We start from the raw sequence: 57,671 nt of genomic DNA, 5'->3' as shown, positions 1-57,671 counted from the left end.
GCCATTTTTTATTACTTGAGAATAGGCAACTTCTTCCACAAGAACAATATTCTTATCTCCCCATATATCAATATTATTGGTTACCATGCTTGATATTTGATTCATAGCATTGGCTTGACTTCTATAAATTGACTGTTTAATAATACCTCCAAAAATCCCTGCAATAATCATCATAGGTAAAATCCCAATCAATAAATAGGATGAAATAAAAATTACCTTTAAGCTTTTCTTATCTCTATTACGCATTACTAACTCCTTTATAAATTTGTTTCTTCATCTAAATATCGACCTTTTCCTTTCAACATTTAACATTTTTTTCCATTTTATGAATGTGTAATATATCCCTTTAATCGTTATGTATTTCCCCTACTTCCCCTTTACAAAATCAAATTTTGACTTTATAATGTTACTATTAATTTATTTATAAACTCTAAACACTATGAAGAGGACAAGTACTACATTTGATGCGTCTCAGCGAGTGAGGTTGGTGGAAGCTCACACGATAGAATTTAGGAAAAATCGCCTTGGAGTGGCAGACCGAACATAAGCCTTAGGTTTATGAGTAGACTCTGACGGTTTCCTACCGTTACCGTAAGGAAAGGTATAACGAGCGGTCTTCTTTATAGAAGGCAAATCAGGTGGTACCGCGGAAGATGACGTATATAGTGCTCTTTCGTCCTGTTAATGGATGAAGGAGCTTTTTTGTTGCGTTTTTTACCTACATTTAGAATCCTGAATCCAGTACCCTTCATATGTTAAAGACTAATATTTAAGAAATTTGGTTATAACTAAGAAGTAGAGCCTAGGCTTAAAATAACTTGTCTTTATACATATGTGATTTTATATATTTATATAAAACCTTTATGGAAAATTACACTTTTAAATTTCTACAATTAATATTAGGAGGAATAGTATGTACAAGAAGGTAGATACCAATCTGAACTTCGTTGATAGAGAACTCGAAGTTTTAGATTTTTGGAAGAAAAACAATGTATTTGAAGAATCAATCAAATCAAGAGAAGGTGGCCCAGTTTTCACATTTTATGATGGCCCTCCTACAGCAAATGGTAAACCACATATTGGTCATATCTTAACACGTACAATGAAAGATATCATGCCACGTTACAAAACTATGAAAGGTTATAAAGTACTTCGTAAAGCTGGTTGGGACACACACGGTCTTCCAGTAGAACTTGAAGTTGAAAAACTTCTTGGTATCAGTGGTAAACCACAAATCGAAGAATACGGTATCGAACCATTCATTGAAAAATGTAAAGAAAGTGTTTGGAAATACCAAAGCGAATGGGAAAAAATGTCTGACCGCGTTGGTTACTGGGTGGACATGGAACATCCATATGTAACTTATGACAACAACTATATCGAATCAGTATGGTGGTCACTTCGTCAAATTTGGGATAAAGACCTTATCTACAAAGGACATAAAATCGTACCTTACTGCCCACGTTGTGGAACATCACTTTCTTCACACGAAGTAGCTCAAGGTTACAAAGATATCAAAGACCAAACAGCTACATGTAAATTCAAAGTAGTAGGCGAAGAAAACACATACCTTCTTGCTTGGACAACAACACCATGGACTCTTCCATCAAACGTTGCACTCTGCGTAAATCCAGAGCACACATATGTAAGAGCTACTTTAGATGGTACAACTTACATTTTAGCTGAAGCTTTAGTAGAAGCTAACCTTGGCACAGAAGGTGTAGAAATCGTAGCTAAATTCCCAGGTAAAGACCTTTGTGGTATGGAATACGCACCACTCTTCGATTTTGTAAAAACAGATAAAAAAGCTTACTTCGTAGTAGCTGATAACTATGTAACACTTACAGATGGTACAGGTATCGTTCATATCGCTCCTGCATTTGGTGAAGATGATGCAAGAGTTGGCCGCGAAAACAACCTTCCATTCGTACAGCTTGTTAACGAACAAGGTTACTTCACAGAAGAATTCACAGCAGTATTCCCACATCTTAAAGATGTATTTGTTAAAGATGCTGACCCAGAAATTCTTAAATTCTTAGCATCTAAAGAAACATTATTCAAAGCTATTCCTCATACACATAGCTATCCACACTGCTGGAGATGTGATACACCACTTCTTTACTATGCACGTGACACATGGTTCATCGAAATGACTAAAGTACGTGATAGATTAGTTAAAAACAATAACACAGTTAACTGGATACCTCCATCAATCGGTGAAGGTCGTTTCGGAAACTTCCTTGAAGGCGTTATTGACTGGGGTCTTTCACGTTCAAGATACTGGGGTACACCACTTCCTATCTGGGAATGTAAATGTGGACATAAACACCTTATCGGCAGCATCGAAGAACTTAAATCAATGAGTTCTGACTGTCCAGAAAACATCGAGCTTCATAAACCATACATTGATAATGTTCACCTTAACTGTCCTGAATGTGGTGGCACAATGACAAGAGTTTCAGACGTTATTGACTGTTGGTATGATAGTGGTTCAATGCCTTTCGCACAATGGCACTACCCATTTGAAAACAAAGAAATCTTCGAAGAAAATTACCCAGCAGACTTCATCTCAGAAGCTGTTGACCAAACTCGTGGATGGTTCTATACGCTAATGGCAATCTCAACTCTTATCTTTGATAAAGCACCATACAAAAACGTTATCGTTCTTGGACACGTTGGCGACAAAGATGGTATCAAAATGAGTAAACATAAAGGTAACGTAGTAGATCCTTGGACAGTACTTGATGCACAAGGCGCTGACGCTGTTCGTTGGTACTTCTACTCAGCTTCTGCACCATGGCTTCCAAGCCGTTTCGCAGCTGAAAACGTTAGCGAATCACAACGTAAATTCATGGGTACATTCTGGAACACATATGCATTCTATGTACTTTACGCAAACATCGACAACTTCGACCCAACTAAATATGAACTAGATTATGCATCACTTAACATGATGGATAAATGGGTACTTTCAAAACTTCATACACTCGTTAAAACAGTAGATGAAAATCTTGAAAACTACCGCATCTTCGAAGCTGCTCGTGATATGCAAGACTTCATCGACGAAGTATCTAACTGGTATGTTCGTCGTAGTCGTGAAAGATTCTGGCAAAGTGATATGCCACAAGACAAAATCAATGCTTACAAAACACTTCATACAGTACTTGTAACACTTGCAAAACTTGCGGCACCATTCACACCATTTATGGCAGAACAAATCTATCAAAACCTTGTTAAATCCGTTGATGAAACTGCACCTGCAAGTGTTCACTTATGTGACTTCCCTGTATGTGATGAATCAATGGTAGACAAAGAACTTGAAAAACACATGGATGAAGTACTTGATATCGTAGTACTTGGACGTAGCTGCCGTAACGAAAGCGGTATCAAAAACCGTCAGCCAATCGGTACTCTTTATGTAGGTGCTACAGAAGTTTTACCAGGGGAATTCATTGATATCGTAGCAGAAGAATTAAACGTTAAACACGTAGAATTCACAACAGAAGCTGCTGACTTCATTTCATACAGCTTCAAACCACAAATGCGTACATTAGGACCAAAATATGGTAAAATGCTTAACGCTATCCGCAGCACCCTTACAGAACTTGACGGAACAGCTGCTATGGCCGAGCTTAATGAAACAGGCGTATTAAAATTAACAATCGAAGGGCAAGAAATTGAACTTACTAAAGATGACCTCTTAATTAGTACAGCTCAAAAAGAAGGTTATGTAGCTGCTGCTGATAAAGGTTACACAGTAGTAATCGATACAGCTCTTACAGAAGAACTTCTCGAAGAAGGTTTCGTACGTGAAATCATCTCTAAAATCCAAACAATGAGAAAAGAAGCTGACTTCGAAGTTCAAGATCACATTGAAGTAGCTTATACAGGTAACGAAAAAGTAGGCGCTATCATGGCTAAAAATGCTGATTACATCGCATCAGAAGTATTAGCTAATAGCGTTATCGAAGGAACTGTTGATGGCTATACAAAAGACTGGAAACTTAACGGTGAAGCTGTTACATTCTCAGTAAAGAAAGCCTAATCCAAAGTCCGCAGCAATAAAGTGCTGCGGACTTTTTTTGATACTAAGATTGTGGATACGTGCCCCTCTAATTTTCCTTAAATCTGGCGCCACTCAAAGCTTAGATAAAATTAAGTTAATTAGCTACATTGAAGTATTGGTAACTTATTTTCTCTAACGAGTTAGGTATATAAAAGGAGCTCCTGCGAAACTATTTGACTAGCTTCGCAGGAGCTCCTTTGTATTTTCAAAGTCACTTATTAACTTTTATTCTACATCTTGAAGGGCACTATAGCCTTCCTGGCCTGTTCTTACCTTAATGACGTTTTCTACGTCATAGATAAAGATTTTGCCATCGCCGATATGGCCTGTGTAGAGGACACGTTTGGCTGTTTCAACGACTGTTTCTACTGGTACTTTGCAAACTACAATATCTACTTGAATCTTAGGAAGTAAATTGATTTCCAAAGGTGTACCACGATAGAGTTCTGTAGCACCTTTTTGCATGCCACAACCTAAGACATGATTGACTGTCATACCTGTAATGCCAATACGATTCATGGCTATCTTTAATGTTTCGAACTGGCTTTCCTTTGTGATAATCCTAATTTGCGTCATCTTTACATCAGAACCTACTGATGGTGTTTTAGCTACTTTTTCTACTGGGATAGCAACTTCTGGAGTTACTTTACCTGTATCTATTGTTGTAGCAATTTCACTTGTTGACATACCACCCATTGTATAAAAATCTGCATAAGCACTTACTAATCCATGCTCTGGTAAATCCAAACCACTAATTTCCTCTTGTGCTGTAACTCTTAAACCTATAGTATGTTTTAAAACTTGGAATACAATTGTCATCATAATTGCAACCCAAGCAATAACAGCAATAACACCTAATATCTGAACGCCTAGGAATCTAGCACCATGACCATAGAATAGACCTTCTGAAGTTGAAAATAAACCTGTTAAAATTGTACCTGTTGCACCACACATACCATGAACACCTACTGCACCAACAGGATCATCAACTTTTACTACTTTATCAATAAACTCAATCCCAAATACTACTACGAAGCCAGCAATAAGACCAATAAAGAATGCGCCAACAGGATCTACTACATCGCAACCTGCTGTGATGGCTACGAGCCCTGCAAGTGAGCCATTAAGTGTCATAGAAACATCTGGTTTTTTATAACGTACCCATGTAATAATCATGGTTGTTACTGTTGCAACCGCTGCTGCTAAGTTAGTTGTTGTAAAGATAGAACCCATTGCGATAAGTGCATCGTCACCTTCTGCACATACTGTAGAGCCACCATTAAATCCAAACCAACAGAACCATAAAATAAATACACCTAAAGCACCAAGTGTTAAACTATGACCTGGAATAGCTTTTGGTTTACCATCTTTTGAGTACTTACCAATTCTAGGTCCTAATATAGCAGCACCTACAAAGGCTGCTACACCACCTACCATATGAACTGCTGTTGAACCTGCAAAATCATGAAATCCTAATTGTGCAAGCCAGCCACCACCCCAAATCCAATGTCCTGATATAGGGTAGATTATTGCACTGATAATTGCACTATATATACAATATGAAATAAACTTCGTTCTTTCAGCCATGGCACCGGAAACAATTGTGGCTGCTGTAGCACAGAATACTGTTTGGAAAATAAAGAAGGCATATTTAGGAACACCTGATGGCAATACATCTGCATATCCTCCCATACTAAATAAATCAATTCCGCCTATTAGAGCACTGCTACCACCAAACATTAATCCAAAACCAAACAACCAGTAAATTGGTGTACCAATTGAAAAGTCCATTAAATTTTTCATAATAATATTTCCTGCATTTTTAGCCCTTGTAAATCCTGTCTCAACCATAGCGAAGCCAGCTTGCATAAAAAATACCAATGCTGCGGCTACTAATACCCAAATTGTACTTGATGATGAATACATACTCATTCCCCCTAATCTACTTTGTTTTCTCACATAAATCTCCCTTTTATCGTTATTCTAATGTCCCTTAACTGTTTCTTTATCAACTAACTAAAGTAGTACCTTCACATGTTAACCTTCTAGCAAATAGCAAAAAGGCGCTATAGATTTATAATCTATAGCGCCTTTGCTATCACGTATTTTTTATTCCTCTGTATTCTATCACATTATATGCAATAATTATATAGTTTTTTCACATTTTTTTGATTTTTTTGTTTAAACATATTTAACTTAATTAGGAAGAGCACCACTTATAAGTTCTCCATCATAGAATACTGCAATCTTTGTAGCATCTTCATATGAGAAGTCATTGCTTTGATCAAATGCTGACCAGTTATTATTTGCAACACGTGTATCTATTTGTAATGTGCATGTATTATTCAGTATGCCTGCATCCGCAAATGTCAGTTCTACATACTGATTAGCTGTATCAGTTGCTTGCTCCATATTCTTTACTATACCTGTTACTTTATCTGTCAAACTTACATACCAAGGCGCACCCGTGTATTGAGCTGCTGCTGTATCAATCCAACATGTTGCACCTACTTCTGGACTCTCATTTGTAAAGTAGTAGCGAATTGATAGTTTTGATATATCAAACTCACTATCATCTTCTACTTTTAATTTAAATGTATGAGCAAGTGCATTTGTGTTGATGCCATTTTTGTTAACAACTTCTACTGCAATAGCACCTTCTGCAACTTCTGTTTTTGTAGTATCAACAACCACTACTTTAACAACTTGTTTTTCACCTGCACTAAATTCAAAGGTAAAATCATATGTGCCTTTAGCCAAAGTTTGAAGGTAACTTGCTGGGAATGTAATTGTACCCTCTTCACCGACAATGTACTCTATACCTGATACAAGTACATTATCACCAAGTTTGATGGCTTCTAATGTATTACCATTTAGTTCTACATTTACAGCTACATCCGCTTGCATTTCCATATTTTTATCAAATGTAGCCTCATCTGGTGTTACAACAGAATCTTTCTCTGCAGTATTCACTACGTTAATTACAAAACCTGCATTATTTCCCTTACTGAATTCAAATACAAATTCATGCGCACCTTTACTAAGTGTTGCAAGATAATCTGCTGCAAATATAACCTTATCCCCTACTACTGTGTATTCTTTGCCTGCTGTAAGTGCTACATTATCTTTCTTAACTGCTATTAATGTATTGCCGTTAAGTATCATCCCTACTTCTACGTCACTAGCACTTGCTTGATCGAATGATGCCGTTGAGGTTTCAAGCGTTGCATTATTAATTGTTTCTTTAATATTGATTGTAAGGATAGGGTCTTTTCCATTATCAAAGTCAAAAGTTATTTTTACTAAGCCATTCTCTTGTTTTGCTAAGAATGCCTTAAGAATTGTTACTTCATCTCCATCAACTATGTAATCTTCACCCTCCACTAATACCTCATCGTTGGCCTTAAGTGATTTAAGTGTATGACCATTTGCATTCACTGTAACTGTTACATCTTTTTGTAATTCTTCTTTTTTATCGAATATAGCTGTTATTTCCGAAATTGATGCATTTGGTACTGCAACAGTCCCGCTACCTGTATCAGCATAAACAACTCCGCGGCCATTTGTTCCAATATAAACTCTTCCATATGTATCAAAATCTCCTGTTATATCACATCCAGGGTCCACTAATCCATATTGATGTTCATCATCATTAATTCGTGTCCATGTCTCACCCATGTCATCAGATCTAAAGAATCCATTCTTTCCTTCTACTATACCTGCCATATAAATTGCTGGATAGCCACCTTCTTCTTTTGCCTTACCAAAGCCAAATGAAAGAGCTCCTTCTACTGTATCTAACTTTGTATAAGTCTTACCACCATCTGTAGAATGCCATAATCCATTTGTACCCTTATCACCTTTATTGGTTCCTACCCAAACATGCCCTTCAAAACCTTTTACAGCCTTAATATTTAAATCTTGGGCACTACCTACAGCTGGTAATCCTTCAATCTGACCTTCTTCAAAAGTTTTTCCTAAGTCTGTACTATAATAAACTTTGCCATCTTTACTGCATCCATAAAACATATTTGCATTTGCACGATCGGAAGCAATCATTGCATTCGTTGGGATACCTTCGCATGCTTTCCAATTGTAGCCACCTTTTGACCAAGATACAGGTTCATCCGGCGTAGCCCAAAGTACAACACTACCATCTGCTGAAACTGCTACTTCTCCGCCGCCTTCACTATTTCCTATACGATCATGAATTAATGAAAATGTTTTGCCACCATCTTTTGATATCGTCATACCATTTGCATAACTACCATAACTATCTATAGCCCTTCTCTCTCCTACACGGAATACAATTTTAGGGTTAAGTTCTGCATAATCTGCATCCACAGAACTTTCTAGTGATTCATATTTATCTCCATTCATATTCGCCATAATTGTAGGTACCTTGGTTATATCTTCATGATAAAATCCATTAATATCGAATAAACTTGTGATAAGTCCATCATCTTCTGTGTCTGGTATAACAAGAAGCGCATTACTTACAGTTTCTTCAATCCCCTTTGCTCTTACCTTAATATCAAATTTCTCCCCTTTATCCCAGTTGGTTAAATTATCTGTTCCATAAAGTGTTGCACCTGTACCATACATCATCCTATCCGAATTAAATGGGTCAATAGCAATTGCGCCGCAGTTCCATCCAATTTTAGGAGAAGCTACTGAATTATAATCTGGTGTATGTGTGCTGCCCCAATCAAGCCAAGGTGCTTCTGAAATATCAATATTACATTTAATATCCCTATCTGGATAACTGGTAAATTCCCAAACATTTGTCCATGTTTCTCCACCATCTGTACTTCTATACATCATCATATCTGGCCACCATGATTGTCCTGTTACAACAAGTGTATTTTCATCTTGTGGATCTACTGCTAGACCTTGATATCCATACCATGGGTCATCTGGTGCCTTTATACTAGATTTCGGACTTATAAGTTTCCATTCTTCTGTATTCGTATTATACTTCCACACATCACCATATCCTGATGCATATGGACCAGCTTCTGTGGCATATGTCACATACATAATACCCTCTTTAGTTAAATAAACTTGTTGTGGTAAATATGTATCACCATCTACCATATTCCATTCACCTGTTGCTTCATTCGTAACCTTACCACGTGGCTCTCCTACTACTGGTGCCCATGTTTCTCCACCATCCGTTGTTTTATAAATAGAATGTTCACTATTTCCAATTCCTACATATATCGTTTGAGACCCTTTACCTTCCAAGTTAGATCTTGGGTCACATAATACAAAAGTAATTCCTAAATGGCCACCATAAGCTTCTCCTTTATCATAGAAGAAATCACCTTCTATATCGAAATTAGACATCTTATTCCATGTTAAACCATAGTCTTCACTTTTCCATAAGCCATCATTTCTAGAACCAAGATATAAAACTGCTGAATTATTAGGGTCAACTGTTAATCTTCCATTCATTAGTCTCCCTTGCATATTTGAACCGCAGAAAAATGGAAGTTCAGATACTGTCCATGTATCTCCTTTATCATTAGAACAAAATACAGCCCCTGGTACATCTGTCCAGCCATTATCATACTCTCCCATAAGCATATAAACGCGATTAGCATCACTTGGATCTACTGCAATACCATCACAGCCTAAATTGCTCCACATATCTGCGCCAACCCAGTCAGTAAGTGGTTTCCAGCTTTCTGTCTCTGGAATCCAGCGATATACGCCTCCCATATCAGTTCTCGAATAGATTAAGTCTTTCTCTGCCGGGCTGAAAACAACCCCTGTCATCATTCCGCCCCCATAAATTTGTACATTTTTCCACTCATTCGCTTCCGTATCAAATGCATATACACAGTTAGGTGCTATTACCATCATTGCCAGTCCCATGGGTAATACTACTTTTCTTGCATAACGTTTAATTGTTTGTGTCAAATCCCTCAATATTCTTTTACTCATATTTTCCTCCCCTATTCTTAAAGAAAAAGGTGTTGCGAAACTATTGACAATCTCGTAACACCACTTTCAGCCTTAGATTCCTATTGTGGCATACTGCCGCTTATAAGCTCTCCATCATAGAATACTGCAACTTTTGTAGCATCTTCATATGAGAAATCATTGCTTTGATTAAATGCTGACCAGTTATTATTTGCAATACGTGTATCTACTTGTAATGTACATGTATTATTAAGTACACCATCATCGGTAAATGTAATCTCAGCATATTGATTTGCTGTATCTGTTACTTGTTCCATATCTTTTACTACACCGCTTACTTTATCTGTTAAACTTACATACCAAGGTGCGCATGTATATTGCGCTGCTGCTGTATCAATCCAGCAATTTGTACCTACTCCTAACTCTTCATTTGTAAAGTAATAACGAATTGAAAGCTTTGATATATCAAATTCACTATCATCTTTTACTTTTAATTTAAATGTATGAGCAAGTGCATTTGTGCTGATGCCATTTTTATTAACAACTTCTACTACAATAGCACCTTCTGCAACTTCTGTTTTTGTAGTATCAACAACCACTACTTTAACAACTTGTTTTTCACCTGCACTAAATTCAAAGGTAAAATCATATGTGCCTTTAGCCAAAGTTTGAAGGTAACTTGCTGGGAATGTAATTGTACCCTCTTCACCGACAATGTACTCTATACCTGATACAAGTACATTATCACCAAGTTTGATGGCTTCTAATGTATTACCATTTAGTTCTACATTTACAACCACATCCGCTTGCATTTCCACATTTTTATCAAATGTAGCCTCATCTGGTGTTACAACAGAATCTTTTTCTGCAGTATTCACTACATTGATTACAAAGCTTGCACTGTTTCCTTCACTAAATTCAAATACAAATTCATGTGCACCTTTACTAAGTGTTGCAAGATAATCTGCTGCAAATATAACTTTATCCTCTACTACTGTGTATTCTTTACCTACTGTAAGTGCTGCATTATCTTTCTTAACTGCTACTAATGTATTGCCGTTAAGTATCATCCCCACTTCCACATCACTTACACTTGCCTGGTCAAATGATTCTGTTGTTGTTTCAAGTGTTGCACTTACAACTGTCTTTGTCACATCAATTGTAAGTACTGGGTCTTCACCTTTATTAAAGTCAAAGACTAAAGCTACTTTACCTTCTTCTAACTGAGTCAGATAATCTTTAAGAATAGTTACTTTATTATCTTCTACTACATAATCTGTCCCTTCAACTAATACAACATCACCATTTTTAATAGCTTCTAATGCGTTGCCATTTGCCTCAAATGTTACAACAACATCTTCTTGTAATTCTGTTTTCTTATCAAAACTAGCTTCTGTTTTACTTAAACTAGCACTAACAACTGTTTCTTTAACAGTGATTGTAAGTACTGGGTCATTTCCTTCATTAAAGTCAAAGGTTACTTTGAGCTTACCATCTTCCTGTGTAGCTAAAAATTCTTTGAGAATAGTCACTTTATCCCCAGCAACTGTATAATCTTCACCTTCTACTAACACCTTATCCCCAATTTTAACAGCTTCTAGTGTATTACCATTTGCATTAACCGTTACTGTTACGTCTTTTTGTAAATCTGTTTTTTTATCAAAGACAGCTGTTGTAGCTGAAATTGTTGCACTTGGTGTTGTTATTGTGCCACTACCTGTGTCTGAATAAACGATTCCCCGACCATTTGTTCCAATATAAACTCTACCATATACATCATAGTCACCTGTTACATCGCAGCATGGATCTACTAAACCATATTGGTGATTATCATCATTAATACGTGTCCATGTTGCACCTTGATCATCAGATCTGAAGAAACCATCTTTACCTTCTACTTGACCTACAATATAAATTGCTGGATAGCCACCTTCTTCTTTTGCTTTACCAAAACCAAATGCTGTTACAGCATCTACTGTTGTAAGTTTTGTATAAGTTTGACCAAAGTCTTCTGAGAACCAGAATCCATTAGCATTCTTATCGTCTGCTTTAGCTGTTCCCATCCATACGTGACCTTCGTAACCTCTTACGCCTTTAATATTCATAGTATTTGATGTCACACTTGGCAATCCTTCTACACTTACTTCTGTAAAACTCTTAGCGGCATCTGTACTAACATAAGCCTTGCCGCCACTATAACCATAGAATACATTTGGATTTACTCTATCTGAACAAATATTTGCAGCTACTGGAATTCCTGTACTAGCTGTCCAGTTATAACCACCTTTTGACCAACTTACTGCTTCATCTTCTGTTGCCCATAAGAAGATGCTACCATCAGCAGAAACAGCTACTTCACCTCTACCATTACTATTACCAATTCGGTCATGGATTGGTGAGAATGTCTTACCGCCATCTTTAGAAGTCATCATACCATTTAAGTAGTTGCCATAGCCGTCTACAGCTGTTCTTTCTCCTACACGTACAACAATACTTGGATTAAGTTCTGCGTAATCTACGTCTACAGAACTATTTAATGTAGAATATTTATTGCCTGCACTTACATTCGCTAAAATTTCAGGTACTTTCGTAATATCTTCATGATAGAAACCATTAATATCCCATAAGCTACTTACAAGCCCATCATCTTCTGTATCTGGAATTGTAATAAGTGCATTAGATACTGTTTCTTCAATACCTTTAGCTTTTACTTCTATATTAAATTTTTCCCCTTTATCCCAGTTTGTTAAATTATCTGTACCATAAAGTGTAGCACCTGTACCATACATCATTCTATCTGAGTTAAATGGGTCAATAGCAATAGCCCCTACGTTCCAACCAATTTTTGGCGATGCTTCTGCATTATTATCTGGTCCATGTGTACTACCCCAGTCAAGCCATGGCGCTACTGAAATATCTATATCACATTTGATATTACGTTCTGGATAGCTAGTCCATTCCCAAACATTTTCCCAAGTTTCCCCACCATCTGTGCTTCTATACATCAGCATATCTGGCCACCAAGATTGGCATGTTACAACGATATTATTTTCATTTTGTGGATCTACTGCAAGACCTTGATAACCATACCAAGGATCATTTGGTGCATTCTTACTAGAAACTGGACTTACAAGTTTCCATTCCTCCGTATTTGTATTATACTTCCATACATCCCCATAACCTGACGCATATGGTCCTGCTTCTGTAGCATAGGTCACATAGAGCATACCATCTTTCGTTAAATATGCTTGTTGTGGTAAATATGTATCGCCATCTTGAATTTCCCAAGACTGAGTTGCTTCATCTACAATCTTGCCACGTGGCTCATCTGCAAGTGGCGCCCATGTATTACCGCCATCTGTTGTTTTATAAATAGAATGTTCTTTATTACCTATACCTACATAAATAGTTTGAGAACCTTTTCCTGAGACATTTGAATTTTTATCACATAATACAAAAGTAATGCCTAAATGCCCTTCATAAACAGTTCCCTTGTCATATAAAAAATCTCCTTCTATGTCAAAACTTGTAACTTGATTCCATGTTTGACCATAATCTTCACTCTTCCATAATCCATCATTTCTTGAACCTAAGTATAAGATAGCTGAATTATTAGGGTCTACTGTAAGTCTTGCATCCATTAAACGTCCTTGTTGATTACTCGCACAGAAGAAAGGTAATTCTGAAACAGTCCATGTTTCTCCTTTATCATCAGAACAGAATACAGCGCCTTTTACATCTGTCCAACCATTATCATATTCACCCATTAAGGCATAAACTCTATTGGGATCTGATGGGTCTGTTGCAATGCCATCACATCCTAAGTTACTCCAGATTTCTGGGCCTACCCAGTCAGTAAGTGGTTTCCATGTTTCTGAATCTGGTTGCCAACGGTAAATCCCCCCCATATCTGTTCTTGCATAAATTAAATCTTCTTCTGCTTCACTAAATACAACACCAGTAATCATACCGCCACCAACGATTTGTACATTTTTCCATTCGTTAACTTCCGTATCATACGCATAAACACAGTTTGGTGCAATACATAGCATTGCTAGACTGGCTGGTAATACTACTTTCCTTGCATAGTGCCTAATCGTCTTACCTAATTCCTTCAATATTCTCTTGCTCATATTTCCCCTCCACACTTTATGACTTTTCCAAACTTTAATTAAATTATATATTTTCACCAATACTCTTTAAATATCTTAAGTGCAATATGTTATTTTTAGCTTATTATGATGTTTTTCTGTATCTGTATCAATTTTTTTACCGTATAAATTTCACATAAAATACATTAAAAATTATTCATCAATTGACCTATTATGTTCTTGTCTCATGCTCTATCGTTTCCCTAAAACACTTTTACTGTAATAAATAGATGCATCTATTTTTATATAACGTATCCGCCTAAATTTAATTATTTGCACATTCTATCCCCCCTTTAAAAAGCTTTATGTTAGGCAATACATACAAAATTTTTTCAAAAATTTTTTAAAAATTTATTGAATTATAAATTTTTCATGCTAAAATAAAAGCAAATTACTAAATCGATTCCGGAAACGTTTTAGAAATTATATCAGTCTTAAAAGTATAAGGAGGATGCTATGAAAAAGAATTTATTGGCTACTTTAGTTAGCATGACTTTCATCTGTGAGAACTTATTTTCTACCAACTTAATGGCCACCCCAATGTCTACTGTTTTAAATACAACAACTACCTCTACTACTAATGTAAACTTGCTAAGTAATACTGAAAATGACGTTTTTTCTTGGGATAATGCAACTGTTTACTTCGTCATTACTGACCGTTTTGTAAACGGCAATACCTCAAACGACAATAGCTATGGACGTGTAAAAACAGATAGCTGGGGCAAAAATATCGGAACCTTCCATGGTGGTGATATTGCTGGACTTACTCAAAAATTAAATGATGGTTATTTTGAAAATTTAGGTGTTAATACCATTTGGCTTACAGCTCCTTATGAACAAGCTCATGGTTTTGTAGGTGGCGGAGATAGTGGCGATTTCGCGCATTATGCTTATCATGGGTACTATCCTCTTGACTATACTATGATGGATAAAAACATGGGTACTATTGAAGAAATGAGAAAGTTCGTTGATACAGCTCATGAAAAAGGCATTCGTGTTGTACTTGATGTTGTTATGAATCATGTCGGTTACCTCACCTTACAAGATATGTCTGATTATAATATCAATCCTACTACACTTTCTGCTTCACAACTTGCCAACTGGAGACCTAATCAAAATAATGGTGAAACATGGCATAGTTATCATAATCTTATTGATTACAATGGGCATATGAGCGAATGGGCTAAATGGTGGAGTCCTGGATGGATTCGTGCTGGAGTATCAGGTTATACAGCTGGTAGTGGTTCAGACCTTACATTAAACTTATCTGGTCTCCCTGATGTAAAAACTGAAGTAACAAGTAATCAAGGATTAGCTCCTATCCTCAAAACTAAATGGGCAAAAGAAACTTCAGGTTATGATGCTTGGATTTTACCATCTGCTAAAAATTTAAGACAAGATTTAGGTATCTCGCCTTCTGACTATCAAGTAAAATGGTTAGCTGCATGGGTTAAAGAATTTGGTATCGATGGTTTCCGTGTAGATACGGCAAAACATGTAGATATGTTTAGATGGGCGCAACTTAAAGATGCTTGTAGTGATGCGCTAAAAGAATGGCGTCAAAATAATCCTGATAAACCAGGTGCTGATTGGGATGAAGATTTCTGGACAACTGCTGAGGTATTTGGTCATGGTGCTAATCAATCTAACTATCACACAGATGGTAAATTTGATTCTGTCATCAACTTCAATTTCCCTAAGGATGGTAATATTGCTTCTATTGATAGTACATATCAAAGTTATGCCAATAGCATCAATAGCTCTGATTCTTGGAATGTCCTTAGTTACATTTCTTCTCATGATACAGACCTTGCTAGAACAAATATGATTAACTTAGGCTCTACCTTACTTCTTTCTCCTGGTGCTGTTCAAATCTTCTACGGTGATGAAACAAATAGATCACGCGGTGAAAGTGGTTCTGATAAGGATCAAGGTACACGTTCTGATATGAACTGGAGCAATATGGATACAGCTTCTCTTGCACACTGGCAAAAAGTAGGTCAATTTAGAAATGACCATATTGCAATCGGTGCTGGTACACATACCAAACTTAATAGTTCACCTTACACTTTCCAAAGAAGCTATCATAAAAATGGCATAGATGATGATGTTATCGTTGTCCTTGGTGCTTCTGGTACACAAACTATCAACGTTTCTTCTGTATTTAATGATGGTTCTATCGTTCGTGATGCCTATACAGGTGCTGAAGCTACTGTTCAAAATGGTACCGTTACCATCACTCCAGATAGCAATGGCGTTATTTTACTTGAACTTAAAGTTGCTTCTCAGCTTCCTAGTATTTCTGTTAATCCTGGTGCATCTAATAAAGTTACCAAATACTATACGGATGCTCTAGATGTTAATGTATCTCTTAAAAATACATCAAACGGTGCTTACAAAGTAAATGATGGGGATTGGGTAACATTCCAAAATACAGCTACTATTAACTTAGATGCTGACCTTCCACTTGAAACACTTACAACTATCACTATTAAAACTTCTAATGACTATGGCTCTGTAGAGCAAACTTATTCATACTTAAAAACAGTCATCACACCTGCTACTGTTCACTTTTATAAACCTGCTGACTGGTCAGAACCTTATGTTTATTACTATACAGATGATGAAACAGTTACTACACCTAGCTGGCCTGGTGTAAAAATGACAGATGAAGGCAATAATTGGTATACCTTCACAGCTCCTGATTTAGAAGAAGCTTACTTTATCTTCAATGATAAAACTAACCAAGACCCTGGCACTGGCGAAGATGGCTTTAAAATCTCTGACGAGCAATGGTATAAGGATGGTGTATGGACACTTACGCCACCACCAGTTAAAACTGCTCCAACTGTCAAAGAAGATGAACTTAAACTCTTTATGTATAAACCATCAAACTGGGGCACAAATCTTAATGCCTATGTTTATGATGAAAGTAGTTCTACTACCAATATTCTTTCAGCTTGGCCTGGCACTGCTATGACAGATGAAGGCAATGGACTTTATAGCATTGAACTTGATAAGAGCTGGTTAAATAGCAAAGTCATCTTTAATGATGGCACGAATCAATATCCTGCAAAAACTGGTTTAACAGTAGATGCCTCTAGATGCTATATAGATGGTTCATGGGAACTTTGTCCTATAGCACAAGATGATACTTTATCAATCAGTATTTCTCCTGAAGGCACAAGCTTTACAGATACACTTACACTCACATTAGGTGCTAAGAATGCTACTTCTGCTACTTATTCTATTAATGGTGGTGAAGAGATTTTATATACTGATGGTACACAAATTGAAATCGGTGAAAATATGACACCAGGTGAAATCACTGTTACGCTAACAGCTTCAAACGAAGATGATAGTATTAGTGAAGTTTACACTTATATCAAGGAAGATGTTACTACATTAAAAGCTTACTTCGATAATTCAAGTTACAACTGGTCTAACTTACATGCTTATATTTATAATGAAGATGCTTCTGGCGTGGAAATGATTAGTGCATGGCCAGGTGTCGAAATGACAAATGAAGGTAATAATATCTATAGCTATGAATTACCTCGTTCTTGGCAAAATGCGCGTGTTATCTTTAATAATGGTGGCAGTAGCCAATATCCAGGTTCTGGTGAACCAGGACTAGAGCTTAATACAGAAAATCCAAGCATGATTTATACAAATAATACTTGGATAACATATACTGGTAGCATCGACCCTATTACAGAAAAGACGATTTACTTTGATAACAGTGCTTACAACTGGTCTAATGTAAACGCTTATATCTATGATGAAAGTACAGGTTCTGTTTTACAAATCGCTTCTTGGCCTGGTGTAGCTATGACAAACGAAGGTAACAATATCTATAGTTATACCTTTACAGAAAATTGGAACGACCCTAAAGTAATATTCACCAACGGTTCAGCACAAGTTCCTGGCTCAGGTGAAACAGGTTTTGACCTAGAAAACAATATGATTTTAAATAACGGTGTTTGGACAACACTTCAATAATTAATCTTATTTTTTCATTTTAAATTCTCCTCTGATTAAATATATATTCAAATGTCAAAAATTTGTTCGGATAATAAGAAAGGAGCTGCTGTAACCCCTTATACAGCAACTCCTTTTTTAATTCTCTATTTTTCACTCTTTCCTTTTCACTTTTCCTTTTCACTTTTAGAAAAGTTTCTTCTTCATCATAATTACAGCAATAATTCCTGTGACTACAATAGACCATATAATAATTATGCTAAAGGCATGTGGCTGTCCTTCAAGTGGTACTGGTACATTCATCCCCCAGAAACTACCTATAATTGTTGGTACAGCCATGATAATTGTAATAGAAGTAAGTGTTTTCATTGCAATATTTAAGTTGTTAGAAATAATAGATGAAAAGGCATCCATTGTCCCACCTAAAATATTGCTATATATATTTGCCATCTCAATGGCCTGTTTATTTTCAATAATTACGTCTTCAAGTAAATCTTCATCTTCTGGATAACGCTTGATATTTTCCATACGCATCATCTTTTCAAGAACAATTTCATTTGCTCTTAAGGATGTTGTAAAATATACCAAACTCTTCTCTAAATCAAATAATTGCAGAAGTTCTTTATTTCTCATAGATTTATGAAGTTCTACTTCCATTTGATGGCTCAAACGGTCAATATGTCTTAGATACTGTAAGAAGTAAGATGCATTTTTATATAGTAATTGGAGAATAAATCTCGTCTTTTTAAAAGTAAAGAATCCTTTAATTTTACCTGATTTAAAATCTTCTAGTAACTGTAACTGCTGAAGACATGTGGTAATAATATATTTATCTCCAATGATAATCGTTAATGGAATAGTTGCATAACCATTATGGTCATCATTTTCTTTAATAGGAACGTCAACGATAATAACGGTACAGTTATCATCTACCTCTATACGTGCGCGTTCCTCTTCATCCAAAGCTGATAAAATGTGATTTGTTTCTATGCTAAATTCTGTTGCTACCTCATTGATTTCCTGAGGTGTTGGGTTACATAAATTAATCCATGCCCCATCTTCAAATGCATCTAGCTGTACTAATCCCGTATCAAATGTTTTATAGATTTCTTTCATGCTATTACACCCTCATTCTTCACCTTAGCCCACTTTAAAGTAACTTCTTTAAGCAGGCATAAGTAAATTTGCAAATGGCATAAATAGTTATGCAAAGCATGATATGTAAACATCTCATGTCGGCCTAAAAAGTTATTTTAAACATAAAATAAGGTGAGTATTTTTATTTAATTTTGTCAGCTTACACCTACAACTCGGTTCCGCATCCATTTATACTCACACTCCTAAATAGTATTTTTATTTTTCTGCTTTTTAATACCAAAGCATCCTTATTAATAGTATTTTATTCTTTATTAACTGTCAAGTAAATTGACTTGCTATAAGAAGAAATTATAAAGAAATAATTTACCAATTGTACTTTAAATATAATTTAAATATAAAAAGAAGCCTTTCCTTGTATTTTATACTTTAGGAAAAGCTTCTTTCAGTTTATTCTTAGATATTAATCTAATAAATCTTACCTGCTTTTTTGTTCCCACATTTGGCCTTGCCTTGAATTTCGCTTACCTCTTTTTGTGGGTCTTTTGAATAATGTGTTTTGTGATTGCTTTCAGTGCCATGAGGTTCATTTACATCAGGACGTCTCATACCAGCTTTAGCCATATCTTTCACCACCTTTACTAATATTAAAGTTATATACTTTTAAGTTAGTATGTAGTGATGAAATCAGTTTTATTCATAGAGTTTAGCAAAGCTTAGATTTGTGCTAATGCTTGCTCTAAATCTGCAATTAAATCCTCCGCATCTTCAATACCAACTGATACACGGATTAAATCTTGCCCTACCCCAGCTGCTTTTAACTGTTCATCATTAAGTTGTGCATGTGTTGTACTTGCTGGGTGAATGATAAGTGATTTAGCATCTGCTACATTAGCAAGTAATGAGAAAATCTTAAGCTTTTCAATGAAACTAATACAAGCTTCTTTACCGCCTTTAAGACCAAATGAGAAGATTGCACCAGATCCTTTAGGGCAATACTTTTGTGCAAGTTCATAATATTTGTTGCTTGGAAGAGATGCATAGTTTACCCAAGCTACTTTAGGATGATTTTCAAGGTACGCTGTGATTTTCTTTGCATTTTCCACGTGTCTTTGTACGCGAAGTGAAAGTGTCTCTAGTCCTTGTAATAATAAGAATGAATTAAATGGACTAATACATGCACCTGTATCTCTTAGAAGTTGTAATCTAACTTTTGTTACAAATCCTACATTATTCTCCAGGTCACCATAAACTACACCATTATATCCAGGGTCTGGCGTTGTAAATCCTGGGAATTTCCCATTTTTCCAGTTAAAGTTACCACCATCTACTATCACACCGCCGATACTTGTTCCGTGTCCACCAATATATTTAGTAGCTGAATGTACTACGATATCTGCACCAAATTCAATAGGTCTTACTAAATATGGTGTTCCAAATGTATTATCTACAATAAGTGGTATGTCATGTTTATGTGCAATCTCTGCTACTTTTTCTAAATCGATAACATTAATACTTGGATTGCCTAATGTTTCAACATAAATAGCTTTTGTTCTCTCATCAATAGCCTCTTCATATGCTGCAAAATCATCTGGGTCTACAAACTTAGTTGTAATGCCATATTTAGGTAATGTATCTACAAATAAGTGATATGTACCACCATATAATGTACTTGCTGAAACAATATTATCTCCACTTTCTGCAATATTCATTACTGAGTAAGCAATGGCTGCTGAACCTGATGCAACTGCAAGTGCAGCTTTACCGCCTTCAAGTAATGCCACTCTTTTTTCAAAAACATCTGAAGTTGGATTCATTAAACGTGTATAGATGTTTCCCCCTTCTTTTAATCCAAACAAGTTTGCCCCATGCTCGCAGTTATCAAACACATAAGATGTAGTTTGGTAAATAGGCACTGCTCTTGATTTAGTTACTGGATCTACTTCTTGCCCCCCGTGAACTTGTAATGTATCAAACTTCCAATCTGCCATATATCCATCCTCCTTATTAATTTAAATCACTTCATTTTACACTTTTACTTGAGCTTTAATGTATTTTGAAATGTTTATTTTTTTTAGATTTTATTGTATTTTATTACTCCATTCCCTAAATGTCAATATGTATACTATGTTTTAAATATTTACCGTCATTTTTCATGAGGCCAGGCGCACATTTTCTCCCTTTTCATATAATAGTTACTAGACACCGCTTTTTCCCTTAAGGAGGAAGAGTATGAAAAAAACCTATATCCATTGCATCATTTCTCTTATAATCCTTATCATCGGCTTCCTATGTATACTTTGCAATCTACTTGCCCCTACACTCTCTCCTAGTACGGAAAACTTGCTTGCATTATGTGCCATTTGTTTTATTTTTATCGGCTTATCGGCATTTGCCGTTCATCATAGAAAATACACTGTTATGAAGGCATTAGAAGATAATGATATTCCTACTATAACAAGGTTTACCTTCATGCCTCACACTTCTTCCCTTATCATTAAGACAATTAAAGAACATCGACATAATGCACTCTGCACATTATTTCTCACCTTTATCCTTGTTCTTATCTTTAGCTGTACTTTCATCTCTACCTACTTTCCAGCAGTCTCTTATCTCGGTCCCTTGGTAAGCTTTCTTTTCCTACTCATTGGCTTTCTTATTACTAACGCTTACTTTAATACGCTTTCTAATTCTCCTGTTGATATCATCTTTGGTGATGACACAATTTACTTCTTAGATGATATTTATACACTGCAAAAATCCATTTACTTTTTAGATAATGTGCTTATTGCAACGGAAGGTGAACCTACACTTCAATTTATCTATGGACAAATTGAATATGATGATTCACCTTACTTTATCTTAGAAATCCCTATCCCTGATAGCCAACTTACCATGGCACAAGTCCTTCGTAAACACTACCTAGAAGAAATTAAAAACTTAAACTACTAAACCTTTCTAATCTAAAATAGGTGAGATGGCACTTCTAAGAAGTGCTGTCTCACCTATTTTAACGTTATACTTTATCCACATTATCGGTAATTATCTTATACGTTTTCCCCAATCTTTTCACTATTATTTCATCACCTTAAACATATGTCTAAAATCTTTACCTAAAATTCTAATAGAATTCATTACTGCAATAAGCGATACACCTACATCAGCAAAGATTGCTAGCCACATATTTGCAATACCTAAGATACCTAAGATTAAAACTATAACCTTTACACCTAAAGCAAAGACAATGTTTTGAGTTACAATTGTTCTTGTTCTTTTTGCTACTTTTAGTACATCACTAATAGATGTAAGTCTATCTGTCATAAGTACTACGTCAGATGCTTCAATGGCTGCATCTGAACCTACGCCGCCCATAGCAATACCAATATCTGCTCTTGCTAAAACAGGTGCATCATTGATTCCATCTCCAACAAAAGCAACACGATGTGTTCCTAATAAAGCTTCTACTTTTTCTACTTTATCACTTGGTAACAGTTCACTGCAAACTTCATCTACACCTACTTTAGCCCCAATGCTTTCAGCAATTTCTTTTTTATCACCTGTAAGCATAACTACTTTTTTAATACCTTGTGCTTTAAGCTTTCTAATAGCCTCTGCACTATCTTCTTTAATTTCATCAGCTACAACAATGCAGCCTAAGTATACATCATCTTGAGCTACATAAATATGTGAGCCAATTTCTGCAGTAGGGACATAGTTAATATTAAATTGTTTCATTAATTTATCATTACCTGCAAGAAGTGTTTTCCCGTCCACTTTTGCTAAAAGTCCAGCACCACTAATCTCTTTGAACTCTTCAAAATTAACTTTAGGAAGTTCCCCTGAATAAGCATTTACAACTGATTTTGCAATTGGATGATTTGAACCGCTTTCAATAATTGCTGCAACCTCAAGTAATGCTTCCTTGCTTACCCCATTTGTAATGATTTGGGTTACACCGAATTGACCTTTTGTAATTGTTCCTGTTTTATCAAGAACAATTGTATCAATATGATTAAGCTCTTCTAAATAGTTACTTCCTTTTACAAGGATTTGTGCCTTGGAAGCTGCTCCAATTCCTGCAAAGAAACCAAGTGGTACAGAAACTACAAGGGCACAAGGACAAGAAATAACTAAGAATACGATACTGTTATAAATCCAAGTTCTATAATCTCCTGTTACAATAGAAGGCACAATTGCTGTAAAGATTGCGAGTCCTACTACAATTGGTGTATACCATCTTGCAAATTTAGTAATGAAGTTTTCTGATTTAGATTTCTTGCTACTTGCATTTTGAATAAGATCTAAGATTTTAGAAACTGTACTATCTTTAAATCCTGTAGTTACTTTAATCTTGATAATACCATCTTTATTAATGCTACCGCTTAATACCTTATCTCCAGCACTTACATAGCTTGGGAGTGATTCACCTGTAAGCATTGATATATCAAGTGTTCCTTTACCTTCTATAATTTCACCATCTAAAGGTACCTTTTCTCCTGGTCTAACTTCTATAATTTCACCAATGCGCACTTCTTTAGGTGAAACGATCTTTTCGCCTCCTCTTATAACTCTGGCAAACTCTGGGCGAATATCCATCGCTTTTTCAATTTCACGTGTAGAATAGTCTACCGCGCGGCCTTGCATATATTCACCAATTTTATAGAAGAGCATAACTGCTACTGCTTCTGGATATTGCCCAATGGCAAATGCTGCAATAGTTGCTATTGTCATAAGGAAGTTTTCATCTAACATTCTTCCTTTAATTAAATTGCGACCAGCCTGAAGAATTACATCATAACCTACTAAAATATAGGCAACAATAAATAATGGATTAAAATCTGTAAGAGCGCCTCCTATTAATAACGCAATACTAATTCCCATAAGGATTGCTTCTTTATTACGGCCTTTTCCTGTCTTAGTACTTTGCTCTACTTCTGCTTCTTCTTCACCCTCAGGGATAAATTTTATCCCTTTTTCAATTTCATCACCAATTATACGAATGTATTCTCCTACTTCTTTAGCATTCATCTGAGTATCCATTTGGAAACTCAACTTTTTACGCATGAAGTTAAGTTCTAGGTTTTTAATGTTTGTTTCTTGTTTAAGTCTTGCTTCAATTTTACTTGCACAATGACCACAGTCTAAGTTCTCAATTCTAAATTCAAATGATTTATGTGTCTCTCCATTTGACTTAAAGTTAACCCCTTTTTCAATGCCATCTGCAATACGGCTCATATGTTCTATAACTTCAGCTTCGCTCATTTGAGTATCCATATTAAACTTTAACTTCTTTAACATAAAGTTAAGCTCTAAATCGCTTACATTAGGTTCTTTTTTTAATCTTTCTTCAATCTTGCCTGCACAGTGTGCGCAATTAAGATTTTCAATTTCTAAACAAAATGCTTCTTTCATAGCCCCACCTCTTCCTTTATTTATTTTTATATATGAATGATTGCTCATATGTTTATCTATAATTATAATATGCAAATACTTCATTTTTGTCAACGAATATTTATAGTTATGAGTATATTTTTTTATTTTACTATTTTAGTTCATCCCTTTTAAATAAGGTTTTCTCTACTTGTAAATAATATTTATATCATCCAACATGTCATCCTCATCTTTTAATGCTATAATAAGGAAAATAATTCATTCAACTTAGGAGGTTTTTATGACAGCTCAGCTTACAAAACAACTTATGGACTTCATTGATGCAAGTCCAACAATGTTCCACACAATCTCAGCTTGTAAAGAGATTTTAGAAGCACATGGCTTTACTTATTTAGACCAAAGAGCACCTTGGACTTTACAGCAAGGTGGTAAATATTATACAACGACTAATGATTCTGCCCTTGCAGCTTTTTGCATCAACTCCTTAGATATAGAAAAAGAAGGATTCAAAATTGTAGGAGCTCATGGTGATGTACCTGGATTTAGAATCAAACCAAATCCACAAATGCAAAGCGATAACTATATTAAATTAAATACAGAAGGCTATGGTGGACCAATTCTTAGCACCTGGTTTGACCGCCCGCTTTCTGTAGCAGGACGCGTTGCTGTTAAAAGTGATAACGTTTTATTCCCAGAAATGCGTCTTATTGATATCAATAAACCTATTCTTATTATTCCAAACTTAGCAATTCATATGAATCGCGAAGTAAATAGCGGCGTAAGTATCAATAAGCAAAAAGATACACTTCCAATTCTTACTTACCTTAACGAGCCAGCTGATGAAAACTTTATGCTGACACTTATGGCAGAAACTTTAGATGTAGCAAAAGAAGATATCTTAGATGCAGACCTGTACCTCTATCCATTTGAAAAAAGCATGCTTGTTGGTTTAAATGAAGAGTTTATCTCTGCACCACGTCTTGATGACTTATCTATGACTTATAGTGGTCTTTATGGCATTTTAAATAACACAAGTACAAAAGGGGTTTCTATGTTTGTTTGCTTCGATAATGAAGAAATCGGTAGCCATACAAAACAAGGTGCTGATTCTCCAATGCTTGGCAATATTTTAGAAAGAATCTTACTTGCACTTGGTAAAACAAGAGAAGATCTCTTCACTGCTTACGCAAATTCTTTCATTATTTCTGCCGACGTTGCTCATCTTTCACATCCAAACTACATGGAAAAGAGCGACCCAACTAATAAAGTTCTTCCAGGTAATGGACCAGCTATCAAAGTTAATGCAAACTTCAGCTATACAACTGATAGTGACTCTTATGGGGTATTTGCAGCACTTTGCAAAGCTAATGATATTCCATTCCAAGTCTTTGTAAATCGCTCTGATGAAAGAGGCGGTTCAACTATTGGGCCACTTGCAACTTCACACCTTGGTATCCGTTCAGTAGATATTGGAACACCAATGCTTGCAATGCATTCAGCGCGTGAACTTATGGCCGCAGCTGACTTCATTCATACTGCTGAGGCACTTAAAGCATTCTTTAGCTTATAATCAATAAATTAAATAAACAGCTCATAAGTTATCCTTAAGAGCTAGAAAAGAGATGTCTTAAAACTATTTATAGTTCTGAGACATCTCTTCTTTATTTATACCTATACAATAATATTTTTATAGCCTTAACTCATCTATCTTACTTATGATGCTTCATTTTGCAAATTCCTTGCGTCATTGTCCCCATTGGGCAATATACACACCATGAACGAGGTTTATAAAGTGCCATTGTAAACATGCCTAAAACGGTAGAAGTCAGCATCATACTATAAAAGCCAAAAGCAAACTGCGCCACCCATGGTGAAACTGTATTACCTGTATAAGCCCAATGCCAAGGTAATTTAATCGACCACAATAATGTAACGATTGCCTTTAATCCTCTTGTTCCTTCTAATACTAAGTATGTTGAAAACACCATATTCATAAACATTGCAAGGAAAAATACTAAAAATCCATATCGAAACCATTTGGTTCTAAGAAAACCCGGTATATCTTTTTTCCTTGATAAATTTAATTGATTGCCTAGTAATTCAAATAATTGCCCACGACCACAATATTTATTGCAATAGGCTTTATTCCCTTTTGTGGCAGCTATGACGAGTGGTACTATAAAACATATTATTCCTAGCCATGCAAATAAAATATTTACGAAGCCTAAAACTAAATAAAGGGCTGATGTAATCCACAAATAATCATACCAATTCTTCTTTTTCTTCATCTTATTAACTCCTCTTATTAACTCCTCTCAGCTTCTCTTTCAAGTATTTCAATCACAGAAGCTGGGCATACCTTTTTACAAAGCCCACAGCCGATGCACAATGCCTCATCTACCTGAGCCGTAATCCCTCTTGGCACTGTTATCGCCTCCTTGGGACACACTAAAGTACAAGTACCACATGCAACACATTCTTTCTCTCTCACACTGGCATATTTCTTTTTTCTAACAGGCATAATATCCTCCTAAACTTTAACTTTACCTTAGTTTACCAATATCATAGATATTTTTCTGTAACTAGGTTACAGTATAAAGGTGACTAACTCACAGAAAAAATCTCAGAAAAATGATATCATCATAAAAATATATAATGAGGAGGTTCCTATGTCTGATGAGGATTTATTACTTTTAAAAAAGACTTTAACTTTTTGGGATAAACTCACTTTAGATGAACAGGAGGAGCTCAAACGCCATGTGCATACTGCCTCCTATCAACCAGGTGAAACCATCCACGGTGGCGATAACAATTGTCTAGGCGTACTTATTGTAAAACAGGGCTGCATCCGTTCATATATGCTTTCTAATAAAGGTAAAGACATTACACTGTATAGGCTTTATCCTGGTGAGATCTGCATGCTCTCTGCTTCTTGTGTCTTATCAAATGTAACTTTTGATATTCATGTGGATTCAGAATCAAAAACGGAAGTTCTGGTCATTAGCAGCCACATTTTTTCTAGGTTAATGGCAGAAAATATTTATGTAGAAAACTTCTCTTACAAGGCAACAGCTGATAAGTTTTCAGATGTGATGTGGGCTATGGAACAAATTCTTTTTATGAATTTCGATCAAAGGCTAGCCATCTTCTTATTAGACGAGGCCAATAAAAATAACACTTACACCATTCATCTAACGCATGAACAAATTGCCAAGTATATGGGAAGTGCTAGAGAGGTAGTCTCTCGTATGATAAAATACTTTGTTTCCGAAGGGCTTATCACCTCTCACCGGGGTGAAATTAAACTTATTGACCTTGCTAAGTTAAAGAAACTTGCACTACAGTCGAGCTAATTTGACTAGAAAATTTTAAAACCATATCCTATAAAAATAGAGTCATTACAAAACTTATTCTGTAATGACTCTATTTTTATGACTCTATTTTTATGACTCTATTTTTATGATACTTCCTTTACTCTTTTAACAACTTTATAGGTAGCACGGTCCCTACTATCATGAAGAGAATTCCTACTATAAGGAGCCCTACATAGCCCATTCCAAATACTGATTGAAACTGGTCTGAAATATTAAACCATGTAAGCTTTCCTAAATTCATGGTATCAAATAGGCCCATTTGATTAAAGTAGCCATATGTCTCAGAGAAAGCAAATGCACCAAATAAACCGCCGATTACGGCTGAGATTGCTTTACCTTTTCCGCCGCTAGATGTAGCTGCCACACATGTTCCAGGGCAAGTTCCTAAAGAACCAAATCCTACTCCAAAAATAAGTCCGCCTATAATAACGCCTAAATGAGTTGTTTTGATGCTAAGATGTGAAATATCAAATATGCCTACTAAGGCAGCAATTGAAAGTAATGTACTTCCCAAGCCAATGGCAAAGAAAATAATTTTCATAAGACTTAAATCTTGAAGTCTTAACATACTTAATAACTTTTTAGGGTTGGAGGCTCCTACATAATATAGCGCCCCGCCAAATAATGCTCCTAATATGAGTCCTTCTACAATTTTCATTTGTCTGCCGCCTTTCTTTTAGCATTCTTACCGATAACAATGGCTGTAGGAATGGCTACTATAAATACGGCACCCGCAAAGATATAACCACTTACAGCACCTTGCATCATCCCGCTCATCATATGTCCACTTGTACAGCCATCTGCCATTCGTGCACCGAATAAAATTAGGAAACCGCCTACAAAACTTGGTCCATCTCGCCTTATGAAGCTTTGTTTTGCTTCACATGCACCTGACACCTCGCCTACATCAGACATACGAGAAGGTTGTTTTTTGCGATTTAAGCGGTACATGATATATGCCCCTATAGGCATACCCAGTACGAAGACGAAATCATAATTAAGTGGCTCTTTGATACTTTTTGCCAACTTTCCTTCATGTCGATCATAATAAGCATTTGTGCTCCTATAACCAGATTCCCTTGTAGGGTCCTTCGTAATCACATCCTGATTTATCGTACTATGCACTATGCCACTAAGCACACTAAACTGAGTAGATACTCCTACCGGTTTTACAAACCAAATAGCGATGAAAAATACTATTCCTAGAACAAGTGCATTTTTTAGCCAATCCGATTTTTTCATTTTGTTACTCCCTTGATTTGTTAATTAAAATTGTAATTTGTTAAAATGCTTTCCCTATCCTCTGTCTTATCCTTAAAATATTCATAGAAACTAAGACCTAAGAAACCACCTGTAATATTAATGACTTGATCATATCCTAAGTTTTGAAGAGCTAAAACGGCATTATAACTTCTTTGTCCTGTACGACAGTGAATATAAACAGGTTGGTCCTTTGGAATCTCAGATAGACTTTCTCTTAACTTGCTGAGTGGTACTAAGTGAGCTCCTTTAATATGACCTCTCTCATATTCCCCTTCTTCTCTTACATCTACGATATAAGCACCTTGTGCAACTAAATCCCTTACCTTATCTACTGTAATTTGTTTAAAACGGCCTTCTAATACATTACATGCAATAAAGCCCGCATAATTTACGATGTCCTTAGCCGTACCAAAAGGTGGCGCATAACAAAGTTCTAATTCTCTAAGGTCATAAACTGTTGCATTAAACTTCATAGCTGTAGCAATCACATCTATTCGTTTGTCTACACTGCCTTTACCAATTGCTTGTGCACCTAAAACTCTGCCTGATGGCACTTCATAAATCAGTTTAAAATGCATTGGACTGCTATCAGGCATAAGGCCTACCTTATCTCCTAACATAAAGTGAACTTTATCATACTTGATACTAAGATTCTTCATCTTGATTTGTGCCTCTGTAAGTCCTGTAGATGCGCCATTGTAATCAAAAACCTTAATCGCACTGCTTCCTATATAAGCTTGCTTTTTCACTTCTTCTCCATTAATATGACCAGCTACTGCTCTAGCTGCCTTTTGAGCTGGGCCTGCTAAAGTAAGTCGCATTTTCTCATCTGTTAAAAGTGAATTTACTTCTATAGCATCACCAATCGCATAAATATCTGGGTCATTTGTCCTAAAGCTGTTATCTACTGCAATGCTTCCCATTTGCGTAACTTCTAAACCTGCCATTTTAGCTAATTCATTTTCTGCATGTACACCTATTGCCATAATTACCATTTGTGCTGGAACTTTTGTATCATCTGATAAAATCACATAATCCTTTTCTAACGCCTTAATCTGATGATTTAATAAAAGTTTCACGCCGTGATCATCTAATACCTTATGAAATACTTGCACCATTTCTTCATCAAAAGTACGAAGAATTTGTGGGGCACCTTCAATCAAACTTACCTCATAGCCAGCTTCTCGGATGTTTTCCGCTACTTCAATACCAATATAGCCACCACCTACAATGGCTATTTGTGTTAACTTATTTTCTACCATATATGATTTAATTTTAGCGATATCTTCTACATTACGTACTGTAAATATAGGCATATTTTCGCTGCCCTGAATCTCTGGTTTGTTAGGTTTGGCGCCTGGAGATAAAATAAGTTTGTCATAGCTTTCTTCGTATACCTCACCGGTTAAAACCTTTTTGATTTTAATAATTTTACGTGCTCTATCAATAGCCACAACTTCTTCATTTACTCTTGCTTCAATATTGTACTGTTTCTTAAATTTCTCTGGATTCATCAGTACAAGCCTGCTTGCAGGTTCAATCATGCCACTTAAATGATAAGGTAATGCACAATTTGAAAAAGAAACATGAGGTCCTCTTTCAAACATAATAATTTCATCCTCTTCACTAAAACGTCTAAGTTTAGCTGCTGCAGAAGCCCCTCCTGCTACACCACCTACGATTAATATTTTCATCTTGTTAACCTCCTTATTTATATTCTATTGCTTCCTCTATAGTTTCCCATACCACCCTGCACATTAATCACATCATATCCAGCCTTTTGCAGTGTGCTAACGGTTCTACTGCTTCGCATACCTGATTGACACATAATGTAGTACTTACTTTCCTTCTTCAAATAACGTTCTGGTGTTTCTAATAAATCTCCCATAGGAATATTCTTAGCAGTTTTTATACTCCCTCCTTGGAATTCATAACTTTCTCTTATATCTATTAAATTAATCTTACCGACTAAAGCATCTAAGTCCTTTATATTTATGCTGTCACTTGTATCTTTTCTAAAAAACGAAAACATCTTACTTACCCCTTTCTTATAGATTTCACATTTATAAAATTTAGTTATTCATAGCTTTTAGTTATGTGAAATCATTGAGAGAAACTTATTTGCCTACATGTATATTTCAAGGTTTTAGTTGGTTTCTCTATATAAACTCTTAAATTCATTATAAATTAATTTATTTTTGTAATCTGTGACTTAGTCACATACTCTTTATTGTCTTCTTTTTTATTTTTTTCTACATAAGCATGTGTCTATTAATAGCATACTGCCATTTTCCTTCCATTTATTCATAAAAAATCTCAAAATTTTACTTAACCACTGTCCATTTTTATTGTATAATTATATTGACTGTTTAGATAATTTAAAATTGACAATAATTTATATAGATAACATGGAAACATAAGTTGTTCTTATGATATTTTGATTAGTCTCTTAATAAACTAATAGTATGCATCGCTGAGAAGGATGTGCTACTTAATGCACTATAAGTTATCTATATCTACTTGCTTATAATAAATTCGTAATTACTATTTATTGTATTGGAGGTAAGCCTATGTCTGTTAAATTTAATAAAGAAAAATTTAAGAAAGAAATTTTAGACCATGTAAGAAATTTCTCTAGGAAAACATTAAGTGACGCTTCTCCTCAAGAACTTTATCAAGCCGTTGCTTTTGCTACACGTGACATTCTTACAGATGATTGGATTGAAACACAAAGAGTTTATAATACAGAAGCCCCTAAAACACTTTATTACTTATCTATGGAATTTTTAGTTGGGCGTGCACTTGGCAATAACTTAGTCAACTTAGGTATTATGGATAAGGTCAAAGAAGCACTCAATGAGCTAAAAATTGATATTGACCTTTCTATCATCGAAGATCAAGAACCCGATGCTGGACTTGGCAATGGTGGTTTAGGCCGATTAGCTGCATGTTTCTTAGACTCACTTTCTACCCTTTCTTATCCTGCTTATGGCTGTGGCATCCGTTATAACTATGGTATCTTTAAACAAGAAATTAAAGATGGTTATCAAGTTGAACATCCTGATGATTGGCTTGCTAACGGTAATCCTTGGGAAGTTAAACGTAATGACAATGCCCAGGAAGTTAAATTCGGTGGTAGTGTTTTCAGTTACTGTGATGAAAATGGAAATGTGCATTATGAACAAAAAGACTTTGAATCCGTTTTAGCCATACCTTATGATATGCCAATCCTTGGCTATAAAAATGGCTTTGTAAATGGCCTTAGACTCTGGGATGCTGAAGCACCTGAAAAATTTGTTCTTCGTTTCTTTGATCAAGGTGCCTATGAAAAAGCCGTACAACAACAAACTTTAGCCAAAACCTTAGTAGAAGTTCTCTACCCTAATGATAATCATTACCAAGGTAAAGCACTACGCCTTAAACAACAATACTTCTTCGTTTCTGCAACTGTTCAATCTGCTATTGCAAAATTCAAAAAATCTAACTCTAATATCTACGACCTTCCTCAAAAAGTTGTCTTCCAAATGAACGATACACACCCTGCCATTGCTGTGGCTGAGCTCATGCGTATTTTAATTGATGAAGAAAACCTCGGCTGGGATGATGCTTTCTATATCACGACACATACATGTGCTTACACAAATCATACGATTATGATTGAAGCCTTAGAAAGATGGCCAATTGAACTCTTTAAGACACTTCTTCCTCGTGTTTATCAAATCGTTGAAGAAATTAACCGCCGCTTCTGTATTGAACTACGCGAAGTACATCACTTACCAGAACACATTATTCACGATATGGCTATTATCTGTGACGGCCAAATCAAAATGGCTTATCTCGCTATCGTGGGTAGTTTCTCTGTAAACGGTGTAGCTGCTATTCATACTGAAATCTTAAAAAATGACTTACTTAAGAACTTCTATCAAATCTACCCTGATAAATTCAACAATAAAACGAATGGTATTACCCAGCGCCGTTGGCTTGGTCATTCTAATCCAGAGCTAGCAAATCTCATCACAGAAACAATCGGCGGTGAATGGTATACTGATTTGACCTCACTCAAAAAACTTCTTCCTTATTCTCAAGATGCTTCTTTCATTGATGCCTACAGCCAAGTTAAATATAATAATAAACTTCGCCTTGCACAGTATATTAAAGACCATAACAATATCATTGTTAATCCAGACTCCATCTTTGATGTACAGGTAAAACGCCTTCACGAATATAAGAGACAACTTATGAATGTCCTTAATATTCTTATGCTTTACAATGAAATCAAAGCCAATCCAAACGGTGACTATGTGCCACGTACCTTTATCTTCGGTGCTAAGGCTGCTCCAGGCTACAGACGTGCCAAACTCATTATCAAACTCATCAATGCTGTAGCTGATATGGTTAACAATGACTCTGATGTAAATAAATATCTCACTGTTGTGTTTATTGAAAATTACTGCGTTTCTAATGCAGAAATCATTATCCCTGCTGCCAATGTCAGTGAGCAGATTTCTACAGCTAGTAAAGAAGCATCCGGTACCAGTAACATGAAATTCATGCTTAACGGTGCTCTTACTATCGGTACATTGGATGGTGCCAATATTGAAATTTATGAAGAAGTCGGCGACGAAAATATGTTCATCTTCGGCCTAACCTGTGAAGAAGTTCTTTCACTTTATAAATCAGGCACCTATAACCCTTGGGATATTTATAATCACGATGAAGCTATTAATACAGCCCTTAAACAACTCATTAATGGTACCATTATTCACTCTGCTCCAGATTTATTCATCGAACTTTATGAATCCCTACTCAATCGTGCAGGTGATAACTTAGCTGACCCATACTTCATTCTTAAAGATCTCCGTCCATATCATGAAGCACAAGAAAAGGTAGCTAAAGCTTATCTTGACCAAAAGAATTGGAACAAAATGGCCATCATTAATACTGCTTGCTCCGGTAAATTCAGTTCTGACCGTACAATCACGCAATACGCCGAAGAAATTTGGCATATAAAACCTCTAAATCTAACAAAGAAATAAGCACCTTTTTTCATCTCCTTAATATAATATAAGTAGATGAGATGAAACATCTAAAGTTACTTATACACATGGACTTATCTTTATGATTCAACGTATCTAAAAAAGAACTTATCTTATAAGCTCTAAGTAACTTATATATGAACCTAAAAAAAATTTAATTATAGATTGATTACTCCCCCTTCACAAATTAAGTTTCATCAAAAATTATGCAAATACCTCTCTCATTTTTTCTCAAGCAATTAAGCATTTTAACTAAAAGTTCCCATTTAAACGGCGTTAAATGGGAACTTTTTCATAATATATTCACACTAATTGTGCCTCTTTATGCTATAATAAAGATAAGTAAATCCAATACGAGTTTGCTAAATTAAGGAGTGAATGCCATGAATAATAAAGTGCTTGTTTGTATTACTATACAAGAGAATAGTCGTCGTTTAATCTCTGAAGGATTCCATCTTGCACAATCTTTAAATGCCCCTCTTCACATTCTACATATTAGAAAAGGAGAGACAGTATTTGATAATGCTGATAGCAGTAGACTACTCGAGGACCTCTTTGCATACGGCAGTGAACTTGGCGGCGAAGTACATTTCTTATGTAGCGAGAATATTCCACAGACAATATCACACTTCATCATAGACCAAAAAATCACAGAGGTTGTAATCGGTGAGTCTCCAGACGGCACACCAACTCATGAACAACAAAGCATTTATGCCGACCTCATCAAAAAACTTGGCAACATTAATCTCAATGTTGTCCCAAGAGAAGAAAATCAAAAACTAGAGGCATAGCAAAAGAACGCTAAGTTATTGTAAAAACAATATCTAGCGTTCTTTTTTATATTTCTAAATAGGTGTAGCAGGAAGATAGCGATGTTTAGTGGGTGGGTTAATCTGCCCCCGCAATCAAGCTCGTTCGCCGCCTCTTTTCCCCCTGAACTAAATTTGCAAAATAAATAAGCCATAAGAAAGCTGTGGTGTAGGGTGTGGGCTAGTCTGCCTGTGGAGTAACTTGACGATAGTCTTAGTGAAAATTTTAAAGGGGTTTTAGTGCTGCTGTTTAAGCGGCAGCGAGTTCAGTACGTTCCTTTAAAATTGGAACTTAGAGTATCACAAATTACGGAAAGTACAGCTAGCCCGCACCCTACACCACAGCGCACCTCTTATGCCTTTCCCTTATTTTGCAAATTTTAGTCTTTTGCTTATCTTTCCTGTCATTTTGTGTTATACTATAAGGTAGAAATTTAATTACCTATCATACATTAATAGGAGTTTTTATTATGAAAACTATCATCATTAAAGATCTAGATCAATTTAATGAAGCTACCCGTATCATTCAAGAGGGAGGCCTTGTGGCTGCCCCTACTGAGACCGTTTATGGGCTTTGTGCAAATGCTTTAAATGAAGTTGCTGTTGGCAATATCTTTAAAGCAAAAGGACGTCCTAATGATAATCCTCTCATTGTACATATAGCTGACTTAGATATGCTCTATGAACTTGTAACTGAGGTTTCGCCTATTGCTAAAAAGTTAATCGATAACTTTTGGCCAGGACCTCTTACACTTATTTTTAAAGCTAAATCTATTGTGCCACAAGCCGTAACGGCAGGACTTGATACAGTCGCAATTAGATTTCCTTCACATCCTTTAATGCAGAAACTCATTAAGGATTCAGGACTTCCTATTGCAGCACCTAGTGCAAATACTTCGGGTAAACCTAGCCCAACGAATGCACAGCGTGTTATTGAAGATATGGACGGAAAAATCGACTGCATTATTGATGGTGCATCTTCTGAATATGGCGTTGAGTCAACTATTGTAGATACAACTGGTGAAATTGCTACAGTACTTCGCCCAGGTGGGATTACTTATGAAATGCTTCAATCAGTTTTAGGCGAAATTGCTATTGACCCTGCAATTACACATAAACTTAAAGAAGGCGAGCATCCTAAAGCACCTGGTATGAAATATACTCACTATTCACCTAATGCGGATGTCTTCATTATTAGAAACTCATCAGCATATTTAGGAGACCATGGGCATAATATGTTTGGAGATTTAGACAATCTAAGAGAACATCTTACTTCTTTAGTACATTCTGCTCATGAGGCTGGTAAAAAAGTAGGTATTCTTGCAACAGATGAAACTAAACATTTATTCGAAGCAGACCTAGTGCTTAGCGTAGGAACTGAAAATGATTTACTTACTGTTTCATCGCATCTTTTTGAGATGCTTAGAAGCTTTGATGATGAAGGCATTGACATTGTTTATTCACTTGCCTTTCCTAAAGAAGGACTTGGGGCTGCCATTATGAATAGACTTGAGAAATCTGCCGGATATCACTTCATCAATATTTAGCCAAGCTACTTTAATATAGATTTCACATGACTAAAATTTAGTTATTCATGACTTTTAGCAATGTGAAACCATTAATATTAAATTCGTTAATGTCTTTACAAATTTCGAAAATATATTATAGTAGTAATGATGTCTAAATAAGTTAGTTACATTGGAAGTAAAATTAATACTAAAAAATCGGAGGAACTATTATGATAGCAATTGCATGTGACCACGGTGGTTTTGCACTTAAACAAGAAATTATTGCACATTTCAAAGCTAATGGTACACCATTTAAAGATTATGGTTGTATGACAGAAGAAGCTGTTGACTACCCAGATTACGCTAAACTTGTAGCTCACGCTGTATTAAGTGGTGAAGCTGAAAAAGGTGTTTTAATCTGCGGAACAGGTATTGGTATTTCTATTGCAGCGAATAAAATTCCTGGAATTAGATGTGCACTTTGCCATGACGTATTTTCTGCTGAAGCAACTCGCCTTCACAATGATACTAATATTGTCGCTTTAGGTGGCCGTGTTATAGGTCCTTCTCATGCTATTAAGGTAGTTGACACATTCTTATCAACACCTTTCTCTAATGAAGAACGTCATATAAAACGTATCGCTAAAATAGAAGAATTATAAGAATAACCGAATTTACTTACAAAACAACACTAGGAGGAATAATAATATGGGAAAATTATTTATCATGGATCATCCACTTATTCAACATAAGGTAAGTCGTTTAAGAGACAAAAATACAGGTTCTAAAGAATTCCGTGAACTCGTTCGCGAAATCTCTGGACTTATGTGCTATGAAGCAACTCGTAATCTTAAACTTGAAGACTTCGAAGTTGAAACACCTATTACAACAACAACTGGTAAACGTATTGCTGGTAAAAATTTAAGTATTGTACCTATCTTACGTGCTGGTCTTGGTATGGTTGATGGTATGTTAGACCTTCTTCCAACAGCTAAAGTTGGTCACATTGGGCTTTACAGAGACCCTGAAACATTACAACCAGTAGAATACTACTGCAAATTACCTAAAGATGTTGCTGAAAGAGACTTCTTCGTACTTGATCCAATGCTTGCAACTGGTGGTTCAGCTATTGCTGCTATTCAGTTCATTAAAGATCGTGGTGCAACAAGCATCAATTTCTTATGCTTACTTGCAGCTCCAGAAGGTCTTAAAGCGCTTCAAGATGCACATCCAGATGTAAATATCTACTGTGCTGCTTTAGATGAAAAATTAAACGACCACGCATATATTATTCCAGGTCTTGGTGATGCTGGTGACAGATTATTTGGCACTAAATAATAGCTTATAAATCTTGGCTCATATCTTCCTTATATTCACAATTTTAGGAAGATGTGAGCTAGATTTATCATTAAGAAAGTGGCTCATGCCACATTCATAGCTCAAATTTTGAGTTTTGGAATGTGTTTTATGTAAATATTTAACACCTCCTAAAATTTGAATAGAATAGTGCTATTAGGTTAAGGCTATTAGTACTAAATTTTTTTACATACTTAAGGAGATGGACTTTATGGGCAATATAGGCTACATCACATTATCTTTGATAGCTTTTATATTGGCATTTCTAATTTCATTTTTCATGACTCCTTTAGCAAAAAAAATCGCCTTCAAAGTAGGTGCAATTGCTAAACCAAGGAAGCGTGATATGCATAGTAAACCTATTCCTCGAATGGGTGGTATCGCCATTTTTACTGGCTTTATGATATCATTTTTACTTGTTATCTGGAAAATGCCTCTCACAAATATAAAACAGATTATAGGTATCGTTATTGGTTGCGGTATAATCTTTACTTTAGGCTTCTTCGATGATATTTATGCATTAAATGCAAAGATTAAATTTATTATTCAGATTGTGGCAGCTACTGTAGTAGCTTTATGCGATATTCGAATAGATTTCTTTTCTATTCCTTTCATTGGTGATAATCCGGTTTATACAAACCTTTTATCAATTCCAGCTACAATCATTTGGCTTGTAGCCATTACAAATGCAGTTAACCTTATTGATGGTTTAGATGGCCTTGCAGCAGGCGTTTCTTCTATTGCTTCACTTTGCCTCATGGTACTTTCTATTAAAGCCGGTTATCCACCAGCTACACTTTTAACTGCTACACTCGCTGGTTCTTGTATGGGATTCTTACCTTACAATTTCAATCCAGCCTCAATTTTTATGGGTGATACGGGTTCTACCTTCCTTGGCTTTACCCTTGGAATCACCTCTGTACTTGGACTTTTAAAAGGTTATACAGTGGCTACTATTTTCATTGCAGTACTTGTACTTGGGCTTCCAATCTTTGATACAGCTTTTGCGATTATTAGAAGATTTTTAGCTGGTAAACCAATTATGTCTGCAGACCGCGGTCACTTACATCACCGCCTTGTAGATAATGGGTATACACATAAACAAGCTGTTGTAACACTTTATGGTGTAAGCAGTGTACTAGGCCTTACTGCAATTGCTTTCTTTAGTCACGATGTTAAATTTGCAGTTTTAGTCTTTATTGCTATGGCGATTTTGCTATATTTCACAATTCGCAAAATGACCTCATTCAACAAAGATAAAGAGGATTAATACTAGCCAAAAACTCCTGTTCATGGGAGTTTTTTTTTATTAATTTCTCACCCTATCGTATAAAAAAATTAAATGCTATACTTATTATATTGAAGTAGAAAAAGGAGTTTTTTAAATGCCAGATATCATCACTCATTACATTTTTGGACTAGATACTGCACATAATATCAAACAATCTCCCTTATACAAAATCATCAAGGAGAATAGAGACATATTTTTAATTGGTCTTCAAGGACCAGACCCAATTTACTATCATCGTTTAGGCTTAAAAGACAATAAAGCTGCTATTGCAGCACGCATGCACAGTGAAAAGACGGGTGACTTTTTAGTATCTGCCATTTGTCATGCAAAGAAATATGATATTGCTTCCCGCGAGTTTCAAGAGTGTCTCAGCTATTTAAGCGGCTTCTTATGCCACTATATTCTAGATGGTATGGCTCACCCATATATCTTTTATTTAGGTGGTCGCTATATAGAGGGTCAGCCAGAAACTTCTAAGTACAAAGGTCTTCACAAAAGGATAGAAGTTGCTATTGATAGCCTTCTCTGCGAAGAAAAGTTCGGCATAAAAGCTTCTCATTTTAAAATTCATAAACAAATTTTAAAAAACATTCCTATACCAAATAGTATAGTTAACTTATATGATGAAACGCTCTTTTTACTTTATGGTATAAATGGTGGTGGTAAACTTTTCAAAGATGCTTATGCAGATACACGTACCTATTATAAGCTTACCTTCGATAATATAGGTACTAAAAAAGCTTTTGCAGGCCTCGCTACACCACTTCTACCAAAGCAAATTAGCTCTTACGCTACAACCTTCTCATATTTTCACTGTGTAAAACCTGATGTAGACTATTTGAATAAAAACAAGCATGTTTGGCTTCATCCTGTAACAGGTAATGTGTACACCTTTAGTTTTCACGATATTCTTAGAAATGCTATTAAGAAAAGTACGCTACTTCTTTTAGCTACTTATGACTTTGCAACTTCTAGCTTATCTGCAGAAGACTTTAGAGTTTACCTTCCAAATCAATCTTATCTTACTGGACTTCCTACAGATGATCCAAGACCAATGAAATATTTTAATCCTGACGCTAATATCTTTTCATAAAAAACGTCTAGCATAAAAGGCTAGACGTTTTTTATATGACTTAAATTCTGTTTTAGAAAAATCCTACGGTCACAAAGACCCCAATCCATACGATAAGAAGTACTAAACAAAGTGCGCTTAACAATTGCCATGGTTTATATGCTTTACTATTTTCCTTTTTCACCTTCGCAACTAGTGCAAAAGCTGGCATCGCTACTAACATTATAAATGGTACGCTAAAAAACAAAATTATGCCTAGCATCGCTCTCCCCCCAATCCATTTATTTCTTTGTTTATAAACTCCTTTAGCTCACATTACTCTTTGTAGTAGTTAATAAGACATCCTGCTAAAATAATAGCTCTTTCATCATCTGTTAGATTATTTAATGTGAGATTAAAGCTCTTAACTTCGTCCCCCATTACATAAGCTTTAATGCTTGATACTTTGTTTGCTACAGCTTCTCTAATACCAGGAACAAAGAGATAATCACCATTTTTAAAGACCTGTCCCTCTTCTAATGTGAATGGTACCATACCCCAGTTGATGAGATTTGAACGATAGCGTTTTGTAGCATATTCTTTGGCAATATTTGCCCATCCACCTAATACTTTTTGACAGGATGCAGCTTGTTCACGAGCTGAACCATCCCCTGGTTTGTTAGCATAAATTGTACTTCCGATACCTGTTGCTTTAGGATCAATATTTTCAAATCCTGGTAATGCTTTAATTTTTGCAAATACTGTTTCGAGTTCTGGAAGTGCTGCTAATGGATCATCCCCTTGCAATCTAGCTATTTCTGCTTTTTGTACCTCTTTTGCACGTCCTACATATTCTGGCTCGCGGCGTGATAATGTAAACTCAGCTAAACGAAGTGGATTTGAACGATAGCTAGATGTTTCTCCTGATGGGATTAATTCATCTGTTGTTGTAACCGCATCATTAATTTCTGCTACAACTTTAAGCACAAGGTTATCTGTAAGGTGTGACATTTCTGGCCAGTCTGTGATATTTGGACCAAATTTAAGTTCTGCTTCTTTGTCTGCTTTGCCTACACCATTATAGCAACGTGTATCGTAAATAGATTTATCGAAGAAGTATTTTGGTTTTGTAAAGTTTACATCAATATCTGTAGCTGCTGTTAAAACGCCGCCATTAAGTGATGTCGCTGCAATACTTCTTGCATCCATAAGTGCAACACCAGAAAGCTGTCCATCACTTGGTTTAGAACCTTCGCGGTTAGGGAAATTACGTGTAGAGTGACGAATGCTAAGACCATTGTTTGGAGGCACATCTCCAGCACCGAAACATGGACCACAGAATGCTGTTCTAATTGTTGCACCTGCTGCCATAAGATCAGCAATAGCCCCATTTTTAAGGAGACTCATAAAGGTTGGTTGACTTGATGGATAAACGCTAAGTGCATATTCACCGCTACCAATTGTTGCCCCACGTAAAATGTCTGCTGCCTCGCAGATATTATCATATGTACCGCCTGCACAACCTGCGATAACGCCTTGTTGCACATGAAGTTTACCATTAATAATTTTATCTCTTAATGTAAAGTGTGCTTTAGAGCTAGCAAATTTCTCTGCTGCTTCTTTTTCTACTTTAGCTAAGATTTCATCTAAATTAGCATTAAGTTCATCGATTGTATATGTATTACTTGGGTGGAATGGTAAGGCAATCATAGGTTTGATTTTTGATAAATCTACAACGATTGCACCATCATAATAAGCCACATTACCTGGTTTAAGTTCTTTATATACTTCTTTTCTGCCATGCATATCGAAGTATTCTTCTACTGCTGCATCTGTTTCCCAAATAGAAGATAGACATGTTGTTTCTGTCGTCATAACATCAATACCATTTCTGTATTCTACGTTAAGATTTTTGATGCCATCTCCTACGAATTCCATAACTTTATTTTTAACATAGCCATTTTTAAATACTGCCCCAATGATAGCAAGTGCCACGTCTTGTGGACCTACTCCTTTAGCTGGAGTACCTGTTAAATAAACAGCTACAACACCAGGACGATTAACATCATATGTTTTGCGAAGAAGTTGTTTAGCAAGTTCACCGCCACCTTCGCCAATTGCCATTGTACCAAGGGCCCCATAACGTGTATGACTATCTGAACCTAGAATCATTCTACCGCAACCACTCATCATTTCACGCATAAATTGGTGAATAACTGCTTGGTGAGCTGGTACATAAATACCACCATACTTTTTAGCTGCTGAAAGTCCAAACATATGGTCATCTTCATTAATAGTTCCACCTACTGCACAGAGACTATTGTGACAGTTTGTTAAAACATATGGTAATGGAAACTCTTTAAGTCCACTTGCTCTTGCTGTTTGAATAATTCCTACATATGTAATATCATGAGATGCCATGGCATCAAATTTGATTTTTAATTTATCCATACTTTCAGAAGTATTATGTGCCTTTAAAATATTGTAAGCTATAGTATTTTCACTAGCTGCTTCTTTAGATACTACAGACATCCCGTATTTATGCATTATTTCTTGCTTTGCATCTTGACTGTCTGCTACAATTTCTCTTCCGTTTACGAGATATACGCCGCCATCAAATAATTTTATCACTTTTATTCCTCCCTAATTTTAAAATTTTACCTATTTTTTTATAAAATTATGCTTTTGTTCTAAATTATAACATAACATTACATATTATCATAGTCCAAGTACAGATAAAAATGCTCTCGCATCTATTTGACCATGCATCAATCTTAAAATTTGAAGTTTATACTGACTGGCTTCTCCTTCTCTTTCATACTTCTTAATTAATGTTTCATACACCCCCTCTTGATTATTGAGACGCATCAACTCATCGCACTCACTTAGTAGCTTAAACCTGGTTTTCTCTAGATTTTGAGCCTTATAAACAGGTAATCCTTCGCCTCTTGCCATCACCATTTCCCATGAAAGCCTTCGCTCAAAGCTCTCATAAAAATCTTTTATATTCTCTTTTTTATTGAGCTCGCTACTCTTATTTAATACAAAACCACTTCCATAGTCCCCTATTCTTATCTTCGTTTCATAAATCGTAGGACAAGGTATTGCTTTAATGCTTTCTTTGATTCTGCTTTCCGTAGAATGTTCTATTTCAGCGGCCGCCTGAGTCGTTCCTAAGAACATGGCACTCTCACCATTTATAAATGCCTTCAATCCATCTTCTTCTTTCACCTTCTCATATGTCATCTGGAAAGGTGAAAGTCTTACAATCTCCTCTAGTTCTTTAGCGCCTTCCTCTAAACTTCCTGTTCCCTCTACAAGCATACGATAATAACACTGAACACTTCTAAAAGACTGTCCACCGATGGCTAATGGAACGATTCCTCGTTCTTTAAAGGCCTTTATACAAGCCACAAATTCCCCATAACTTGTAGGGTACTCTATATTACACGCTTCAAATATAGCCTTATTACAATACAAGACCTCTTCCCACCCCATTAAAGGTAGGCCATAAATCTTATTATTTACTGTAAAATCTTCTATAGCTCCTTCTGTAAAGTCCTCAATAATATCCTTTTCCACAATATAGTCGCCCATTTCCATCACAACACCTATATTTACAAGCTTCTTTAAATATCTTTTTTCACTAACATAAAACATATCTGGAAGTTCATTTGTAATACTACTTGTGATTAATACATCCTCATATTTATCTGAGCTAAATGTTGTAATCTTAAACTTTACCCCTAACTTCTTTTCATCATAACTTGTATACATACTTCTAACGGCTTCTCTATCTATGTTACTTGGTATCCAAATATTATATACAGGCCTATTATCATCTAACTCTTGACTAATCGCAATCATTTGCTCTTGCATATCATATAAAATATCTACAAGTAAGCCTATACAAATTACTACAAAAACCAATGTAATTATGATTATAAGGCGGTTAAGAACCTTCTTATCCTTCAACCTATTCACCTCTTATTCAAACTCTATTATTTTGAAATGCTTAATTTTACGTTGAAAATTATATCACAGCATTTTTTGAGGTAAAATAGCTATTATTGTTGTATATTATTGTCATTGTTTGAAATTTTTTAAATACTACTTTTCCATGGAATATATATCTTTATTTTTGTGTAATGTCCTATCATTGTATCAATATCTATAATATCTGTCGTTTCCTTAATGTTATAAATAAGCCCAATACGCTTAATAATCGAACGGAGTCCAAATCCTGATTTACTATGTATCTTTTCATCGTGCATAATGCGCCTTACTGTTTCTTCATCTATGCCCTTTCCATTATCTCTAACCTCTACTATGATACGTTTATTTTCTATATCATTTCTTACACCTACATACACTTGCAAAGGTTCATTCATTGTGCGTATCCCATATTTCACAGCATTTTCAGCTAAGATTTGTATAATCATACGGGGTATTTTATAATCTTTTAGCGTCTCATCAATTTCATAAGCCACCTCAAATAAATCAGGGTTTTTAAGAAGTGCAATATGTAAATATTCCTTCGCAATGACCACTTCTTGTTCTACAGTATTGAAATCCTCCTCCTGATTTAAACAAGACCTATAATATCTTGCCAAACTTTTAATAAGCTCTACTGCCGATTCTTTATCTTCTATTGCTACAAGCACACTGACACTATTTAATGTATTGTATAAAAAATGTGGATTCACTTGATGATTAATAACGGAGAGCTCCAATACCTTTTGTGTACGTTCTCTCTCTTTGGCCTCTTTAATTAGAAATTGAATCTGCTCTAGCATCTTATTCAAGGCGCCACCTATTGCACTCACTTCTTCATACCCTTGATTTTCATCAAAACGTATATCTAAATTCTTCTTAAGTGTAATTTCTTCCACCCTTACCGCAATATTTTCTAAAGGATAGACTACTTTCCTAGCAATAATAAAAATAGCCATTAAGAAAAATAGCATATTAATAACACATACACCAAATAAAATCATCTGCAATGTGCTATCTTTCCGATTCCCTGTATATCTTCCTATAACATTTGCCTCTAATAAACTATATCTTGCTTGTATATGATCATATTTATTTTCCCACTGCCTTCTTATATCTGAAGCCATTTGATAATCTCTAGCTGCTTTATAATTTCTGCTGAGTTGATTGTTATATGGAAAGCTCAACATGTTTTCCTCATCATCTACCACCACTATCTCAAATGAAATTTTTTCTAACATGCTATTCATTTTCTCTTCCAAATAAGAAGCATCTATAAAAAGAAACAGGTAACCTAATGTGTTGCCTGTTTCCTTGGATTTTATGCTTCTAGCGATGTAAATAACATTGGGAGCGAGTTTATTGGAGACAATACCAATACAATCTCCGCCTTCCTTTTTTCGAATTTCACTTAAATCAAATTCAGAAAGGAAGTCCTGTTGACTGTATCGATATTTCTCATCATTACTAGCACAAACTACCGTATTATAGCGATCAACTAAATAAATAGATGCTAGATTTGTATTCCTTATAAGATAATTATTTAAAATAGGTAGCACTTCTTTTTCATCTAATAACGCCGATTTACTTAATATACTCTGAATATCTTCATCAATGATAATTTCCAACGACTGCCCCTTGGTTTGTTCAATCACCAAATCTAAGAAGGCTGTCATACGATTGGTATTTTCCATATCTTCCACATAATTTTTATAACGTACTCTTTGGTAATTAATATTTTCCACTACTGTCAAACCAATTACTAATGATATGCTCATTATAATGAGGTAATTCTTCATAAATAACCATCTAATACTTTTTTCTTTCATCCCCAATTTCTCCCCAAAACTTATTTATTCAAAATCATATTTGCTTAGTCTTTTAGCCTGAATAGATTCTCTAATATCTAAAAGCATTTTAACAACTTCTTTTTCCTCAATAGGCTTTAGGATATATTGTGTAATGCCATATCTAATAGCTGTCTTTGCATATTCGAAATCATCATATGCTGTAAGAATAACGATTTCTACATTTCGATTTTTTTCTCTTACTTCTTTGATAAAGTCAAGGCCATTCATCACTGGCATTTCTATGTCCGTAATAATAAGATCTATACTTTCTAACTCCAGCTGCTCAAGCGCTTGCTTACCATTTTGTGCCATACACGCAACTTCAAATCCCAACTCTTCCCAATTAATAAGCTTATTTAACCCCATTCTAATAATTGGTTCATCATCTACAATCTGTACATTTAACATATTATCCCCCCTATAGTTACATTACAGAGTTACATTACAGCTTATAAATATACTTAACCATTCCCTTTGGTACTTCTAAATTTGACTTAGTAATTCTCACACGTTCTAAGAAAGCTAATGCCTTTTCAGATTCAATATCCATATTAAAGAGCATAAATAAACGAATCTCCAAAAGTTCTAGATAAATATCATTTTCCTCTAACCACTGCTCATAGGTGAGAACATTTTTATAAAGTGCATCTACTGTACCATTTATGATTTTCATAATCTGATCTACTACTGTATCATACAGTAAGTCCACAGAGTTAATTCTTATAAACGTCCTTGTAAACTGCAACATTAATGTATTTATAATCTTTTCTGTTTCTTCATTTGAGAAGTTGTTACTTAGCTTATTTCTAGCAATCCTACTATATATTTTATCTGTATAATAATGTATGAATGTCTCAAAATCACCTATATTATCTTCTACTTCTATCTGGAAGAGAATTCTAAAGAATAAGTTCCACTGAAATTCTTCATTCATATAATGCATGATGTGCTGACCTAAAATAGCCGTGTACTCATTTTTAAAAACAGGTTCTCTTTCAAACTCAAGGCGTTCTCTAAAGTTAATATTACTTCTATCAATCCTTCTAATCTTATCTAAGCCTTCAAGGAGGTTATTATTATAACGTTCAAGATCACTATCTAACGCATCTCTAAAAACATAACGTACAATAGCTTCACATGAAGTCCTAAAATCTACAAGGACTCCTAAGCTTTCTTTCATACGTTGTGCAAAAATATCATAAATAATCTTAGATATAAGCTTCTCTAGCTGTTCTTCACGTGTTGCATACTTCTTATTATCTTCTTGATTAAACTGATTTGAAATAAGTAGTAGCTGTTGATCAATGGTTGTTAAACTGTTTTTAATAGATTTCATAATATCCTTATAAAATTTATCTTCTATTACATAGTTATAATTTTTATAAATAATCTTATGTTCAATCTCACTCCAGAATATGTTAACTAACGACTTAATCTGCATCTCGAAGTTAATTGTTGTACTTTCAGTAATATACTTTCCATCAATACGATAGATTTTCATACCATTCTTTTGTTCTTGAGGCTGTTTTCCACTAAAGTTTAACAATACACTAGGATTTCTAAGACTATAAAAATACCCATCTTCTTCATGTTTCTCCGTAAAATATTTTTTAAGTCCTTTATAAATATCTGCTTCATCTTCAATGAACTTACAGCCTAACCTAATCCCAATAATATCTGGTACATTTGCAAAGAGCATCTCTTTCGTATCATACTTTTGATAATAATGATTACGAATAATCTTTTCTTTTAAGCTTTTTGAAGACTTTACACGAGATTCAATACTAATATAGCCTCTCTTAGTTTCTTCTAAAAAGTCTTCAAAAAATTCCTCTATTTCTTCGCTTACGATTTCTAAACTAGGTTTCATTTCTTCTAATGTGGCAAGCACATCTTCTATAAAATCAAATAGCTTTAATTCCATTCCGCGTTATTCCTCCTATGTCTCGTCCCACTTTCTATCTCTATATTTTATCTTACAAATAAATTTGCGATAATATTATACTATCCTATAATATAAATATTATTAAGAGGCGTAAATAACAAAAAAAGACCTAAAAATAGGTCTTTTTTTTGTGTAATTAGTTGCTTTTTAAGTTATTTTAATTCTAAGCCTGCTAATCTAGCTAATTCAATAATTGTAGCTTTAGCAACTTTCTTACCTTTATAATCAATAAGCTCTTCCATGCTGCCATTAAAAATATCAGCTGGTTCATATTTTTTAAGAACAATTTTATCATCATCAACGAAGATTTCTAATGCATCTTTCTCGTTAATGTCTAAGTTTCTTCTTAATTCGATTGGTAATACTACTCTCCCTAGTTCGTCTACCTTTCTTACAATACCTGTTGATTTCACTAACATCCTCTCCCTTTAAAAAAATGTAATTTTTTCTCTCATAATATTCACAATATTTTCCATGTGCTAATTATAAAGTACCATAATTAGCAATTAAAGTCAAATATTTTTTTGTATTTTTTTATACTTTTGTAAAATTTTTTCCTACCCTAATATATAATATTTGTCGAATATTCATATTGTGCCTATTATTTGTCACTTTATTGTAGAATTTTCTTTATTTCCTTTTTCCAAGTCTCCTCATTTTTCCCCATCTTCCTCTTTCTCCATTCTTACATCTTTCATTTCTAATCTTTCATTTCTAATCTTTCACCTCTAATCTTCCCTTTCTCACACCGCTTCTTTCAACTTTCACCTTTCCCTTTTCAACTTTTATCTTTCAACTTTTTCTTTTTTACTTTTCATCTTTTTTACTTTTACTTTTCAGCTTTGCCTTTTGTTTTCCACCTTTTTCTCTCCTTGAATTTTATACATTTTCTCCACTTCTCTGCATATATTTAATAGAGACAAGCTATTTATACCTTATTTACTTTTCAAAGAAAGGACTGTTTCTATGCTCAATTATCTATGGAGTTTTATGATTATCTTCGCTATAATCATAGCTGGTTTTAGGGGCGGGATGAATGGTATTACTGCTGCTGCACTTAGTGCGTCTGAAGATGCCGTTACCATTTGTATTAAAACTTGTGGCATTGTCTGCATGTGGATGGGCATCATGCGTATTGCAGAAAAGGCTGGACTAATCGATGCACTTGCTAAAAAGTTAGCGCCTGTCCTGGATTTTCTATTTCCAGAGGTTCCCCGTGAACATCCTGCACGTAAATACATAGCAACTAACTTTGTTGCAAATTTTCTAGGGCTTGGTTGGGCTGCCACGCCTCCTGGACTTAAAGCTATGGTCGAATTACAAAAGCTTAATAAAGGGTCTCATACTGCTACTAATGCTATGTGTATGTTCCTTATCATTAACATGTCTTCTATTCAGCTTATCCCTATTAATATGATTTCTTATAGGGCAAGCTATGGTTCTACAAACCCGACTGAAATTATTGCCCCCTGTATTCTTGCCACGTATGCTTCTACACTTATTGCCATTGTCTTTGCTAAACTTATGGAAAGGAGGCATAAGTAGATGGCTATTTTAGTGACCATTTCCGATTGGATTATCCCACTTATTATTGTAGGAATTATTATTTATGGCCTTCTAAAAGGCATTAATGTTTATGAAACATTTATCGAGGGAGCTGCTGATGGTATTAAGGTGATTTTAGATATCTTACCTACTTTAGTCGGTCTTATGGTAGCAGTCGGCATGCTTCGTGCTTCTGGGGCTCTTGATGGACTTTGTACCCTTGTCAAACCGCTCCTAGAATGGTCTAAATTCCCTGTAGAAGTTATTCCGATGGCACTTATGCGTACCTTCTCTTCTTCTGCGGCAACCGGACTTATTTTAGACTTATTTAAGACCTTTGGCCCTGACTCCTTCATAGGACGTTTGGTCTCTATTATGTTTGGTTGTACTGAAACTGTTTTCTATACTATGTCCCTTTATTATATGACTATAAAAGTGACTAAAAGTCGTTATACACTTGCCGGTGCCCTTTTTGCTACCTTAGTTGGTTTCATCGCTGCATATTACCTTACTTTATTTACTTTTGGTGTATAATTTTTGCCATATCATATATTGTTTTTCATTTAAAAATGTTATAATGATGATATATTATGTGCCTTTTACTAATGAAGCTTGTAAGGAGAATTTACTATGTTAGATAAAATAAAATCATTAATATTTGGTTCCACAGATGTTTATGAAAATGAAACTTGGTACCACAAAAATGGAAAAGTAATGTATGAAGGTAGTATTAAAGGCTCAAACTTTCACGGAATAGGCAAATACTATGACGAAGAAGGTAAGCTTTGCTACGAAGGACACTTTTCAAACGGATTTCCTGAAGGTGAAGGTAAGGCCTATTTAGAAGATGGTAGCACTTATGAAGGTGCTTTTCATAAAGGCGAGCGCACAGGCACGGGTACCCAACGCTTTACCGATGGGAGCTATTATGAAGGTCGCTTTTCAAACGGAGTCTTTGAGGGCCGTGGTAAATTACATGCAGCAGATGGCACACTGTTTGATGGTAATTTTTTAAAGGGCCATATTCAAGGGACTGGAACAGCAACTTATCCTAATGGGGATCGTTATGAAGGTGAATTTAGAGATGGTATGGAAACAGGTATGGGGAAACTGTTCGTATCTGATGGTGTTTATGAAGGTGAAGTATTAGAAGGCCTCCCTCATGGCAAAGGTTGCTTCACATGGGATAACAATACAGTCTATCGTGGTGACTTTATAGAAGGACAAATGACTGGTAAGGGAATGATTACATACGCTAATGGCGATAAATACATTGGCGATTTCAAAAACGGTCTCAAACACGGTACTGGAACTTATCAAGAAGCCTCTGGTATGCAATACGAATGTATCTTTGATGAAGATATTTTAATCTCAGTTCCTGACCACAATAACTCAAACTAAATAACATTACCAAATAAAGCGACTAGCTCGCATGCTCTACAAAGTAGTAAAGTTAATATCCAACTTTACTACGCTTTAACAAAGGAGGCTTCGTGAAAACATTTCACGAAGCCTCCTTTAGTTTATTCCGCATATTCTGCCATTAAATAAGCCATACTAACTAAAATTAGTAATCTATGGTTTTTAAGAAAGGTGATTATATGAAAAAGGTATATAAAAATATTAGTTTCTTCCTTATATTAAGTACTTTTATACTTTGCCTTTGCGCTTGTAGCAATAATGGTTCGGATGGTAATACGCTCAAAGAAGGCATTACCTTAATGGATATTGTTGATGAAGTAGATAGTCAAATTGGCATTCAAATGCCTCAAGAAGTCAATGATACGATTCTTACTGACTTGTATTATATGGATATGTCCAATGTAGAAACCTACGCAGGTAAGTTTTCTATGACTATGACCTCTTGTGATAATGTTGTCGCTATTAAGGCTGTTCCTGGTAAAGTTGATGTTGTTGTAGATGCACTTAAACGTCGTCAACAAGACCTTATCGATTCATTCTCTCACTACTTACCTGAACAATATCAAAAAGCTCAAGCTGGTACTGTAATTGTTCGTGGTGATTATGCCTTTCTTGTTATTGTTGGAGAATCAGAAGAAACCATTAGCGAGGACATGCAAAAAGCTGAAGATATTATCAATAGCTACTTCCAATAGAAAGTGAGTTAACCCATGGTATTTAGTAGTTTACTTTTTATTTTTCGTTTCTTACCATTTGCCTTAATACTTTATTTTATTGTGCCTCATAGGTTGAAAAACGTTACATTACTTATTTTAAGCCTACTCTTTTATTCTTGGGGCGAGCCTAAGTATTTACTACTTATGCTCGCTTCTATTTTGGTTGATTATTCTGCTAGTCTTCTTATCTTTTACTATAGAAAAAATAAATTCATTAAACTTTGTGGCCTTCTAGCTTCTATTCTATTTAATATGGGGACCTTATTTTTCTTTAAATATGCTAGCTTTTTTGCTACAAACATTAATACACTTTTCGGTACACATTTGCCTATTGTAAACTATGTCCTTCCTCTAGGTATTAGTTTCTATACATTTCAAACTTTATCCTATACTATTGATGTGTATCAGGGAAAAGTACCTGCTGAACGAAATATTCTTACCTTCGCTACATTTGTTACTTTATTTCCTCAGCTTATTGCCGGCCCTATTGTTAAGTATACTGATATCAACGATGCCCTTCATCATCGCAAAATTTCTTTATACAAAATTGAGGAGGGCTTAAAGTATTTTGTGATTGGATTAGGTAAAAAAGTTCTTATTGCAAATAACATTGGTTCCTTATGGTCCGAAATTCAAAGAATAGGCTTCCATCGTATTTCTACACCTCTAGCCTGGCTTAGTATAGCTGCCTTTTCTTTTCAAATTTACTTTGACTTTAGCGGTTACTCCACTATGGCTATTGGTCTTGGAAAGATTTTAGGCTTTGAATTCCCTCAAAACTTTAACTTTCCTTATATTTCAAGAAGTATCACTGAATTTTGGCGCCGTTGGCATATCACCCTTAGTAGTTGGTTTAAGGAATATGTCTATATCCCTTTAGGCGGTAATCGTGTTGGTCCTTTGCGTCTTTATTTGAATTTATTTATTGTTTGGGCCTTAACAGGCTTATGGCATGGCGCAAGCTGGAACTTTGTATTATGGGGGCTATTTTTCTATATTATCCTTAGTATTGAAAAATCCGGCTTACTCTATCTACTTGATCAAATGCCGATTATCTCACACATATATACCATATTTCTGCTTTTAATTAGTTGGGCTATTTTTAGTACAACTGACTTTACGCTTTTAAAAGCACTCTTTCATAGACTTTTTATTTGGCATTATAATACAGATTTCCTCTATTATTTGCGCAGTTATTTTTTAACTTTTTGTATTGCTATTACTTGTTCAACCAAGGTCCCCTTACTCATTCATTATCATTTGCAACACCATCCTTGGCTGATGAATCTCCTCTATATTGCCATATTTATCTTGTCTACTGCTTATTTAGTGGATGCTACCTATAATCCGTTCTTGTATTTTAGATTTTAAAGGAGCGCTAGTATGTTTACTAAATTAAAAAATTATAGCTTTCTTAGTTTAATGAGCCTTATTATTTTAGCATTCTCAGTTACAAGTCTCTTGTTACCTGAAAAACAATTCTCTAATCTAGAAAATCGTTTCTTACAACCTATGCCTCATTTCACTTTAGAAAGCTTTATTTCAGGCACTTATACTACAAATTTTGAAAAGGCTATGAATGATCAATTTCCGCTTAGAGATAATTGGATTAGCTTAAAATCTCGAAGTGAATTACTTCTTGGTAAAAGGGAGAATAATGGTATCATTTATGGGGCTAATCATTATCTCTTTAAGCGCTTTGATACTTTTAATCATGAAAATCTAGGCAAAAATGCGCGTGCTATCGCTACCTTTACCACGAAGCACCCTAATACACCTATTTACTTTATGCTCATTCCAGACTCTTATACACTACATTCAGAGTTTCTACCAAGTCATATTATTAAGGTTGATCAGAACAAATGCATCAACTATATATATAAATACATCAGTAATACTTGTAATATTAATCCTGTTAATATTATTCCCGCCCTTCTTCGTCATCATGATGATTATATTTATTATCGTACAGATCATCATTGGACAAACTTGGGAGCATATCTAGCTTCTTATAATTTCATTTGTACTACAGGTAACTTGCCTCTTTTCCCCAATCCATTAGAAAACACTTGTAAGGAAGTAACTGGATTTTATGGCACATACTTTAATGAATCTAAATTTATGAATATACAACCAGATACAATCAAGTATGTTGAACCTAATGTTTCTGTCTTTATAGATGGTAAACCTTATCCTGGCCTTTATGATGAAAGCAAATGGTCTAGCAGTAATAAATATGCTGCATTTTTATGGGGTAATAATGGTCTTACTACTATTATTAATAATGATTTACCAGAAAAGGGGCGTCGCCTTCTCCTTATTAAAGATTCCTTCGGAAATAGCGCTGCCCCTTACTTAGCTTATAATTATCGCCAAATCGATATCATTGACCTTAGAAGTATTACCTTTAGTTTATCCGATTATCTTCTAGAGCATGACTTCGATGACATTCTTATTATGTATAACCTTACTACCTTTAATAATGATCGTAACATTAGCAAAATCAATTATTAGCTTGCTTTCTAAGTTTGTAATAATAAATAATGCAATACGCCAAAAATACCAAACTCAAAACGCCATACATTGGATATAAAAACTCAACCAACTTTGCAAAACCTATAACTGAAAAAGGCAAGGCAACTACTACAACTAAAAATATCCCCTTATTATACGCAACATTAAATCTATTACGTAAAAAATAAGACAAACTATATACATTAGAAACCTGAGAAGAAAACATTTCTAGCCACATAACACCTAGCATAGCAATCTTTAACCAGTGACTCATTTGCATGGCAATGGCCAAAAGTGGCATCTCGTACATTCTAGGATAAAATGGGTTTACTAACATTAGAAATACAATATATATGCTAATGACAGTAAGCACACTACTTCCTATAATGATACCCGTCTGGATCTCCTTAGGTTTCTTTATATCATTAGTAAGTGGAACGATTACGCCTATAATCGTTAATATGTTAAAACTTACATACACAAGAGTAGACATTACTAAATGCTCTTTTTGTGCTGGTATAAAACGCATATATGTATAATCCAAGGTAAAAGGATTCTGATGGACATAACTTATAAAAATGGAAGTCATAATAATGACTAGTGTTGGCACTACAACTGTATTAACTTCAAATAGTCCCTCTGTGTTACGCATAAGAAATATGCTACTACATCCTATCATAATGAGAATTCCTACCCACTTAGGAATCCCGAAGTATTGGGTAAGTAGCGCACCACTTCCTGCTAATATAATAGAGGTACTGCTTAACAAAAATAGTGTCAAAACAACATTAATAAACTTAGCGACAAATTTTGGGCACACTAAATCGACAAACTCATTATATGAGGACACTCCTTTTTTCATACTAATCTCGACAATTATCTTGCTAAATATAATGTATAATAAACCACATAATATAAGCCCTAAGAAACCAGCTATGCCATATGTAGCAAAAAACTGGTTTAGTTCTCTACCAGAACATACGCCAGCTCCCACAATACTTCCAATAAAAATCATCGCAATCTGTATAATCAAAATAATTCTTTTCATAGCTCCCCCTCACTCTTCCTAACTTCTAAACTGCTTTTCCTATTAAAGCTTATCCTAGTATTATGTATATTCTCCATTTCATAATATATGTTAAAATTTTCTTTAAATATTAGCATTTTTTGGCTCTTTGCATATTATGTAAGTGAGTAAAACTACTCGAATTAAACTATGGAAGGAGCTTATAAATGGGTACTAAATGCTGTAATTCCGGCCAAAAACCTTGTAAATATAATCAAAAAACCCATACACCAAATTGTGAAGCAGCCTTAGCATTCGTCGATATTATCGATGAAGCTCTTGATGATTTCTATGATAAAACTGAAAATGACAATTGTACGAACTGCAATTCGAACTGTGACGACAAAAAACTTCGTTGTTCAGCCGCCTTCGAATTCGTCGATACTGTAAAAGATACACTTGATAACTATTACTATAAATCTGAAGATTCTTCTACCTCCGATAGTGACAGTTACTACTCCGATTACTCTGATTACTATGACTACTCTTCTGAATATGGTGATGACTACTCTTGTTATTCTAATGACTCTTGCTACTCTAGCGATTACTATGATTCTAGTGATTCCTGTGACTCTAGCTATTACTACGATTCTAGTGATTCCTGTGACTCTAGCTATTACTACGATTCTAGTGATTCCTGTGACTCTAGCTATTACTACGATTCTAGTGATTCTTGCGACTCTAGCTATTACAATGATTCTAGCAGCTCTTGCGACTCTAACAAGTCATGCGATTCTAGTAAGTCTTGTGACTCTAGCGACACCTCTGACTCTAGTGATTCCTCTGTCTCTAACAGTTTCTCTGGCTCTAGCAAATCCTATGACTCCAATGATTCTTGCGACTCTAGTGACACCTATACTTCTAGTGATTCTAATGATTCTTGTGATTACTATGACTCCAGTGATTCCTGCGATTCTTGCGACTCTAGTGATTCTAGCGATTCTAATGACTCTTGCGATTACTATGACTCCAGTGATTCTAATGATTCTTGCGACTCCTATGACTCTAGTGATTCCTGCGATTCTTGCGACTCCTATGACTCTAGTGATTCCTGCGATTCTTGCGACTCCTATGACTCTAGTGACTCCAGTGATTCTTACGACTATTATGACTCTAGCGATTCTAGTGACTCCAGTGATTCTTACGACTATTGTGACTCTAGCGATTCTAGTGACTCCAGTGATTCTTACAACTATTATGACTCTAGCGACTCTAGTGACTCCTATGAGTCTAATCGCTCTCATAAATCCAACAACTCTTGTAAACCTAGCAAATCTAACAAACCTTGTAAGTCTAACAACTCTAACAGCTCTTGTAAATCTAACAACTCTAACAACTCTAACAACCCTTGTAAATCTAACAACTCTAACAACTCTTGTAAACCTAGCAAATCTAACAAACCTTGTAAATCTAACAACTCTAACAGCTCTTGTAAATCTAACAACTCTAACAGCTCTTGTAAATCTAACAACTCTAACAGCTCTTGTAAGCCTAGCAACTCTAACAAACCTTGTAAATCTAACAACTCTAACAGCTCTTGTAAACCTAATAAATCTAACAACTCTTGTAAGCCTAACAAGTCTTATGATTCTAGTCTCTCTTATAACCCAAGTGATTCCTATAATGAAGATAATACGTGTAACACACATAAGAGTGATAAGAAATCTCCTATCCGCACTTGTAAAAATGCTATGCGTTATAAGAAATGTCACTGTTCTAAAAATCCTTATCCTAACTCAAAACCTACTACTCATAATAAGCCAAACTATAATAAACCTACGTGTAATAAGCCTACATGCAACAAACAAGAAATGGCTCCTTGCAGAACAGTTGAACGTGCATGCTATGTAAAACCTGCTTACAATTCTAATTGCAATTGCTACAAGAGACCTTCTTATGACTCTGACTACAGTTACTGCAAGAAACCTCCTTACGATTCTGATTGCAACTGCTACAAGAAACCTTCTTACAACTCTGATTGTGATTGCTCTAAGAAATCTTCTTACGACTCTGACTACAGTTATTGCACGAAACCTTCTTATGCCTCTGATTGTGACTGCTGCAAGAAACCTTCTTACAACTCCGATTGTGATTGCGGTAAGAAGCCTTCTTACAATTCCGATTGTGATTGCTGCAAGAAACCTTCTTACAATTCCGATTGTGATTGCTGTAAGAAACCTTCTTACAACTCCGATTGTGACTGCGGTAAGAAACCTTCTTATAACTCCGATTGTGATTGCGGTAAGAAACCTTCTTATAATTCCGATTGTGACTGCTGCAAGAAATCTTCTTACAACTCCGATTGTAACTGCTGCAAGAA

At 35.3% G+C, this 57,671-nt stretch carries 42 protein-coding genes and 1 other annotated feature (1 of these 43 running past the window's edge); of the genes, 18 read left to right on the top strand and 24 right to left on the bottom strand.

What is annotated here, in order from left to right; genetic code table 11:
- Nucleotides 1-246, bottom strand: partial view of a methyl-accepting chemotaxis protein gene (locus AC1VAQ_RS08940; protein ID WP_302600133.1) — the beginning only. Its footprint begins 1,743 nt before the window's first position; 246 of the gene's 1,989 nt are visible here — the first part of the coding sequence; its start codon is at nt 244-246; the stop codon falls past the left edge of the window.
- Nucleotides 247-430: 184 nt separating this feature from the next.
- Nucleotides 431-684: a binding site (T-box leader), on the top strand.
- Nucleotides 685-913: 229 nt separating this feature from the next.
- Between AC1VAQ_RS08940 and ileS the strand changes: the two genes are divergently transcribed.
- Entirely contained in the window at nt 914-4,045 is a 3,132-nt protein-coding gene (gene ileS, locus AC1VAQ_RS08935) for an isoleucine--tRNA ligase (RefSeq protein ID WP_303243985.1), read from the top strand.
- A 246-nt stretch (nt 4,046-4,291) separates the two neighbouring features.
- Here the strand turns inward: ileS and AC1VAQ_RS08930 are convergent, their stop codons facing one another.
- From AC1VAQ_RS08930 to AC1VAQ_RS08920, 3 genes are all read right to left on the bottom strand, one after another.
- Nucleotides 4,292-5,998: an ammonium transporter gene (locus tag AC1VAQ_RS08930; protein WP_303243986.1), complete on the bottom strand. Its 1,707-nt coding sequence runs from the start codon at nt 5,996-5,998 to the stop codon at nt 4,292-4,294.
- Nucleotides 5,999-6,262: 264 nt separating this feature from the next.
- The gene (locus tag AC1VAQ_RS08925) at nt 6,263-10,015 is read right to left on the bottom strand and encodes a X2-like carbohydrate binding domain-containing protein (RefSeq protein WP_479903816.1); all 3,753 of its coding nucleotides are present in this window, start codon (nt 10,013-10,015) and stop codon (nt 6,263-6,265) included.
- An 80-nt stretch (nt 10,016-10,095) separates the two neighbouring features.
- On the bottom strand, nt 10,096-14,127 hold the full coding sequence (locus AC1VAQ_RS08920; RefSeq protein ID WP_302599239.1) for a X2-like carbohydrate binding domain-containing protein: 4,032 nt from the start codon (nt 14,125-14,127) through the stop codon (nt 10,096-10,098).
- 474 nt (nt 14,128-14,601) lie between these two features.
- On the opposite strand from AC1VAQ_RS08920, the gene AC1VAQ_RS08915 reads away from it, so the two are divergent.
- On the top strand, nt 14,602-18,147 hold the full coding sequence (locus tag AC1VAQ_RS08915) for a starch-binding protein (protein ID WP_302599238.1): 3,546 nt from the start codon (nt 14,602-14,604) through the stop codon (nt 18,145-18,147).
- 165 nt (nt 18,148-18,312) lie between these two features.
- Here the strand turns inward: AC1VAQ_RS08915 and AC1VAQ_RS08910 are convergent, their stop codons facing one another.
- The 3 genes from AC1VAQ_RS08910 to AC1VAQ_RS08900 all read right to left on the bottom strand — a co-directional run bounded on the left by AC1VAQ_RS08910 (nt 18,313) and on the right by AC1VAQ_RS08900 (nt 21,212).
- Nucleotides 18,313-19,242 carry a magnesium transporter CorA family protein gene (locus AC1VAQ_RS08910; protein ID WP_302599237.1) on the bottom strand — a complete coding sequence of 310 codons (930 nt, stop codon included), beginning with the start codon at nt 19,240-19,242 and terminating at the stop codon, nt 18,313-18,315.
- A 447-nt stretch (nt 19,243-19,689) separates the two neighbouring features.
- A complete protein-coding gene (locus AC1VAQ_RS08905; protein WP_302599235.1) occupies nt 19,690-19,845 on the bottom strand; it encodes a hypothetical protein in 156 nt (51 codons plus the stop codon).
- 92 nt (nt 19,846-19,937) lie between these two features.
- A complete protein-coding gene (locus AC1VAQ_RS08900; RefSeq protein WP_302599233.1) occupies nt 19,938-21,212 on the bottom strand; it encodes an O-acetylhomoserine aminocarboxypropyltransferase/cysteine synthase family protein in 1,275 nt (424 codons plus the stop codon).
- A 241-nt stretch (nt 21,213-21,453) separates the two neighbouring features.
- On the opposite strand from AC1VAQ_RS08900, the gene AC1VAQ_RS08895 reads away from it, so the two are divergent.
- Complete coding sequence (locus AC1VAQ_RS08895; RefSeq protein WP_302599231.1) at nt 21,454-22,173, top strand: hypothetical protein; 720 nt, start codon at nt 21,454-21,456, stop codon at nt 22,171-22,173.
- Nucleotides 22,174-22,296: 123 nt separating this feature from the next.
- On the opposite strand, the gene AC1VAQ_RS08890 is transcribed toward AC1VAQ_RS08895, so the two are convergent.
- Entirely contained in the window at nt 22,297-24,633 is a 2,337-nt protein-coding gene (locus AC1VAQ_RS08890; protein ID WP_479903815.1) for a heavy metal translocating P-type ATPase, read from the bottom strand.
- Between the two features lie 259 nt (nt 24,634-24,892).
- On the opposite strand from AC1VAQ_RS08890, the gene AC1VAQ_RS08885 reads away from it, so the two are divergent.
- Entirely contained in the window at nt 24,893-26,182 is a 1,290-nt protein-coding gene (locus AC1VAQ_RS08885) for a M18 family aminopeptidase (RefSeq protein WP_302599228.1), read from the top strand.
- Nucleotides 26,183-26,321: 139 nt separating this feature from the next.
- Here the strand turns inward: AC1VAQ_RS08885 and AC1VAQ_RS08880 are convergent, their stop codons facing one another.
- Both AC1VAQ_RS08880 and AC1VAQ_RS08875 read right to left on the bottom strand, forming a co-directional pair.
- Nucleotides 26,322-26,900: a 4Fe-4S binding protein gene (locus AC1VAQ_RS08880; protein WP_302599241.1), complete on the bottom strand. Its 579-nt coding sequence runs from the start codon at nt 26,898-26,900 to the stop codon at nt 26,322-26,324.
- 17 nt (nt 26,901-26,917) lie between these two features.
- Nucleotides 26,918-27,133: a 4Fe-4S dicluster-binding protein gene (locus AC1VAQ_RS08875; protein ID WP_479903814.1), complete on the bottom strand. Its 216-nt coding sequence runs from the start codon at nt 27,131-27,133 to the stop codon at nt 26,918-26,920.
- Between the two features lie 148 nt (nt 27,134-27,281).
- On the opposite strand from AC1VAQ_RS08875, the gene AC1VAQ_RS08870 reads away from it, so the two are divergent.
- Nucleotides 27,282-27,965 carry a Crp/Fnr family transcriptional regulator gene (locus AC1VAQ_RS08870; RefSeq protein WP_302597656.1) on the top strand — a complete coding sequence of 228 codons (684 nt, stop codon included), beginning with the start codon at nt 27,282-27,284 and terminating at the stop codon, nt 27,963-27,965.
- A gap of 118 nt (nt 27,966-28,083) precedes the next feature.
- On the opposite strand, the gene AC1VAQ_RS08865 is transcribed toward AC1VAQ_RS08870, so the two are convergent.
- Genes AC1VAQ_RS08865 through AC1VAQ_RS08850 form a run of 4 tightly spaced genes read right to left on the bottom strand, consistent with a single transcriptional unit; the run spans nt 28,084 to nt 31,281 of the window.
- The gene (locus AC1VAQ_RS08865) at nt 28,084-28,644 is read right to left on the bottom strand and encodes a YeeE/YedE thiosulfate transporter family protein (RefSeq protein ID WP_479903813.1); all 561 of its coding nucleotides are present in this window, start codon (nt 28,642-28,644) and stop codon (nt 28,084-28,086) included.
- Nucleotides 28,641-29,228: a YeeE/YedE thiosulfate transporter family protein gene (locus tag AC1VAQ_RS08860; protein ID WP_479903812.1), complete on the bottom strand. Its 588-nt coding sequence runs from the start codon at nt 29,226-29,228 to the stop codon at nt 28,641-28,643. Before AC1VAQ_RS08860 ends, AC1VAQ_RS08865 begins: the two co-directional genes overlap by 4 nt.
- Before the next feature lie 20 nt (nt 29,229-29,248).
- On the bottom strand, nt 29,249-30,943 hold the full coding sequence (locus AC1VAQ_RS08855; RefSeq protein ID WP_479903811.1) for an FAD-dependent oxidoreductase: 1,695 nt from the start codon (nt 30,941-30,943) through the stop codon (nt 29,249-29,251).
- Nucleotides 30,944-30,960: 17 nt separating this feature from the next.
- The gene (locus AC1VAQ_RS08850) at nt 30,961-31,281 is read right to left on the bottom strand and encodes a rhodanese-like domain-containing protein (RefSeq protein WP_302597660.1); all 321 of its coding nucleotides are present in this window, start codon (nt 31,279-31,281) and stop codon (nt 30,961-30,963) included.
- A 538-nt stretch (nt 31,282-31,819) separates the two neighbouring features.
- Here AC1VAQ_RS08850 and AC1VAQ_RS08845 point away from each other — a divergent pair.
- The 7 genes from AC1VAQ_RS08845 to AC1VAQ_RS08815 all read left to right on the top strand — a co-directional run bounded on the left by AC1VAQ_RS08845 (nt 31,820) and on the right by AC1VAQ_RS08815 (nt 40,342).
- Nucleotides 31,820-34,285 carry a glycogen/starch/alpha-glucan phosphorylase gene (locus tag AC1VAQ_RS08845; RefSeq protein ID WP_303244133.1) on the top strand — a complete coding sequence of 822 codons (2,466 nt, stop codon included), beginning with the start codon at nt 31,820-31,822 and terminating at the stop codon, nt 34,283-34,285.
- A gap of 383 nt (nt 34,286-34,668) precedes the next feature.
- The gene (locus AC1VAQ_RS08840; protein WP_302597662.1) at nt 34,669-35,076 is read left to right on the top strand and encodes a universal stress protein; all 408 of its coding nucleotides are present in this window, start codon (nt 34,669-34,671) and stop codon (nt 35,074-35,076) included.
- Nucleotides 35,077-35,564: 488 nt separating this feature from the next.
- A complete protein-coding gene (locus tag AC1VAQ_RS08835; protein ID WP_302597663.1) occupies nt 35,565-36,641 on the top strand; it encodes an L-threonylcarbamoyladenylate synthase in 1,077 nt (358 codons plus the stop codon).
- 191 nt (nt 36,642-36,832) lie between these two features.
- Complete coding sequence (rpiB, locus tag AC1VAQ_RS08830) at nt 36,833-37,264, top strand: ribose 5-phosphate isomerase B (protein ID WP_302597664.1); 432 nt, start codon at nt 36,833-36,835, stop codon at nt 37,262-37,264.
- 46 nt (nt 37,265-37,310) lie between these two features.
- Complete coding sequence (upp, locus tag AC1VAQ_RS08825; RefSeq protein ID WP_302597665.1) at nt 37,311-37,940, top strand: uracil phosphoribosyltransferase; 630 nt, start codon at nt 37,311-37,313, stop codon at nt 37,938-37,940.
- Between the two features lie 229 nt (nt 37,941-38,169).
- A complete protein-coding gene (locus tag AC1VAQ_RS08820) occupies nt 38,170-39,228 on the top strand; it encodes a glycosyltransferase family 4 protein (RefSeq protein WP_479903810.1) in 1,059 nt (352 codons plus the stop codon).
- A 115-nt stretch (nt 39,229-39,343) separates the two neighbouring features.
- Nucleotides 39,344-40,342, top strand: coding sequence for a zinc dependent phospholipase C family protein (locus AC1VAQ_RS08815; protein WP_302597667.1), 999 nt, complete (start codon nt 39,344-39,346; stop codon nt 40,340-40,342).
- Nucleotides 40,343-40,394: 52 nt separating this feature from the next.
- On the opposite strand, the gene AC1VAQ_RS08810 is transcribed toward AC1VAQ_RS08815, so the two are convergent.
- From AC1VAQ_RS08810 to AC1VAQ_RS08780, 7 genes are all read right to left on the bottom strand, one after another.
- The gene (locus AC1VAQ_RS08810; protein ID WP_302597668.1) at nt 40,395-40,583 is read right to left on the bottom strand and encodes a hypothetical protein; all 189 of its coding nucleotides are present in this window, start codon (nt 40,581-40,583) and stop codon (nt 40,395-40,397) included.
- A gap of 53 nt (nt 40,584-40,636) precedes the next feature.
- A complete protein-coding gene (locus tag AC1VAQ_RS08805) occupies nt 40,637-42,931 on the bottom strand; it encodes a hydratase (protein WP_479903809.1) in 2,295 nt (764 codons plus the stop codon).
- Between the two features lie 87 nt (nt 42,932-43,018).
- Nucleotides 43,019-44,275 carry an ABC transporter substrate-binding protein gene (locus tag AC1VAQ_RS08800; RefSeq protein ID WP_302597670.1) on the bottom strand — a complete coding sequence of 419 codons (1,257 nt, stop codon included), beginning with the start codon at nt 44,273-44,275 and terminating at the stop codon, nt 43,019-43,021.
- A 128-nt stretch (nt 44,276-44,403) separates the two neighbouring features.
- Nucleotides 44,404-46,122, bottom strand: coding sequence for a sensor histidine kinase (locus AC1VAQ_RS08795; protein WP_302597671.1), 1,719 nt, complete (start codon nt 46,120-46,122; stop codon nt 44,404-44,406).
- Nucleotides 46,123-46,146: 24 nt separating this feature from the next.
- Nucleotides 46,147-46,551: a response regulator gene (locus tag AC1VAQ_RS08790; RefSeq protein WP_302597672.1), complete on the bottom strand. Its 405-nt coding sequence runs from the start codon at nt 46,549-46,551 to the stop codon at nt 46,147-46,149.
- Nucleotides 46,552-46,585: 34 nt separating this feature from the next.
- Nucleotides 46,586-48,067 carry a GTP pyrophosphokinase gene (locus tag AC1VAQ_RS08785; protein ID WP_302597673.1) on the bottom strand — a complete coding sequence of 494 codons (1,482 nt, stop codon included), beginning with the start codon at nt 48,065-48,067 and terminating at the stop codon, nt 46,586-46,588.
- 173 nt (nt 48,068-48,240) lie between these two features.
- A complete protein-coding gene (locus AC1VAQ_RS08780) occupies nt 48,241-48,501 on the bottom strand; it encodes an AbrB/MazE/SpoVT family DNA-binding domain-containing protein (RefSeq protein WP_302597674.1) in 261 nt (86 codons plus the stop codon).
- Nucleotides 48,502-49,054: 553 nt separating this feature from the next.
- Between AC1VAQ_RS08780 and AC1VAQ_RS08775 the strand changes: the two genes are divergently transcribed.
- From AC1VAQ_RS08775 to AC1VAQ_RS08750, 6 genes are all read left to right on the top strand, one after another.
- Nucleotides 49,055-49,633, top strand: coding sequence for a nucleoside recognition domain-containing protein (locus tag AC1VAQ_RS08775; protein WP_302597675.1), 579 nt, complete (start codon nt 49,055-49,057; stop codon nt 49,631-49,633).
- The gene (locus AC1VAQ_RS08770; RefSeq protein WP_302597676.1) at nt 49,634-50,167 is read left to right on the top strand and encodes a spore maturation protein; all 534 of its coding nucleotides are present in this window, start codon (nt 49,634-49,636) and stop codon (nt 50,165-50,167) included.
- Nucleotides 50,168-50,263: 96 nt separating this feature from the next.
- Complete coding sequence (locus tag AC1VAQ_RS08765; protein ID WP_302597677.1) at nt 50,264-51,034, top strand: MORN repeat-containing protein; 771 nt, start codon at nt 50,264-50,266, stop codon at nt 51,032-51,034.
- A 200-nt stretch (nt 51,035-51,234) separates the two neighbouring features.
- A complete protein-coding gene (locus AC1VAQ_RS08760; RefSeq protein WP_302597678.1) occupies nt 51,235-51,750 on the top strand; it encodes a DUF4358 domain-containing protein in 516 nt (171 codons plus the stop codon).
- Nucleotides 51,751-51,765: 15 nt separating this feature from the next.
- Nucleotides 51,766-53,142, top strand: coding sequence for an MBOAT family O-acyltransferase (locus tag AC1VAQ_RS08755; RefSeq protein WP_302597679.1), 1,377 nt, complete (start codon nt 51,766-51,768; stop codon nt 53,140-53,142).
- Nucleotides 53,143-53,154: 12 nt separating this feature from the next.
- A complete protein-coding gene (locus tag AC1VAQ_RS08750; RefSeq protein WP_302597680.1) occupies nt 53,155-54,285 on the top strand; it encodes a DHHW family protein in 1,131 nt (376 codons plus the stop codon).
- Here AC1VAQ_RS08750 and AC1VAQ_RS08745 read toward each other — a convergent pair.
- The 3 genes from AC1VAQ_RS08745 to AC1VAQ_RS08735 form a co-directional block, all read right to left on the bottom strand.
- Nucleotides 54,275-55,333: a YkvI family membrane protein gene (locus AC1VAQ_RS08745; RefSeq protein WP_302597681.1), complete on the bottom strand. Its 1,059-nt coding sequence runs from the start codon at nt 55,331-55,333 to the stop codon at nt 54,275-54,277. The genes AC1VAQ_RS08750 and AC1VAQ_RS08745 overlap by 11 nt on opposite strands.
- Nucleotides 55,334-56,076: 743 nt before the next feature.
- Entirely contained in the window at nt 56,077-57,000 is a 924-nt protein-coding gene (locus AC1VAQ_RS08740) for a hypothetical protein (protein WP_479903808.1), read from the bottom strand.
- Nucleotides 57,001-57,087: 87 nt separating this feature from the next.
- The coding region (locus AC1VAQ_RS08735; RefSeq protein WP_479903807.1) for a hypothetical protein at nt 57,088-57,671 on the bottom strand (584 nt) is incomplete at its 5' end.

The organism is Cellulosilyticum sp. (assembly GCF_982396655.1).
The sequence above is the reverse complement of the archived record's forward strand: the minus strand, read 5'-3'. Positions and strand labels throughout refer to the sequence as shown.

What these genes read in the sequence shown, in the direction of transcription:
- ileS (WP_303243985.1), top strand. Translation starts at nt 914, where the DNA reads ATGTACAAGAAGGTAGATACCAATCTGAACTTCGTTGATAGAGAACTC.
- AC1VAQ_RS08930 (WP_303243986.1), bottom strand. Translation starts at nt 5,998, where the DNA reads ATGAGTATGTATTCATCATCAAGTACAATTTGGGTATTAGTAGCCGCA.
- AC1VAQ_RS08925 (WP_479903816.1), bottom strand. Translation starts at nt 10,015, where the DNA reads ATGAGTAAAAGAATATTGAGGGATTTGACACAAACAATTAAACGTTAT.
- AC1VAQ_RS08920 (WP_302599239.1), bottom strand. Translation starts at nt 14,127, where the DNA reads ATGAGCAAGAGAATATTGAAGGAATTAGGTAAGACGATTAGGCACTAT.
- AC1VAQ_RS08915 (WP_302599238.1), top strand. Translation starts at nt 14,602, where the DNA reads ATGAAAAAGAATTTATTGGCTACTTTAGTTAGCATGACTTTCATCTGT.
- AC1VAQ_RS08910 (WP_302599237.1), bottom strand. Translation starts at nt 19,242, where the DNA reads ATGAAAGAAATCTATAAAACATTTGATACGGGATTAGTACAGCTAGAT.
- AC1VAQ_RS08905 (WP_302599235.1), bottom strand. Translation starts at nt 19,845, where the DNA reads ATGGCTAAAGCTGGTATGAGACGTCCTGATGTAAATGAACCTCATGGC.
- AC1VAQ_RS08900 (WP_302599233.1), bottom strand. Translation starts at nt 21,212, where the DNA reads ATGGCAGATTGGAAGTTTGATACATTACAAGTTCACGGGGGGCAAGAA.
- AC1VAQ_RS08895 (WP_302599231.1), top strand. Translation starts at nt 21,454, where the DNA reads ATGAAAAAAACCTATATCCATTGCATCATTTCTCTTATAATCCTTATC.
- AC1VAQ_RS08890 (WP_479903815.1), bottom strand. Translation starts at nt 24,633, where the DNA reads ATGAAAGAAGCATTTTGTTTAGAAATTGAAAATCTTAATTGCGCACAC.
- AC1VAQ_RS08885 (WP_302599228.1), top strand. Translation starts at nt 24,893, where the DNA reads ATGACAGCTCAGCTTACAAAACAACTTATGGACTTCATTGATGCAAGT.
- AC1VAQ_RS08880 (WP_302599241.1), bottom strand. Translation starts at nt 26,900, where the DNA reads ATGAAGAAAAAGAAGAATTGGTATGATTATTTGTGGATTACATCAGCC.
- AC1VAQ_RS08875 (WP_479903814.1), bottom strand. Translation starts at nt 27,133, where the DNA reads ATGCCTGTTAGAAAAAAGAAATATGCCAGTGTGAGAGAGAAAGAATGT.
- AC1VAQ_RS08870 (WP_302597656.1), top strand. Translation starts at nt 27,282, where the DNA reads ATGTCTGATGAGGATTTATTACTTTTAAAAAAGACTTTAACTTTTTGG.
- AC1VAQ_RS08865 (WP_479903813.1), bottom strand. Translation starts at nt 28,644, where the DNA reads ATGAAAATTGTAGAAGGACTCATATTAGGAGCATTATTTGGCGGGGCG.
- AC1VAQ_RS08860 (WP_479903812.1), bottom strand. Translation starts at nt 29,228, where the DNA reads ATGAAAAAATCGGATTGGCTAAAAAATGCACTTGTTCTAGGAATAGTA.
- AC1VAQ_RS08855 (WP_479903811.1), bottom strand. Translation starts at nt 30,943, where the DNA reads ATGAAAATATTAATCGTAGGTGGTGTAGCAGGAGGGGCTTCTGCAGCA.
- AC1VAQ_RS08850 (WP_302597660.1), bottom strand. Translation starts at nt 31,281, where the DNA reads ATGTTTTCGTTTTTTAGAAAAGATACAAGTGACAGCATAAATATAAAG.
- AC1VAQ_RS08845 (WP_303244133.1), top strand. Translation starts at nt 31,820, where the DNA reads ATGTCTGTTAAATTTAATAAAGAAAAATTTAAGAAAGAAATTTTAGAC.
- AC1VAQ_RS08840 (WP_302597662.1), top strand. Translation starts at nt 34,669, where the DNA reads ATGAATAATAAAGTGCTTGTTTGTATTACTATACAAGAGAATAGTCGT.
- AC1VAQ_RS08835 (WP_302597663.1), top strand. Translation starts at nt 35,565, where the DNA reads ATGAAAACTATCATCATTAAAGATCTAGATCAATTTAATGAAGCTACC.
- rpiB (WP_302597664.1), top strand. Translation starts at nt 36,833, where the DNA reads ATGATAGCAATTGCATGTGACCACGGTGGTTTTGCACTTAAACAAGAA.
- upp (WP_302597665.1), top strand. Translation starts at nt 37,311, where the DNA reads ATGGGAAAATTATTTATCATGGATCATCCACTTATTCAACATAAGGTA.
- AC1VAQ_RS08820 (WP_479903810.1), top strand. Translation starts at nt 38,170, where the DNA reads ATGGGCAATATAGGCTACATCACATTATCTTTGATAGCTTTTATATTG.
- AC1VAQ_RS08815 (WP_302597667.1), top strand. Translation starts at nt 39,344, where the DNA reads ATGCCAGATATCATCACTCATTACATTTTTGGACTAGATACTGCACAT.
- AC1VAQ_RS08810 (WP_302597668.1), bottom strand. Translation starts at nt 40,583, where the DNA reads ATGCTAGGCATAATTTTGTTTTTTAGCGTACCATTTATAATGTTAGTA.
- AC1VAQ_RS08795 (WP_302597671.1), bottom strand. Translation starts at nt 46,122, where the DNA reads ATGAAAGAAAAAAGTATTAGATGGTTATTTATGAAGAATTACCTCATT.
- AC1VAQ_RS08790 (WP_302597672.1), bottom strand. Translation starts at nt 46,551, where the DNA reads ATGTTAAATGTACAGATTGTAGATGATGAACCAATTATTAGAATGGGG.
- AC1VAQ_RS08785 (WP_302597673.1), bottom strand. Translation starts at nt 48,067, where the DNA reads ATGGAATTAAAGCTATTTGATTTTATAGAAGATGTGCTTGCCACATTA.
- AC1VAQ_RS08775 (WP_302597675.1), top strand. Translation starts at nt 49,055, where the DNA reads ATGCTCAATTATCTATGGAGTTTTATGATTATCTTCGCTATAATCATA.
- AC1VAQ_RS08770 (WP_302597676.1), top strand. Translation starts at nt 49,634, where the DNA reads ATGGCTATTTTAGTGACCATTTCCGATTGGATTATCCCACTTATTATT.
- AC1VAQ_RS08765 (WP_302597677.1), top strand. Translation starts at nt 50,264, where the DNA reads ATGTTAGATAAAATAAAATCATTAATATTTGGTTCCACAGATGTTTAT.
- AC1VAQ_RS08760 (WP_302597678.1), top strand. Translation starts at nt 51,235, where the DNA reads ATGAAAAAGGTATATAAAAATATTAGTTTCTTCCTTATATTAAGTACT.
- AC1VAQ_RS08755 (WP_302597679.1), top strand. Translation starts at nt 51,766, where the DNA reads ATGGTATTTAGTAGTTTACTTTTTATTTTTCGTTTCTTACCATTTGCC.
- AC1VAQ_RS08750 (WP_302597680.1), top strand. Translation starts at nt 53,155, where the DNA reads ATGTTTACTAAATTAAAAAATTATAGCTTTCTTAGTTTAATGAGCCTT.
- AC1VAQ_RS08745 (WP_302597681.1), bottom strand. Translation starts at nt 55,333, where the DNA reads ATGAAAAGAATTATTTTGATTATACAGATTGCGATGATTTTTATTGGA.
- AC1VAQ_RS08740 (WP_479903808.1), bottom strand. Translation starts at nt 57,000, where the DNA reads ATGTGTGTTACACGTATTATCTTCATTATAGGAATCACTTGGGTTATA.